This window comes from Mucilaginibacter sp., from assembly GCF_039207105.1.
Lineage (GTDB): Bacteria > Bacteroidota > Bacteroidia > Sphingobacteriales > Sphingobacteriaceae > Mucilaginibacter.
This window is the reverse complement of the sequence record NZ_JBCECK010000006.1, coordinates 1-57671: the sequence shown is the minus strand read 5'-3', so window position 1 is coordinate 57671 and position 57671 is coordinate 1. Positions and strand designations below refer to the sequence as shown.

Below are 57671 nucleotides of genomic sequence, written 5' to 3'. Positions count from 1 at the left end.
TACCATGTCGCCGTCGAGTTTGTTGTTTTATATTGGGACCAATAAAAAGGTGGAGGGTATAAAGCATCACAACCTATTTTTTGATGAGGATTTTGAGCTACATGCCAAGGAGATCTACACATCGCCACAATGGCCTACCAGTCCGCTGTTTTATGTTTCGTGTACCTCTAAGACGGATGCAAGTGTAGTTCCAGAGGGAGGTGAGAACCTTTTTTTCCTGATGCCCATAGCCCCAGGCCTGCATGATGATGAAAGTATACGCGAAAAATATTTCGATCTGATGCTCGCGAGGTTCAAGCATATCACCAGGCAGGACATCCGCGATTCAATAGTAGTGAAACGCAGCTATGCTCTCAATGATTTTAAAGCCGATTACCATTCCTTTAAAGGTAATGCTTATGGTTTGGCTAACACGTTGGCACAAACCGCTTTTTTTAAACCGGCAATGCGGGCCAGGCACATCAAAAATATGTTGTACACAGGCCAGCTAACAGTACCGGGTCCCGGCGTTCCTCCGGCTCTTATATCAGGGCAAATAGCCGCCCTGGAAGCCATCAAATCTCTTCAATAAATCTATCTGTATTAATTATTACTATCCATCATGGCGTATATTTCCTGCATGTAAATGGCTTCGTCCATAGCAGCGTGAAAATCTTCCCATTGCTCGGTAGTAAAGGTTAGCTGCACATCATTAACAGGCGTTCGCATCACCAGGCGGTCCTGTCCATCCGGAAAGGAGTGCATGTGCTCAGCAAAATCAAGCTCAACAGTAAAATTCCGAAACTGGATAAACTGCTCGGGCGAGAAACTCAGAATCAGGTTATTGTTCCAGATAAAAACACATCTGCACTCCGAGCACCGGCTAATTACCGATGAACCAATTTGGCTTATAATTTTTGAATCGCACATGGTAATGATGATTTTAGTTTGTGCCTGCCCACCGCAAAGCTATCTCATCACAGCGTTTGACCTGGGGCAGGGCTTTATATTTTTTAAACTGTTTTTTCCAGATATAGGTTAATTACTTTCAAAGCTTCGGTTTTGCTTTGATGAGCGCTCCAGTTTCCTTTTACCGATTCATCTGCCAGCTCAAACAATCTTTCGTAAAGTAATTTGCCTTCGGCTTTTGATTTCAGCTGCAGTGCTCCGGGAGCAGCATATACCTCATCCCATACCTGCCTAACGGCGGTCCAGTAAGCTTGCTGCTTTTTCCACCAGCCCTGCGCGTAGGCAAATTTAGCCTGATCGGTGCGGGTAAATTCCTCGTAGCCTTTTTCGCGAGCCAGCAGCTTATCGTTAGTATCAGTTCTGATTATTTTTTGATTGTCCTGCTCATACATCCAGCCATTGGAGGTTAGGTACACGCGGTTGCCACGACGCAGTACATTATAATCGCTGCGTTTGGTGAACTCGCGGCGGGGCAACCGCGAGTCGCATTCGCTTTGCCATTGGTGGCGGCCATCAACATGTACCCAGGTACCAATACTTTCATACCGAGGACTATCATCTACCTGAAACACTTTTTGTACCCAGCGGCCTTTTACTTCTGCAGCGCTCAGTTTTGTTTTTTTCCAGGTATTGCTTTTATCAAAGCTCAGGATGTTTTGCTCTTCATAAACCCAATCCTCACGCCAGTGTTTAATCACCGCACTGTCGCCAACTACCAATAAATGCTGTATTACTATTTTTTTGGGCGTTTCCTGCTCAACAACGGCCCACTCATATCCATACGAATGGTATTGCGGATGGTTACGATAAGCGGTATCGGGCGAAAAGGTTTCAGCATAATCAAAGGTTACTTTATAAAAGCCTCCAAGAGCCAATATAGCTGCCCTATCCTGCTCTAATTTGGTTTGAGCCCTGGTTAATGTTGTGGATGAAACAACAAGCAGTAATACGAGGATAAGCACTTTTTTCATATACCTGAATTTTTAACAATCCTTGATGATTGATTAAGAACAAAGTAATACCTTATTTAGAATAAATCCAAATAAAAATAAAAAAAGCTTATTTACAGCTAATTATAAATTAATCGTTTACTAAGTTACTCTGGCGCAAGTATAAAGGGTAGGCCACCGGGTTAAAGGCTACTTGTGACATTATAGAGGCACAGGTAACCACCCTCTGGCTATCGCCTCATACTTGCGCCAGGAATAGAAATTTTTGAAAATTAGGTAAGCTGAAAGCTTACTCCATGATAAGTCACGAGTTAGGCTTTCGCTAAACTCGCGACAGTGAAGGCACAAGTAACCACCCTCTGGCTATCTTCGCTACCGCAAGCGTCTCGCTTGTGGTATAATTTGTAAATCAGAAAACTATCCTATTTACCACAAGCGGGACGCTTGCGGTAGCGGGGGGTATAATTTGTAAATCGGAAACTGTCCTGTTTACCACAAGCGGGACGCTTGCGGTAGCGGGGGTATTTTAAACGAGCGCAAGTGAAATGCACAAGGCTTTCCTTCGCTCCTCGCACCCTTCTCCCCGCCTCTAAAGTTCAATTAATTATAAAAAGTCCAACTTACGCCAAATTTGAGCAGGGCGTTTTGTTGCGGATAGCGGTTTACGGTGTAATATCCTTTGCTCCACAGGTTTTGGTTGGCATAGTCATACGCCAGGAACAAATTGGTACGTTGCAGGGTAGCCTTAAAGTATACCCTGGCCAACGGGTATGAGCTAAAGGTAACATTAGGCCCGTTATAAAACTGGCCTAAGCCTACGGCATATGAAGGTGCCACATATTCAGAATTATAGCGCACATCAACGCCAAAGCTTGATTGCAGTACATTGAACAGAGTTTTGCTCATGTACAAATTACTGTAAGTATACAACTCGGGCGTGCGCAGGGTTGACTGATAATCTGTTTTCTGATAAACAATGTAATTATCAAAATGCAGACTCCGCCAGCGTAAGTTTTTCCCGATACTGATCTTCAGCAAATTAATATCATTACCCAGTTGTACCGGATGCGCGTCGTTCCCACCCTGGTCGGCAGTAAAATACAGGTAATTGGATATTAAAAAATATTCGGCTTTAATATCAAGCTGCAACGGGTTATTCAGGTAGTTGAACGATAAGCTGGTAGTTTTTTGATTGCTGAAATCGTTATGGAAAATGTAATGATTAGATATCCAGTCATTATAAACCAGCGGCGGCGAACTATTTTGGGTATAGGCCTCTAAAATAATTTTACCAGCTTTTTTACCCCCGGCAAGGGTAAGCTTGGCATCGTAAAAATAGTTGCCAAAATCACGCCCCTGGGCTATCTGCCTGAAATCGGCATCAAGCGCAATGCGGTCGCTAAAGCGGTATCCTAATTTGGCCTTTAAGGTAATATCCTGAAAAGTTTTGTTCTGCACCCTGTCCTGATGAACAAATTTGGCCCCGTATTGGTTTAAGGTGGTATCGCTCACATACTGCGCGTAGTGCCACAGGTCATGTACCAAGCCAAGGTCAAGCTTTAGCTCATTTTTTACAAACTTTACCGATTTGCTCCTGAGGTAAAAACTATACAAAAACTCATTCTGGATATGGGTATAAGTTAATGAGTCGCGCGATCGCTTATCGCTGTAATAATAATCAGGGAATACATTGTAAGTATCCGGGTCGCTCTGGATGTAGTTATACCTGCCGTTGGTTACATGAAAGGTATGCGCCACCCGCTGCGTAGGCAAAACTTTTGAGTCTTCTTTCCCTTTGTTTAAGCTATCAATACGCCCCAAATAATAAAACTGTTTAATATAAAGGCTTTTATCGTTCCAGTTGGTGTAGCTATTGGGCAGGCGTACCTGTGCCGAGTTGGCAAAGAAAACCGTACCGGGAGGGCTGGTATAGACTGAATCGTTTAGTATTGATCCTGTTTCCGGCGCTTTTAAATTATTAAATGTAGCGTTGGCCAACAGGTTATATCGCTTGCTTTTTGATTCGTACCAGGTAAACAAGGCCGCTGTAAGCGCGCTCACATTTTGGCCAAGCACGCTACTGGTACTATAAAAACCTTTTGAGCCGTTAAAGTTTAAGTTAAAACCTACGTTCCAGTTTTCCTTAACGTTTTGGGTATGCACAACCTTAAAAAGCTGTTCGGCCGAGCTGCCGAAGCCATTATACAGCGTGAGCTGCGTATAGGGGACGCGGGTATTATAGTAATAAATATCCTCAGGATTTATCAGGTAAACATCCAGCGCGTGCATGCCAACATCAAAGCCTATTGTTTTACTGGGCTCAAACAACAAAGGTCTTTGCGAAAGACCGACATTGCCCAGATGTATACGTGGGCTTTTCGGCCTGGTAAGTGGGTTGTAATTTTCAAAACTGGTTATACCTGTATCAATAGGAAAGGTCTGGGTACTATCATTAAGCAGCAACTCATTAGTAACCCGAATAAACTTTGAATTGAAGATAACAGAGTCGTGCTTATTATCTTCCTTTTTGCGCAAGCTATCCAGCATCTCATCATCGCTGATCTGCCGGGTAGGTGCTACGGTGTCACGGGTAGAAAGCGGTCTTTGCCTCCTGGTTTGATTATACTGCGCAAATGCCGAATGTACAGATACACACATCAGCAACAATAAAATATATTTAAGCTTTTTGCGCATTAATTACCGGCTATCAGTTTTTTAAGTATTAATGTTAATTGGGGTTCAGCATCTTCGGCAACTTTTATAATTTCTTCAACGGATACGGGCTCCAGTACATCGGCTGTAAAACCCTCGTCTGTTAGTACCGATATGGCAAATACAGGTAAACTCATGTGGTTTGCAACAATAACTTCGGGTACGGTGCTCATGCCTACGGCGTCGCCGCCAATAATTCTTAAATAATTATACTCTGCCTTGGTTTCCAGATTTGGGCCGGTAACAGCTACATAAACTCCTTTATGGCAGGTAATATTGTTGGCCTTTGCAATTGTTAATGCTTTATCAATAAGCGTGCGTTGGTAAGGCTGACTCATATCCGGAAAACGAGGACCTAACTCCTCATTATTACGACCCACCAATGGGTTTTGAGGCTGCAGGTTAATATGATCGGCAATAACCATCAGATCGCCTTTTTTAAAGGCCGGGTTAAGCGAACCGCTTGCGTTTGATACATACAGCGTTTTGATGCCTAAATATTTTAATACACGCACCGGAAAGGTAATTTGCTGCATGCTGTAGCCCTCATAATAATGCAAACGGCCCTGCATGGCTACTACCTTTACACCGCCCAGAGTACCAAAGATCAGTTTACCGGAATGGAACTCCAGTGTCGAGATCGGGAAATCAGGAATATTAGAATACATCAGTTGTTTTTCAACCTCAATTTCCTTTACCAAACCGCCAAGGCCGGTGCCTAAAATAATACCCACTTCAGGCTCAAAATCGCCTATGCGGTTTTTAATATATTGTACGGTGCTTTCAATACTTTCTAACATAGTTGTATACTAATTTATCAAACTGTGATTGCTGGTTGTTTAAAAACTCAATGCCTATTGGCTGTACCAAAATACCAAGTTTTTTCACAAGCTCCTGCAGTTCCTGTCCCCCTAAACGCTGTGCGTCCTTTTCTGTTGTGATAATTATCTTTTTTTGTGAGGTGCAGGCCCAAAAATCATCGGCAAGTTTACTGATATTTTTTAAGCTAAACTGATGATGGTCGGGATATTTATGATGAATGATGTGCAGCGTTTGCTTTTGCAGATGCGCCAGCAATGGCCCGGCGTTAGCAATACCGGTAAGCAGGAATATCGTTGTATCTGTATCAATTGACATACTTGCTGCTACCCCATCCATTTGCTGCAAGGGCAGGTAGCTGATGCTGGTAAAAAATACTTCCTGATGCAGTAATGGCCTTACCCGCTCTTTGATCTTAGTTTGATGTATAGGTTCTAACGTAGCCGGGCATTTGCTAATGATGACCACATCGGCTCGCTTGCGACCGCTGTAAGGTTCGCGCAGGTTACCGGCGGGCAGTAATAATCGCGGATCATAAAGGCGGTTATAATCCAGTAACAGAATACTAAAACCCGGCTTAACAGCCCGGTGCTGGTAGGCATCATCCAGAATGATGAGATTATGATCGGCTTGCAGGGCCTCAATACCATCAACCCGTTTTTCGCAAACGGCAACGGTAATATTCGGGAATTTACTTTTAAACTGGGCTGGCTCGTCGCCAATTTCTGTGGCTGTTGATTGGGCATTGCCCAATACAAAACCTTTAGTAGCACGACCGTATCCCCTGCTTAAAGTAGCCAGTTTATAGTTGGTTTTGAACAGGCGGATCAGGTATTCGGTCATGGGGCTTTTACCCGCACCGCCAACATCCAGATTACCTACAGCAATCACCGGCAAATTAAACCCGCGGCTTTTAAATATCCCCGTATTATAACACCAGTTACGCACTACAACCACCAGGCCATATAGTAACGAAAACGGGAATAAAAGCCAGCGCAGGTATTTCATGAATAAAGTAAACATTTTAAATAGACAATTTACCACAGCTTGTCATTGCGAGAAGGAACGACGAAGCAACCGCGAACTATGCAAATTTTCTATGTACAGTTCGCGATTGCCGCGCTATGCTCGCAATGACAAAATCACCATGTTATTTTTGTCTTGATGCAAAAGTAACCAAAAGATTAAGACAGAAAAAAGCTTCCGCCCACAGGCAAAACACCCTGGCCCGCTTTTCTGTCAAGGCCCTTACCCGCTTTTGATCTCTGCTTGTTATCTGAGTAGAATACTTACGAAGTTTTGAAAACTTCGTAAGTATTGTCATGAAGCTTGATAATTTGGTAAAACACCAACATTCTTCTGCTTGGCTAAAAGCGACAGCAAATTGATTCTGTCGATTCTCAAATTCAGTAAATTCTGATTCAGACATTTTTTTAACTTAGTTATTATGAAATTAAACCTGCTCATCCTTTTTACCTTCATCAGCACTATATCCTTAGCCCAAACTGATAAAAAGCTTGCCCAACAGCTACAAGATGTTATCAGCGGCTTTCACGGGCAGGCGGGCATTTATGTGCAAAACCTTAAAACCGGTAAAACCGCCGCCATTAACGCCGATACGCTATTTCCCACAGCCAGCATGATCAAGGTGAGCATCCAGTGCGGGTTGATGGATAAGATAGAAAAAGGCGAGATGCAGTATAATCAAAAGCTGGTTTACCGTGATTCGTTACTGTACCCCGGCGAAGATATTCTGGGCTCGTTTAAAGATAAAGATACCATACAACTCAGCAAGGTAGCCATGCTCATGATCACCATGAGCGATAACACCGCCAGCATCTGGCTGCAAAAACTGGTAGGCGGCGATTATATCAACAATTGGCTGCAACAAAACGGCTTTAAGGTAATGCGGGTTAACTCGCGCGTGCCCGGTCGTGAGAGCATAAGAAGCAGATATGGCTGGGGCGTAAGTACACCTTATGAAATGTGCCGCCTGTTTACCATGATCAGACAGGGTAAGGCCGTGAGCGAAGCCGCCAGCGAACGCATGTACCGCAATATGATACGCATTTACTGGGACGATAAGGCACTATCGGAGATACCTCCTTATGTGCAGGCCATATCCAAACAAGGAGCTGTTAATGAGTCGAAATCTGAAACGGTACTGGTGAACGCCCCGCACGGCGATTATGTATTCTCGGTCATCACCAATCACAATGCAGATCAGCGCTGGGTGCCTGATAACGAAGCCTCCTTGCTCATCAAAAAAGTATCAGCGCTGTTATGGCATTATTTTGAACCTCAAAGCACCTGGAAACCCGCCCAAGGAATGGACAGGTACATGAAAAACGAATAGGCGTGATTAACTACCATATACTTTGCGTATATTTGTATATTCAACAGGCCGGTTACCTTTTAAAAGGTAACCGGCCTGTTTAGTTATCGGAGCAAAACATATCCGAAAACCGTTAATTTTTGATTTACTATATTGAATATCAGCTTTTTAAAGTTTTAAAACCGATTAAAAATGCATCAAAAAGTATTAAAATAGATGATTTAACTCATTTTTTCAGCCATTTTTCAGCAAAAAGCACCAATTTTAAAGCGATTTTGTATTAAAAAGCAGCTTTAAAAAGTTTTATTGAAAGCCACCTTATAAATACTTTAGCTCTTCATCTTTTTCAGCAAAGCTTCAACCACTTTCGGAAAATGATGATGCTCCAGTTGCTGACCTTTGAATTTCACCATCTCCAGGTTATCGCCCGGTTCAATCTTAAATTTTGATTGGTGGATGATCTCGCCTTCGTCAAACTGCTCGTTCACGAAGTGTATGGTGATACCGCTTTCTTCTTCACCGGCTTCCAGAATGGCTTTGTGCACATGATCGCCATACATGCCCTTACCGCCGTATTTAGGCAGCAACGCAGGATGAAGGTTAATGATCTTATTCGGGAAGGCTTTTAGAAGCGAGGCTGGCACCAACCATAAAAAACCAGCTAACACAATAAGGTCAACCTGTAGGTTTTTTAGCAGACGGATCACATCTTCGGTTTCAAAAAATTCATGCCGGGTAAATATGTGCGAAGGCACCTCAAAGTTATCGGCCCGTTGTAAAACATAAGCCTGTGGATTGTTAGTGAGTATCAGCACTATCTCGGCATCGGCATTGCGTTTAAAATGCTCCATCAATTTTTGGGCGTTTGACCCCGATCCTGAAGCAAAAATGGCAATTCTTTTTTTCATTAAAATTTGTTGCTTTTCAAAGGTGATGATGTTTTCATGAGCAATTTATTATTGGTTTGATGTGTGCCCACGATGTTTATTATAACAAACCATTTTTATAATATTCCAAATATAAAACTTTTACCTATTGAGTAGTTATCGCCTTTTGCCTGATAAAACCATATCTCACAATCCTGCGCCGCGAGGTTGGCGAATAATTAGGCTGCACATTTCCGGTTTGTAATACCATTGAATAGGTACCCAGGGTAACTATCTGCGCATTTGAAAACGGTACTGTATCTCGTAGTGCACCTTTCCCGCCAGGCACGGTATCCTTACAAACCATATCTGATGCAAAATAAAGCTTGTTTGCGGCAAGCGTCCAGCTACCGGTTGTAGTTTGCCCCTGGCAGGCAAAGTTGGTATAGGTACAGGTATTATTGGCGTTAAAAGTAAAAGTTTGTGTCAACGTACAGCTGTCATTCAATGTATCAAGTGATATTCGCTGATCGCCTACATAGTTGCTTACCTGTAAGCTTGCCAGTTGCCAGGTACCACTCACTAAAAGGTGAGGGATATTACTGTTATCCTCCTTTTTGCATGAATTGCTTAACAGGTTTATGACAACCAAACCTAAAACAAGGATTAACGGGATTTTATTTTTCATGTAAATCACTGCGGCAAAAGTAAAGATTCCCCGTCTATTAGCAGATAACAGGGACGTAATAATAACTGTTATAAGGTAAAAATATTTTAGCTGCATGATGCACATTATTTAATCTCTCCTGGAAATTTGAAACCGAGAGGCATAATTTTTTACATTTGAATTTAACTCATACTTCCCATGCGTATACCATTTGATCAACTACAGGCTGAGTTTAAACGGGTACTAATCGGCTTAAACTTCAGCGCGGATAAAGCCGAAAAATGCGCCACTATTTTTGCCAGCAACAGCCTTGATGGTGTATATACGCACGGACTTAACCGCTTCCCGGTTTTTGTACAGCATGTAAAGGATGGCCTGGTTAAGCCCGATGCCGAACCCGTACGCGAAGCAGGCATGGGTGCAATTGAACAATGGAATGGCAACTATGGCCCCGGAATGCTTAATGCCGGCACCTGCATGGCCCAGGCTATACAACTGGCCCATGATAATGGTATAGGTTGTGTAGCCATTAAAAATACTAACCATTGGATGCGCGGTGGTACCTACGGCTGGCAAGCCGCTGAGGCGGGCTACATAGGCATTTGCTTTACAAATACCATTGCCAATTTGCCACCCTGGGGCGGCCTTGATCCGCGATTGGGTAATAATCCGCTGGTGATTGCAGTACCACGCAAAAACGGACATGTGGTTTTGGATATGGCCATATCACAATACGCGGTTGGTAAACTATACCAGTATCAGGCAAAAAATGAGGCTTTACCCCTACCCGGTGGTTATGATAGCGAAGGGAAGTTAAGTACGGATGCCACCGCCATATTACAATCGCAGCGGCTGTTGCCTGTTGGCTTTTGGAAAGGTTCGGGGCTTTCCTTGATACTTGATCTGCTGGCTACGGTTTTAAGCGGCGGAAATTCGACGGCTAAGGTTACGGCTACCGGCAAAGAGGCTGGTATATCGCAGGTGTTTATATGTATCAAACCCCAAAGTGATGAACATACCGCTTCATTAATTGAAGAGATCATTACTTATACAAAAACGAGTACTCCTGAACAGGATGGCGGAACAATTTCTTATCCCGGCGAAAACACCTTATTAACCCGGCAACGCAATCTGAAAGAAGGCGTTTTGGTTGATGAGAAGATCTGGAACACCGTACTCGGGCTATAAAAGTAAGGGCGGCCTATAAATGCCGCCCTTACGGACAATGACCTATTTTACTATTAATTCATGATCATCCCGTTAGGGTCTATAACAAATTTTTTGGCGGCTCCTTTATCAAAATCCTTATAGCCATTTGGTGCATCCTGCAGTTTGATCACCTGTACATTAACCGCTTTGGCTATCTGTACTTTATCATACAAAATAGCATTCATCAACTGGCGGTGGTATTTCATAACCGGGCACTGGCCGGTATAAAACGAATGTGATTTTGCCCAGCCCAAACCAATACGGATAGACAGATTACCTTGCTGAGCAGCTTTATCCGCAGCACCCGGATCACCGGTTACGTATAAGCCCGGAATACCGATGGCACCGCCAGCACGGGTAATTTCCATAGCTGAGTTCAATACTGTTGCGGCTTGTTCTTTATCTGAGTCGACACCGTGGCCTTTGGCCTCAAAGCCTACACAGTCAACAAAGTTATCAACCTCGGGCACACCAACTATGGCAGCTATCTGATCTGGCAATGGTGTTTCCTGTGATAGGTCGACTGTTTCGCAGCCAAAACTGCGGGCTTGCTCCAAACGTTCCTTATTCATATCGCCAACAATAACTACAGCTGCACCCAACAACTGGCATGATGCCGCGCAAGCCAAACCAACCGGGCCCGCACCGGCTACATAAACTATGGAGCCAGGGCCAACACCCGCAGTAACCGCGCCATGAAAACCGGTAGGGAATATATCTGATAGCAGGGTGAGGTCTTTGATCTTTTCCATCGCCCTATCTTTATCCGGAAATTTAAGGAGGTTAAAATCAGCATAGGGCACCATTACGTATTCAGCCTGGCCGCCTACCCATCCGCCCATATCTACGTAGCCATAAGCAGCTCCGGGACGGGCAGGGTTCACGTTAAGGCAAATTCCTGTCTGCCCAGCCTTACAATTACGGCAACGGCCGCAAGCTATGTTAAAAGGCACCGAAACCAGGTCGCCCTCATGTATAAATTCCACATCGCGACCGGCTTCAATCACTATACCGGTTATCTCGTGCCCAAGCACCAGACCTGCGGGAGCGGTGGTACGGCCGCGCACCATATGCTGATCGCTGCCGCAAATATTGGTGGCCACTATTTTAAGTATAACACCATGATGGCATTGCCTGTTGCCAATGGCCAGTTTTGGATAATCTATTTCGCGTACTTCAACCTCACCGGGTTTGATGTATGCAACACCGTGGTTTTGACACATAATATTTTCAATTTAAAGGATTAAAAAAATCAGGGAGTTAAAATTACAGCACTGCGGCACCGGCCGCTGCCACATCATGATCCTGCTCAACCGAGCCGCCTGATACACCGATAGCACCTATAATTTTTCCGCTGCCGTCTTTTAATAATACTCCACCAGGGAAGCTTATTAAGCCCCCATTTGAAACTTCGATATTATATAGCGGCCCGCCGGGTTGCGATAGCTTACCTATTTCGCCGGTGTTCATATCAAAAAAACGCGCGGTTTTAGCCTTTTTAATAGCTATATCAACAGAACCCAACCATGCATTATCCATCCGGTGGAAGGATACCAGATTGGCTCCCTCATCAACAATGGCGATGTTCATGGGTACGCCAATCTGTTTTGCTTTTGATTTTGCAGCTTCAGACAGTTTTTCAGCCTGATCTAATGTAATGCTCATAAAATTTTGTTTTAGGTAAAATAATTGATTAAAGGTAGCGTCCAATATATACAGCGTTGTTGAACGATAATGCCATAAAACAACACAATAGTGCTTTATTGTTGTTGCTATTGAACCAGTTATAAAATTTATGAACCAGCAGCACATTTTAATTCCCTTTGGCACGGGTAGCAATGATCATACTGCCGAAACTCTTGTTGAACACCGCAAATTGTATAACCTGGAATATTGCGAGGTTAATATTTTTGAAACCAATGAGCAGTGTGGTAATCTGGATCTGAGGTATAACGGACTGGTGATATCAAGTATGCTGCGTGGCAAAAAGACCGTAGGGATGCTCAATCAATCGAGGTTCGATTTTTTACCCGGCGAAACCCTGATATTGCCAGAGGGAATGCCCATTAATGTTGATTTTCCGGATGTAGATAAAAAGCATCCGGTACAATGCGCCACCCTGGTTATTGACTGGAATAAGGTGACCAAAACGCTGGAGTTTTTAAATAACACCTACCCGGGCGAAAATGGCGAGGAACGCTGGAACCTCAACTTTACACAATATCATTTTCATAATAACCGGGAGCTTACCGGGCTTATACATAAGCTTATTGCCATAAGCATGGAAGATAATGTGAATAAAGACGTACTGGCCGATATTACTTTGACAGAGCTATTGATACGTACCATACAGGCACAAAAATCGCAGTTGAGCAATAATGTAAAAGTAGATACAAGCCGTTTTGCAGCGGTTGTTAATTATATCCGCACGCATTTAACCGAACAAATAAATATCAACTCGCTGTGCAATGAAGCATGTATGAGTAAAACAAACTTCTTCCGCACATTTAAAGAGGCTTTTGGTTTATCGCCGGTGGAATTTATCATCCGCGAGCGGATAGGACTGGCCAAAATGTTGTTAAAAAATCCGGCTATCAATATTTCTGAAGTTTGTTTTCAATCCGGCTTTAATAACCTCAATTATTTTATCAGGCTATTTAAACGATCGGAAGGGATAACGCCGGGTCTGTATTTAAAAAGACTTAGTTTGGTGATGTAAGAATATAGTGATTGGAGACGGAATTGCACCAACGCAAAAGAGAAATCTTTATAGGTATAAGTTTTGCCACTACTGAGGTACGAAGCAATCGCAAACTGTGCAAAGTCCATATTACCCTGTACAGTATGCGATTGCCATGTTGCACTCGGCATTAGTGATGCTTATACCACCATATTCACAATACGGCCTTTTACTACAATAACCTTTTTAGGGGCCTTGCCGTCAAGATAGCGTTGTACATCGGCGTTGGCCAGTACAAAAGCTTCAATATCTTTAATATCCAGACTTAAGGATATACTTAGGTTCATTTTTGTTTTACCGTTGATAGATATCGGGTAAGCAAACTCATCCTCTACCAGGTACGCGCTGTTAAATTTAGGGAACGGCGCGTATGATAATGTCCCTGCCGGATTACCTAACAAAGTCCACAACTCTTCGCAAATGTGTGGAGCGTATGGTGAAAGTACGATCACCAGGTCCTGCAAAATGGCACGGTTATTACACTTCAGGTCGGTAAGTTCATTAACAGCTATCATGAAGCTGGAAACCGAGGTATTGAACGAGAAACGCTCAATATCTTCTTCCACCTTGCGGATGATCTTGTGTAATGATTTCAACTCGGCTTTTGAGGGTTCGGTATTGCTTACACCAAACTCCCAGGCATCATTATGGAATAAACGCCAGAATTTACGTAGGAATTTGAATACCCCTTCAATGCCATTGGTATTCCAGGGTTTGCTTTGCTCTAACGGGCCCAGGAACATCTCATACATGCGCAGCGTATCGGCGCCAAAACGGCCAATAATGTCATCCGGGTTCACCACATTGAACTTAGATTTTGACATTTTTTCGACCTCAACACCGCAAATGTATTTACCACCTTCCAGTATAAATTCAGCTGTCTCAAATTCGGAGCGGAATTTCTTGAATTTTTCGATGTTCAGTACCTCATTCTCCACTATGTTAACATCTACATGCAATGGTGATGTTTTGTATTCCTTGATCAATCCATGAGATACAAAAGTGTTGGTGCCGCGGCCTTCTTCGTCAATTAAACGATATACAAAGTTGCTGCGTCCCTGAATCATGCCTTGGTTGATGAGTTTTTTGAACGGCTCTTCCTCAACTACTTTATCGATATCCTTTAAAAACTTATTCCAGAAACGGCTGTATAACAGGTGACCGGTAGCATGCTCGCTGCCGCCAATGTACAAGTCAACATCTTTCCAATACTCAATAGCCTCTTTTGATGCAAATTCCTGATCGTTATGCGCATCCATATAGCGGTACCAGTACCAGCTACTGCCTGCCCAGCCCGGCATAGTGCTTAATTCATAAGCGTAGCCGGCTTCGTCTTGATTCTTGTCTCCTGATTCCTGGCTCTTGTAGCTCCACCCTTCAGCCCGACCCAATGGTGGCTCACCTGTTTCGGTTGGCAGGTATTTATCAACCTCTGGCAATAATAATGGTAAATGGCTTTCTTCAATTAAGTGTGGCAAACCGTCTTTAAAATAAACTGGCACCGGCTCGCCCCAGTAACGCTGACGGCCAAATATGGCATCGCGCATGCGGAAATTCACTTTAGCTTTGCCCGCGCCAATACTTTCCAATTTGGCAATAACCGCGGCAGTTCCGGCTTTATAATCAAGGCCATTCATAAAGTCGGAATTGATGTACGTTCCTTCTTTGGTTGGGTCGGCTTCTGTTTCAATATTTTGTATATCGATAATAGGTACTATCGGCAGGTTAAAATGCTTAGCAAACAAATAATCGCGCTGATCGCCTGATGGTACGGCCATTACTGCACCGGTACCATAACCGGCTAATACATAATCGGCAATCCAGATCGGTATCTTCTCGCCATTCAATGGATTTAATACATAGCTTCCGGTGAAAGCGCCAGATACAGTTTTGGCATCAGCCATCCTGTCCAGTTCCGATTTCTTTTTGGTTGCTGTAATGTAAGCCTCAATATCAGCCTTTTGCTCAGGCGTAGTTAAGGCGGCCACCAACTCATGCTCAGGCGCTATCACCAAAAAGGTAACCCCAAAAATGGTATCAACACGGGTGGTGAAAACCTCAATATAGTTGTGAAGTGCGTGGTGTGAAGTGTGGGATGCGGAGCCATTTAGCGCTCCTTGATCCTCATTCTTCGCTCCATCTATCGGGAACTTTACACTTGCGCCAGTACTTTTACCTATCCAGTTACGCTGCATTTCTTTTAGTGGTTCGGGCCAGTCTATGGTATCCAAGCCTTGCAGTAATCTCTCAGCGTAAGCGGTAATGCGCATACTCCACTGCATCATTTTCTTTTGCTCCACAGGGTAACCACCGCGCTCGCTAAAGCCGTCTTTTACCTCGTCATTAGCCAATACTGTTCCTAAAGCAGGGCACCAGTTTACAGTACTTTCACGCAGGTAGGTCAGGCGATATTTTAACAGTTCGCTCTGCTGCTCAGGATTTGGCATAGCCTTCCACTCATTAGCAGTAAAACTTAGTACTTCTTCATCGCATACGGCATTGATCCCAGCCGATCCGTTTTGTTCAAAATGAGCTACGAGTTTATCGATTGATTCGGCCTTATCCGCATCCTTATTATACCAGGAGTTAAACAGCTGCATAAATATCCACTGGGTCCATTTATAATAATCGGGCGAGCTGGTACGCACCTCGCGGCTCCAATCAAACGAAAAACCGATCTGATCTAACTGGCGGCGATAGGTAGCAATATTAGCTTCTGTAGTAATGGCAGGGTGTTGCCCGGTTTGAATAGCGTATTGCTCGGCCGGTAAACCAAAGCTATCATAACCCATAGGGTGCAATACGTTAAAACCTTTTAAGCGTTTGTAACGTGCAAAAATATCAGAGGCAATATAACCCAGTGGATGGCCCACATGCAGCCCCGCACCTGAAGGGTACGGAAACATATCCATCACATAATACTTGGGTTTGGCACTTTTATCTTCAGCTTTAAAGGTTCCGTTATCGGCCCAAAACTGCTGCCATTTTTGCTCTATATCTTTAAATTGATAGTCCATTTTATGATTTACACGTGTGAGGATGCGAAATTAAGAAAATCCCTATTAGTTTGGTAGTGAATTGTTTGTTTAGTGGTGTTTAATCACCAACCCTTAAACCAAGATGCCTATAAACAGAAAAACCCGCTTTACAGCGGGTCTTTCCATATATATTTGAGTTTAATCAATATTAATTCTCAGCGTATACCGGTTTAGCGATGCCGTTATCATATGCCTTTAAATTTTTCTTCAATAACTTACGGGCAACGTGAATACGGGTTTTCACCGTACCGATCGGAATATCCAGATGATCGGCTATTTCGTGATATTTGTGACCTTCAAAGTACATGGTAAAAGGTACGTAGTAATCTTCAGGTAATCTGTCAAGGGCTCTTTTAATATCATCCATCACAAACTTTGCCTCGCCTTGGTTTTTTGTTGAACTGAATACCAGGTTTGGTGATGATATTTCATCAGACTTGGTAACAAAAGTGCTCATTTTAACAAAACGGCGATAGTTGTTGATGAATGTATTTTTCATGATGGTATATAACCATCCTTTTAAATTTGTTCCCTCTTTAAACTTATTGTAATAAGTTATGGCCTTCAACATTGTATCCTGGACAAGGTCGTTAGCATCATCTGCGTCATGTGTAAAATGAAGGGCGTAAGACCTTAATGAACTTGCCTGACGTAGTACTAGGGTGTTAAACTCAATCTTTGTCATTTTGTTAAAGTTTTGTACTAAGTGTTAGACAAGCATGGTGCCACTAACCGCTTAGCCAAAAGCATTAAACAATGTGCAAACTTTTACTTCAACAAAAAAGTCAATTGTGTAAATATTACACAATAAAAACAATTAACATACTAAAAAACAGTAAGTTAACTACAAAAAAACATTACAAAGACGAATAATATCAACACCTTAGTGTAACGGGAATGTTATAGAATTAGAACAAAAAACAGGAGAAAGGTTTAATTCAAAATAATTTTTTTAACTTATAATATTTACTTCGCGTTGTAGCATAACGCCAAATTTAGTGTACACACTGTCTATGATTTGCGACGAAAAAGCATACACTTCGGCTCCGGTAGCACCGCCGTGGTTCACTAAAACCAGTGCCTGGTTCTTCCAGGTACCCGTATTTCCGACCACTTTTCCCTTCCAGCCACACTGTTCAATGAGCCATCCGGCAGCTAATTTAACCAGTCCGTCGCCCCCGGGATAATTCACCACATCAGGAAACTGCTCATGCACTTTGTTAAATTCGGCTATACTGATCAACGGGTTTTTAAAGAAACTGCCCGCGTTACCAATAGTTGAAGGGTCGGGCAATTTGGAAACACGGATGTGTGATACAACCTGCGAAACATCTTTTATTGTAGGCGACGTGATACCCCGGTTGGCCAGTTCTTGTTCAATAGCCCCGTATTTGGTATTGATGTTTGGAAGTAACGACAGCTGAAATTTTACTGAGGTGATGATGTACCGGCCTTTAAGTTCATTTTTAAATACACTTTCGCGGTAACCGAACTGGCAATCGTCTTTGTTAAAAGTTTTAATGGTAGATGTAGCTATTTCAAAAGCCCTGCAACTGATAAACACATCTTTCAGTTCCACACCATAAGCACCGATATTTTGAATAGGCGATGCCCCTACCGACCCCGGGATAAGGCTCAGGTTTTCGATACCTGCATAGTCACGCGCAACGCAATAGTTTACCAGATCGTTCCATACCTCGCCACCGCCGGCCTCCACAAAAACATCATTATGACTGATGCGGTGTTCAATACCACGTATGTTCATCCGGATCACCAAGCCTTTAAAATCATTAACCAGCAGCAGATTGCTGCCACCACCTATTACCAGGCGCTCGGTTTGCTGCCATTGCGGGTCGGCAAACAATTCAACCAGCTCGTTTTCGTGGGCAATTTCCACAAAATAACGGGCTGCGGCATCAATACCAAAAGTGTTAAAGTTTTTAAGGGATACGTTTTCCTGTATTTGCAACATACTTTCTGATTTCGGATATGGGATTTTCGATTTCGGACTTATTAGCGGCGAATTTCGGGATTTTATTTTGCAGTGCCGCCCAGCCTTACCAAAAAGAAATGATTTAGGGTAGTTAACCTTTTAGCTTTGATGATAAACGGTAAGGTCATGTTCTCGTTCGGGTAATTATCAAAAGCTTTTATTAATGTAAAAGGCGAACCATTTTGTTGCAATTGATTTTTTTGATCGTCATTAATTAATACCAGCGCCCGGCGATGTTTCGCAGCTTCGGCCAGATCCATAAAAGTAACCGGCTGGTGCGTATAAAACTCAAAGGCGTTGGGTACATTAAAGGCCGCTATCACTTCATCGTCAGGATGATATTGGCTAATATATTCGCCCGCGTGTACATCACCTTTAAAAATAAGCAGGGTTGGATACACCACACTCATGAGGTAAGTATTGGCCCATAGGCCCACACAACAGGTAAATAAAAACAAGGCCTGATGTTTAGTACCTGCATTTTTATAAATATATAAGGTGATGCCTGCCAGTAAAATACAAAGCGGCAAAAACACGATTAACCGCTCGGGCGCGAAAACAAAGTTGAGCGCTACAATGGCTACAATAAGCAAAACACATATGCCGTATTGTGCAATAGTGAAAAACTGATTTCTACTACTGATAATTCCCCTTACCCAAACCGCCGTGATGATGGCAAAAAACGGAAACAGGATATTGGTATAAAAAGGCAATTGAAATTTGGACACCGAAAAAATAAGCAGCATCACCACCGAACCACTGATGGTAATATATTCGGGCAATTTTACTCCCTTTACCATATTGCGGATACGGCCGAACAGCGCATAATAAAACAACAGCATCCAGGGAGCAAAAGCCCACAATAAGGTGTGCAGGAAAAAGAATACGCTGCCGTGCGTATTACGGATAAAACTATTATTGTTGAAACGCCCAAACTGACTATCCCACAAAAACCAATGAATACCCGAGATACCTGTTTTACCGAATACTATCTTTTCGGGATGCAGATCAAACTGTATATATAAGGTGTAAATTTCGGGGAGGGTAAATACAGCTACCAGTATACATGCCAGCAGCCATTTCCAGTGAAACAGGCTTTTAATATCTTTTTTAAACAGATAATCGCCCATAATGGCTGCACCAATGGGAATTAAAAGGTAAATGCCTTTGGTCATTACCGCGCAGCCTGTAAACAGGGAAGCCAGTAATATATCAACAAGGCTAAAGCGCTCCTTTACCTTATAAAAGTGATATACTGCGCCCATAAGCAACCCCATGATGTATGGTTCGGCACGCACATCGGTATTTGACATTACGGAATGCTGTGCGGTAAGCAATATTGAAATAGCTATAAGCGCCGTTTCCAGATCATAAAACCTGCGAGCCAGTTTGTAGGTGTACACTACCGACATCACAAAAAACAATAGGGCGGGTAGCTTATAGGCAACTGTATTTACGCCAAAAAGCTTAAAGCTAATGGCCGCCATCCAGAACGGGAAGTGCGGTTTATCAAGCCAATCTTTACCGTGATAAATAATATCTGTAAAGTTATTGCTCTGTGCCATATTACGGGAAAGTATGCTGTACAGGCTGGGATCATCTGTAAAATACTTAATGCCGACGCCTGCCAAATTTACCAAAATGGCCAAAACCAGCACTATAATATATGGCCTTTTATACGCCGCCGACAAGGAAGATGCTGAACTATTTACCATTGATATTTATAGTACAAAATAAAGCATTATAAAACGCTTTAGAAAATGGGATGGTGGGTAAGTAATATTTGTCATTTCGACCGTAGGGAGAAATCTTATGCGATTTAAATCTGCATGTACAAGATCTCTCCTCGTACCTCGTTCGAGATGACATAGATTTATTTATTCCAGGGCAAATATTTAGGCGATGCCTCCAGTAAAGTTGGCGCTATGTTGTTTAAAGACTCTCCGTTAATCACCCGTTGGTACAGATCAAGGTATCTTTGAGCCATCTTTTTTACTGTAAAATTTTCTACAGCGTAATCATGGCAATGACGGTTGTTAAATGCGTCAATGTTTTTAAGTCCATCAACCAATACCTGGCGGTTATTGCTCAGCAGTCCAACTTCCGGCTTTACCAGTTCCGACAACGAACCATAGGGTGTGCCCAACACCGGGCAGCCAAAATACAAGCTCTCGATAATAGCCAAGCCAAAAGGTTCATGCCATAAAACAGGGAACAACAACGCTTTAGATGTATTGAGCACTACGGATTTTTGTTCATTATCAACCATCCCTTTAAACTTAACGTTCAGGTTAGGCGTAAAACGCAGGCCCATTTTCAGGTTTAGTCGCGTTCCTCCCAATACGATTAGCTTATTGCCGCTTTGGGTAGCTACATCAATAGCACCCTGAACATTTTTAACACGCCAGGCAGCCTTTGCCAAAAAATGGGTATGTGTACGCTTACTTTGCAGGTTGGGTCGCGGGTAATCATCAGGATCAAGACCATGATGTACATAAACCGTTGAGCCATGACGGGCGGCATGATCTGCAGATACAAATACCGAGTTTTTATCTAACTGCTGTCCATAGCCCGGATTGTTATGAACATTAATAAGATATGGCTTTTTAGTAAAATTGCTTACCTGAAAATGAAAATGTACCACATCAATATCATCAGGTACCTGCAGGTTCATATCAACCAGTGGGTCATAAACCAACACCTTTGCAAACGGACAGCTTGAACCTGCGGCCACCAGGTAAGTTACCTCATGCCCCAGGCGGTTAAACTCCTTCCCCAGCCACCAGATCATCCTTTCGGTGCCACCGTATTTTGCGGCAGGTATACGGGTATTATTAACAATAAGTATTTTCATGAAGCCAACGATGTAAACGCCCGAATTTCGGAATTAAAATTGGATTGAGCATTTCCTGATCTTGTTTACTCATTTAAAAACCACAAGCTATTGTAATGATTTTGAACCCTGTTAATTTGCAATCTGATCTTAATGTATTTCAGTTATATTTGTAATATGGATACGCTAAAAATCAATATTCTAAACCCTAAAGCTCTGAAGCTGTTGCAAGATTTGGCAGCATTGGATCTGATAGCTATTCAAGATCAATCAAAAACCGGATTTCAGGATATGCTTAAACGCCTGCGCGATAAAAAATCAGATTTGACTTTGGAAGAAATTACCAAAGAAGTTGAAACTGTACGGTCAAAGCGTTATGCAAAATAGTTCTGTAAGGATTATATTAGATACTAACCTTTGGATAAGCTTTTTAATTAAAAAAGATTTCTCCAAACTTGACCATCTATTATTCGCTGAACATATTAAGATCATATTTAGCCAGGAACTGTTAGAAGAATTTTTAAGTGTAGCCAGGCGACCGAAATTCAGGAAATATTTCTCACCAACTGACCTTGAAGATATTCTGGAAACTATTGAAGAATATGCGGAGTTTGTTGATGTAAAAACTAATATAACAACTTGCCGCGACCAAAAGGATAATTTTTTATTGGCTTTAGCTGCTGATAGTAAAGCGACTTACCTAATAACCGGTGATAGCGATTTGCTGATATTGAAAGCCCAAGGAGAAACATCAATAATAACAATTACAGATTTATTTGATCGCATTTAACAATTCTCTACCTCCTGAACCATTTCCTGCTGGCCACCAACAACCCAAACTCTTCCGACGGACTTTTCTGCATTGATTTATGATGAATTTTATGTGCCCGGCGAATGCCTAACAAATAATGGTTGTTACTTTTAAAAGATTTAAACCGGTTATGTATAAACCAATCGTGAAAAACAAAGTAAATAATGCCGTATATACTGATACCCGTACCTATCCAGAAATAATAATTTAGCTCAATGTGCCCAATCCACATCAGCCACAGAGCCAGTGCAGCAAAGCCTATACTGAACAGGTCGTTAAGCTCAAACCAACCATGATTTTCCTGGTGATGTGTTTTATGAATAAACCACAGCGGCCCATGAAACAGGTATTTATGCATGGCCCACGAAAGCCCCTCCATCATAGCAATGGTAGCTATTGTAATACCTATATTTATTAATGCCTGCATTTAAATTTTTAAACAGATAAATATAACCTAATCATTTAAACTTAGTTTGCGGCTTTTGAAAATCAGGTGTACAACACCGCACATATACCGTTCATTTATGAACACATGAACGCCACCATGAACACACAAACAACTCATTATAAATATTTTAAATAAATGGCACAAACTTTATACGGTTATGCGCATACAATTACCTATCCCATATGATCAAGAACTATTTTAAAATTGCGTGGCGTAGTTTGTGGAAAAACAAAGCTTTTTCTACCATAAACATTGTTGGGCTGGCAGTAGGCATGTGCGGTGCCATACTCATATTCACCTGGATACAGAACGAACTCAGCTTTGACCTGTTTCATGCAAATAAAGACAATCTATATAAGGTGTGGAACGTGAGTGAAAAACAGGCTGATGGTAAAGTTTATACCTGGGATGTATCCTCATCACCGGTTGCACCTTATTTGCAGCAAAATTTCCCCGAGGTAAAAGCTACCGCACGGGTTTACTGGCCAAACGAGCGCCTGTTCAATTTTAAAGAGAAAAGCATTGTTGCTAAAGGTTTGGATGTGGATAAGCAGTTTTTAACGATGTTCAGCTTTCCTATGATCAACGGAAGCAACGCGCACGCCTTGGATGATATTAAAGGTATTGTGTTAACCGAAACCCTTGCCAAAAAGATATTTGGTAATGAGGAAGCTATTAATAAAATAGTTAAAATTAATAATAAGGATAGCTATACGGTTACCGGAGTAGTTGCCGATCCGCCATCCAATACCCGGTTTCAGTTTGATTACCTGATTTCACTGGCGCCAAATATCGGGCTGTTTGCGCCTGACCAATGGAGAAACGCCAGCTATAATACCTATATACAATTAAAACCGGGTACCAGTGCCGAAATCATGAATGCCAAAATGAAAGGCATCATGGTTAAACACGATCCTAATTTACATTTTGATCTCTTTTTGCATCCTGTAAGTAAATGGCATCTGTATTCACGTTTTGAAAATGGCGTAGCAGTTGGTGGAGCTATTGAAACCGTGAGGTTCATGGTTATTATTGCGTTGCTGATATTGCTGACAGCCTGCATTAACTTCATGAACCTGAGTACTGCGCAAAGTGAAAAACGAGGCAGAGAGGTTGGCGTACGCAAAGTTATTGGTGCAAGTCGCTTTGCTATTATTAAACAATTTTTAACTGAGTCAGTACTTATCGCCATCATCTCTGGCATCCTGGCTATGATTTTAGCGCAATTATTGTTACCAACTTTTAATCAACTTTCAGGAACTACCCTGTCCATCAATTACCTCAACATTTACTTTTGGCTAAGCAGTTGCAGTTTTGTACTACTGACCGGCCTTTTGGCAGGTAGTTATCCTGCCTTTTACTTGTCGGCATTTCGTCCGGTAAAAACATTAAAAGGTTTATTTAAGGGCAAAAGTCAGGTTTTATCACCGCGTAAATTGTTGGTGGTTACCCAATTTACTATAGCCATTGTATTAACCGTGGCTACACTCGTCATCTACAATCAAATACAATATGTACAAAACCGTAATGCCGGTTATGTACGCGCTAATTTAATTGAGCACCCTATGAATGGCGCTGTCAATCAAAATTTTGATCTGATAAAAAACGAGCTATTGAGTACAGGCGCAGCAGTATCGGTTAGTAAAACCGGTATGCCCGTAACCTTAGATGCCAGTGCAAGTTCGGGTTTTAATTGGGGTAATATGAGCCCTGATCAACACAATACCACATTCAGCTGTTTTAAAACATCCGGCGACTTTGTAAAAACCTTCGGATTTAAACTTACCGGGGGCCGAGATATTGACATGACCGGATATCCTACCGATTCGGCATCAATAGTTATCAATGAGGCTGCGGTCAAGGTATTTGGCTTTAAAGATGCCGTTGGTCAAACCGTAAAAAACGGCAATCAATTATTCACTGTTGTAGGTGTTATCAAAGATTTCATTATCGGCTCACCTTATCAGCCGGTTAATCCTATGATCATTTTTGGCGCAAATATGGAAAAATATGGCACCCTCACCTTCCGCATTAATGATCACCAGTCTATGTCCAAAAGCTTAAAAATAGCGGAAGGAATATTTAAAAAATATAACCCGGCCTACCCTTTCATGTATAAGTTTGTTGATGAAGAATATGGCGAAAAATTCAAGTCGGAACAGCGCACCGGACAAATCGCGTTTACGTTCGCGACTTTAACCATATTTATATCCTGCCTGGGTTTATTCGGGTTGGCGGCTTATATGGCAGAGAACCGATCAAAAGAAATAGGCATCCGCAAGGTTTTAGGCGCCAGCGTACTCAGCGTAATGCAGCTTTTAACACGTGAATTTATAATACTGGTAATTGTTGCCCTGATTATCGCCACACCTGTTGGCTGGTGGCTTATGAACAAATGGCTACAGGATTACAGCTACCGGATACACATTAGCTGGGTGAGTTTTGCGGCATCGGGCTTAATGGCTATTATCATTGCCGTTGTAACCGTGAGTTTTCAGGCCGGTAAAGTAGCCATGACCAATCCCGTAAAAAGTATCAAATCAGAATAGAAAGGCAAAAGGCGGTTATTCAAAAATAACCGCCTTTTTTATATGAGTTTGGTAAGCAGCTAACTGCAAACTCAAAACTGCAAACTGTCTAAACTTAAATATGTATCGCCCTGTTTTCAGTAGCTGCTAAACAGGCTTCGCGCATAGCTTCAGTATAGGTTGGGTGAGCATGGCTCATGCGGGAAATGTCCTCAGCGCTGGCACGGTATTCCATAGCCACAACAGCTTCGGCAATCATATCCGCGGCACGCGGGCCAATCATGTGTACACCCAAAATCTCATCAGTGGTGGCATCAGCCAATACTTTAACAAAACCATCCAGATCACCGCTTGCACGGGCACGACCACTGGCTTTGAACGGGAACGATCCTGTTTTATATTTTACACCAGCTGCTTTCAACTGCTCTTCGGTCTGGCCAACGGCAGCAACTTCTGGCCAGGTATAAACAACACCCGGTATCAGGTTATAATCAATGTGTGGTTTTTGGCCGGCAATGATCTCGGCAACCAACGTACCCTCATCCTCAGCTTTATGGGCCAGCATAGCGCCTTTAATAACATCGCCAATAGCATAAACACCTTTAACGCTGGTTTCCAGGTGCTCGTTTACAGCAATTTTGCGATCTCGCTCACCAACGGTGATACCAATCTTATCCAAGCCTAAGCCATCAGTATAAGCCACACGACCAACGGCTACCAGGCAGTAATCGCCTGTCATTTCTTTTGGCTCTCCGGTTGGCATTTCACAGGTTACAGTTACTTCTTTACCTTTTACTTTAGCGCCGGTAACTTTATGACCCAAATGAAACTCCATGCCCAGCTTTTTCAATACTTTCTGCAATTCACGGCCAAGGCCCCTATCCATAGTTGGGATAATGCTGTCCATATATTCAATTACAGACACCTTTGAACCTAAACGGGCGTAAACAGAACCCAGCTCTAAACCAATAACGCCACCGCCTATCAATATCAGGTGTTTAGGAATTTCGGTTAGTTTTAATGCTTCGGTTGAAGTGATAACACGTTTTTTATCAATTGGTAAAAAAGGCAGTGCTGATGGTTTTGAACCGGTAGCTACGATCACGTTTTTGCTGGTGATCTCGGTTTCTGTCCCATCATTTTTTTTAACAATGATGGTATTTTTATCTTTAAATGATCCTACGCCAAAATGGGTATCGATCTTATTTTTTTTCATGAGGTAGCTGATACCGCTGGTATTGGCATCAACAACTTCCTGCTTACGTTTGATCATCTGGCCGAAATCAACACTCAGGTTATCCAGATTGATACCATGTGTTTTAAACGCGTGAGCGGCATTATGGTAATGTTCAGATGAGTCAAGTAAAGCTTTTGACGGAATACAGCCTACGTTAAGGCAGGTACCGCCCAGAGTAGCATATTTTTCAACAATCGCGGTTTTTAAACCAAGTTGGGCACAACGTATAGCGGCTACATAGCCACCTGGGCCCGAACCGATAACGATAACATCATATTGCATAGTAGTGTATTTTGTGGTTGGCAAAGTTAATGGTTATTAGGCTATTATTTTATACATTTCTGGTCAAAATTCGCAGTACTTGTTTACCCAGGTTTTAATCAATGCAACCCTGTCTTTGATAAACTTAGGGCCCCAAAACAGGTTCGACCAATCATCAAAATTCTCGTATTGAAAGCCGAGATAAAACACCCAAAAACCAACACCCAGATAAGGTATGGCTTCAATCTCTTCGTCAGATACAGGTCTCACCTCACGATAAGCTTCAATAAAAACTTTGAACATACGGTCGGCTTCTTCATCGGTAAGCTTCCCGGTATATACATGCGCAAAGAAATGCACAAAGAACGACATCAGATCATTGGCCAAATGACCTTGCCCGGCAAAGTCAAAATCAAAAAAGGTTAGCTTATTATCATCACTAAAGTGGAAGTTTTTGGGCAAAAAGTCATACTGGCAATAGCCATAGCTGAATGTACTCAAGTCAAACGAGTTCAGCTTTTCAATAATCTTTGGAGCAATTTCCTGCAGATAAGTATATTCTTCAGGCAGTTCCTCAAACGCCGGTTCAATTATTTTTATGGGCTGAGTAAGCGTAGTATTCACAGTATAAACTTTGCGGGGGTAATTCAATTGAATTACCGACGTAATATTATGCACCGCGGCCATCTCCCGGCCTGTTATTTTCAGCTGCTCGTCATTCATTTCAAGCACAGGCTTACCCTCTGCGTAAGAAAACAATATACCATACCGGGTACCCTCGGCAGCATCAAACTTTTGTATCGGGTTATTAAAAATATCTGTAAGCGGGTAGGCCACGTTTGCACCAGCGTCTTTTAACGTATTCAGCAACTGAACCTCTCCTTTTATCTCCTCCAACGACCGGTGCTTGTCGCGGTAAATTTTAAGAACGTATTTATTGGTCTCGCCGGTTAAAATATAGGTATCACTAACACCCCGTAATAAATATTTACAGTTTAATAGATTTAGGTTATAAGCCGTTTCGCAATAGGATTTTAAAGCAGTGGCAGATAATGTTGAATACTGGGCTGGAAATGTTGACATATTTGAAAAGACTTAGGCAGAACTGTAATTATGGCCAAAAGTAAATAATCCCAACAGCAGTAGCAGAATTTACTTGTTATTTTAGCCACTAAATCAATGGTCTTAAAAGTAAATCCTTTTGAAAGTCACCCCAATGGGGTGACTTTTTGTTTTGAATAAACTGAAAGCTAATTTTACTTCATACAATTCAGTAGATTTAGGCTTTAAATACTGACTGATCTTTAACAAATGAATTATTCCCAATTAATTAAGCGCACCTACAAGATCGCGCTTTTTGCAGCGGTAGTGTGCCTGCCGGCTATTTCCAGGGCTCAGCTCTTGGAAATCAAAGAAAAATACACACATGCCGATACATTGCGCGGAGCCCTTTCGCCACTGCGCATCTGTTATGATATTAACTACTATCACCTTGATGTAAAGTTTAATATCGATCAAAAAGCCATCAGTGGCAGCAATCAATTTAAATTCACCGCCACACAGGATTTTACCAAACTACAGTTTGACCTGTTTGCCAATCTGAATGTGGATAAGGTAGTATATAAAGGCAAAACCCTGCCATACACCCGTGAGGCTAATGCCGTTTTTGTAACCTTCCCGCAAACCATTACTAAAGGTAGTAAAGATGAGTTCACCGTTTATTATTCAGGCAATCCAACTATAGCCAAACACGCCCCTTGGGATGGCGGTGTGGTGTTTAAAAAAGATTCATTAGGCAAGCCCTGGGTGGCCACTGCCTGCGAGGGTGTAGGTGCCAGCATATGGTGGCCCAATAAAGATCACCTGAGCGATGAGGTAGACAGCATGATGATCAGCATTAGCGTACCCAAAGGCTTAAAAGATGTATCAAACGGTCGCCTGCGCAAAGTTACCGACCTAAAGAACAGCTATACACGGTTCGATTGGTTTGTGGCCAACCCTATTAATAATTATGACGTTGCCGCCAACATTGGCGATTATGTACATTTTGGTGATAGCTACATGGGCGAAAAAGGTAAGCTTACAATGGACTATTGGGTGCTGCCCGCCAGTTTGGAAAAAGCTAAAAAACAATTTGCCACCAATGTAAAACCCATGCTTAAAGCCTTTGAACACTGGTTTGGCCCCTATCCTTTTTATGAAGATGGCTACAAACTGGTGGAAACACCACACCTTGGTATGGAGCACCAAAGCGCTACGGCCTATGGCAACCACTTCCTGAACGGTTATTTAGGATACGATATGTCGGGTACGGGCTGGGGTGATAAATGGGATTATATTATTGTGCACGAAAGCGGCCATGAGTGGTTCGGTAATAATATTACCGGGAAAGACCTTGCCGATATGTGGATACACGAAAGCTTCACTTGCTACTCCGAATCGCTGTTTGTTGAGGATAACTGGGGCAAAAAAGCTGGTCAGGAGTACAACAAAGGTTTAAGAAAAGGCATATCAAATGACAGCCCTATTGTTGGTGTGTACAACGTAAATAAAGAAGGCTCGGGCGATATGTACCCTAAAGGCGCGGTGTTATTAAATATGGTACGCACCATTATTAATGATGATGAAAAATGGCGTAACATTCTGCGTGGTTTGGGCAGCACATTTTACCACCAAACAGTGTCGTATGATCAGGTGGTAAATTACATCAACGAAAAATCGGGCAAAAACCTGCTGCCGGTTTTTGATCAGTACCTGCATTATAAAACCCTGCCTACATTGGAGTTTGGAGTTCGGGATGGTAAACTACAGAGCCGCTGGATAGCAGATGCCAAAAACTTTACTATGCCTGTGCTGGTAAGGATTAATGGCGGCGAGTATAAATTTATTATCCCTACTACCCAATTTACCCCAGTTGAATTGGAAGCTGCAACCAAAGAAAATATCGAGGTTGATACTTTGAATTATTACGTAGGCTTACTGAAAGATTAAGTTTTAATAATTGATTATATAACATGTTAAATCGAAGACTACATACATACCTGTTTACCGCTTTACTGGTATGCATTTACATATTACCCGCACAAGCCCAGCTTGGCGCAAAGCGCGAAACCTTTACCCGGGCAGATAGCTTGCGCGGTAGCTTAACACCGCTGCGTACCTGTTACGATATTAACTACTATCACCTGGATGTGAAATTCAATATCGACCAGAAATTTATCAGCGGCAGCAACCTGTTTAAATTTACCGCCACCCAGGATTTCACTAAACTACAGTTTGATCTGTTCGCCAATCTTAAGGTTGATAAGGTAGTGTATAAAGGGCAAGAATTACCTTATACGCGTGAGTTTAACGCGGTGTTTGTCACTTTTCCAAAAGCTATTACCAAGGGCAGTGTTGACGAGTTTACTGTATTTTACTCTGGCAACCCAACCGTAGCCAAACGTGCCCCCTGGGATGGTGGCATTGTATTCACTACCGATTCTTTAGGCAAGCCCTGGGTGGCTACAGCATGCCAGGGCATAGGCGCCAGCATCTGGTGGCCTACTAAAGATCATCAATACGATGAGGTGGATAGCGCGCTCATTAGTATCAGTGTACCTAACGGACTAAAAGATGTATCAAACGGCCGCCTGCGTAAGGTGACCAAGTTAAAGGATGGCTATACCCGGTTTGACTGGTTTGTGGCCAACCCTATTAACAACTATGATATTGAAGCCAATATTGGCGATTACGTTCACTATGATGGCACTTATGCCGGCGAAAAGGGTAAGCTAACAATGGATTTTTGGCCGTTAAGCTATAACATCAACAAAGCTAAAAAGCAATGGGACGAAAACGCACCTAAAATGCTCAAGGCCTTTGAACACTGGTTTGGCCCTTACCCTTTTTATGAGGACGGCTATAAACTGGTAGAAACACCGCACCTTGGCATGGAGCACCAAAGCGGCACAGCCTATGGCAATCACTACAAAAACGGTTACCTGGGCCGTGACCTTTCCGGCACAGGCTGGGGCTTAAAATGGGATTTTATTGTGGTGCATGAAAGCGGACACGAGTGGTTTGGTAACAACATTACCTCCAAAGATGTGGCTGATATGTGGATTCATGAAAGTTTCACAAATTACTCTGAATCCTTGTTTATTGAACAGTACTGGGGCAAGCAGGCCGGGCAGGAGTATGTACACGGTACCCGCATGGCTATCCAAAACGATAGGCCTATTGTTGGCCCTACGGCGTAAACCGCGAAGGCTCCGGCGATATGTATTATAAAGGTGGCAACCTGCTTAACATGGTACGCACCATTATTAATGATGACGAAAAATGGCGTAATATTTTGCGCGGACTGGGCAGCACATTTTATCACCAAACCGTTACTTATGACCAGATAGTGGATTATATTAACCAGCAAAGCGGCCTGAATTTATCGCCCGTATTTGATCAGTATCTGCACTATAAAAACATACCGATACTGGAGTTTGCAACCATTGAAGGCAAAACCTATTGCCGCTGGACAAGTGTTAATAACGATGATTTTAAAATGCCTGTAAGGGTAAAAGTTAAGGGAGGCGATTATAAATTTATTACCCCAACCATCCATTTTGCACCTGTCGATTTGCAGAACGCAACCACCAGCAACATTGAGGTAGATACTTTCAACTACTACATCGGTGTAATGTTCAATTAACTCATAAAATTAACAGGGATTGAATAAGCGAGCATATCTAATTACTTATTCAATCCCTGTTTCTGCTTTAATCACTCAATCATCACTTTACTGGCATAAGTTTTTCCGCCGTAAACAACATTCAAAATATAGATCCCTTTACTCAAAAAGGAGCTGTTGATGGTCAGCTTATTCTCCCCTGCATCAACCTTTATAGCTGAATCATATACTTTACGCCCCGAAAAGTTAGTGATGCTTACCTCCCCAGAATTTTGGGCAAGCGCGTTAAATTTCACATTTAGCACATTTTTGGCCGGGTTAGGAAATACCTGCACCACATTGGCTGTATTATCATTTGGAGTATTTACAGAATCAGCAACAGCCAGTTTAGCCGCGGCTGGTTGTATATAGGGTGATAACCTGTTGCAGGAGATCGGTATTTCCATAACACCGCTGGGTAATTTCCAGCTTACTGATAAATTATCGCCGGCCGTACCCTCCTTTTGCAGTGCTTCTATATAATACTTTGTGTTAGCCTTTAAAGCAATGGTTACTGATTTTTGCGATGGGAATTTGGTGTACTGCCTTGACAGCGTAGATGTAGCAACCGAAGCTATTTTCTTTCTATTTGTCATAGTGGCATCGGTGCTCAGCCAAAGTTCGGCGGCATCATCTGCAGCTATATAAAACGTATAGTTCCCGGTTGTAGGCGGGGTTACCAAACCACGTACACGGGCCCCGAAGTTTTCACCGGCATTCAGCGGCGCTTCAAACGAGGTTAACTTAGTGGTTGAGCTGGGGCTGTTGGGATAATTAGCATTCTTGGTCAGATCGCTGACCAGTTTACCGGGAATATTGTTGTATTGTTCACGTGTAATATAAGCCTGGCTACCGCAAGTTGGAGCCAATGGCATTTCTACCTTCCATATTTTAGGTGATGAACCTCCATATTCCAATACATAAATGATATTACCTACCATCTCCGCATCTACAGGGTTATTAAACTTCCAGGCTATGCGGTTGGTTTGTATCCTATAATTATCGGTTGCAGCATCATATATAAACTGGATATGCAGCAGATCCTGTCCCGGATCAGAGAACGGACCGATCTCTGTTGATGGCGGGGTAACGCCGGCTGTCCATCCCAATATAAAACCGTGGCCTTTAAATTCATCTGTTAACAAACTATCACGGTCAAACACCAACCCCAGCGGTGAGCGGTGACTGGTAAAGGTGGTCATTTTTAAACCCGACTGATTGGCGTCCTTTACTTCGCCTGTTGTGGCATCCCTGAATTTAGCCCCATCCGGGCCAAGGTTTATAATACCAGGGGTAAACACCCTACCCGGATTCTTGGGATAATTGGGATCGTTATAAAAAAAGCCTTTTTTGGCGCCGTTACAATTGGGGTTCAACAGCTTATCGGTAGCTGGATTATAACCGGCAAACTGCATGGGTGTAACATTGCCACCTAAGTTCCACGGGAAGCCGTAAAAATGTCCTTGTCTTATCCAATTCAACTCGTCAGGGTCATCCCTGTCGCCGGAGTTTTCACAGCCATATAAATTACCTTCGGGGCCAAAGGCCAGGTCAAAGCTATTGCGGGTACCATCAGCATACAAATATCCCATACTGGCCAGCTTAGCCGAATCGTTAGGTAAGGTGAGGTTGGCCGAATTAATGGGTATCCTGAATATAGCCGATGTAAGCGGCTCTTCCCTAAGTCCAGCGGCCAGTCCTTTGCGGGTTTGTATCTCACCATGATCTGTTCTTGAACCACTGCTAATGAACAAATAATTACTATCCGGACTTACCACCATACCACTATAGCCATGATTGTAGGCGGTGTTGGTGTAGCCGTATTTCTGGGTGGTCATCACCAGGCTCCATGCCCTTTTACCCGAGGTTTGCAATACGCCCTTGGCAATTCTGCCCTGGTAACTTATGCTATCAGGATTCCGGTTACCTATTAAAAACAGGGCTTTACCTTTAAAGGCCATACCTTGCAGCAGAGTAATGCCATGATCGGCCTTGGAAGCTCTTAAAACACTGCTGTAAGTCCCGTTATTGTTTAAAACCTCATATACATTACCATTTTGATTTACAAAAAACAAATGGCCTGACACCGGGTCGCGGGCCAGGCGCGAGCAGCCTGTGGGTACATTTAAAAGTTTGGTAACTTTAATATCATTGCGCAGCGAAACAGGTACAGTTTGTGCCCTAGCCTCAAAGGCTATACACAAAATAATACCAAGCGATAAAGCTAAAAAGCGTAGCATTGTTTTTAGGTTTGTTTTCATGATAAGGACGTATATAAGTATTGTTAATTCAATCAGGCAGATGATCAATATTTATGGTATAGGTTTATAAAGCAGGAGCGGCTAATATTTTTGTCAAGTATCTAATTGTATTTATAAGCCTATACAATCATATTTATTAACAGGGAATAATATTAATACAAGTTACTATGATTAATACCGTAATTCATTGATTTATAACTATTGTATAATAAAATGTGCCAATTTCACACATTGAGAAATTGGGTTATCTTTAATTTTATTTTTAACTTTCTGCAACCTAAACGCATCACCTGCGTCTTATAACCAAATACTAAAATACTATGAGATCACTAACTAAACTATTACTGGCCATTACCCTTACAACAGGCACTGCCAGCTACACTATTGCTAAATCAAGCTCTATTATTACTATCGCTCAAAATACTGAAGACCGTCATATTTCCGGATTCAGCTCTGTTGAGGTTGGCGGCTCATTTGACGTATTCATTACCCAGGGGTCAACAGAATCGGTTAAGGTTACTGCCCCATCTGATATTATAAGTAATATAATTACCGAAGTAGAAGGTGGCGTATTAAAAATACACACCAAAAAAGGATCGAACTGGAACGATGTATTCGGTCATAAGAAAATTGTTGTTTATGTTTCGGCCAAAACATTAAATGGCATCGCGCTGGCCGGTTCCGGCGATGTTCGGTTTGATCAGGGTGTTCATGGCAACGCGTTCAAACTAAGACTTTCCGGCTCTGGCGACCTGAGCGGCAAACTGGATGTTAAAACTTTAGAAACCAGTTTATCCGGTTCTGGCGATATCAAGATCAGCGGTAAGGCCGATGATTCAAGTATAAGCATTGCAGGCTCAGGAGATTTTTCTGGTAAAGACCTGGTTACTAACTCCACCTCTATCCGTGTTGCCGGCTCTGGCGATGCCAAGGTAAATGTTAATCAAAAGCTGGATGCTTCGGTAGTAGGCTCTGGCGATATCTACTACACAGGCGGCGTTAAACAGGTAAGTACTTCAAAAGCAGGCAGCGGCGATATTCATAGAATGTAGGCCTCACCCTGCCCTCTCCAAAGGAGAGGGTTCATTAAGAAGGTATGATATGATCTTTTAATTTGGATAGCATACAATTGACTCACCCGGTCTACGCTTTGCTGGACCACCCTCTCTTCGCCTGCGACGGAAAGAGGGAGTTTGGAAAATGGATTAAGGATAAAAGACAAAAAGAGCAAAGAAAATATTTCTTTACCCTCTTTCCAGCGAAGCTGAAGAGAGGGTCGACAAGCGTAGCGATGTCGGGGTGAGTCGATAAACAGCCTGATTAATGAAACTACAGTTGCGTGTGCTATTACCTCAAATCAGAGGAGTAGCAACAAAGAAAGGCGATGAAATTAATTCATCGCCTTTCTTTGTATATGTAATTACAGATTAAAACCTGGTATAAAAAGCCAATTGTGCTACATGGTTAAGCGTGTAGGCTTCGGCTTGTTTAATGTATTGGTTAAGATATCCGGTTTCTATATCAAACTTTTTGCTAACGCGATAGCCTACGGCAACGTAAGCCCTGTTTTGATCAAAAAAGTGCTTATTCACCTTGTTTTTATTTTGCAGGTTAACAAATACTTCATTTTGCAATGCCAGGAAAGGTCCTTTGCTAAATACCGCCGAATCATTCTTGAACGGAATTACGCCGCGTACAAAATACCGGAAACGCTGTGAAAAGTAATCGTCGTTTTTATTATTAGCTGTTTGGCCCAAAAAGCGCTGCTCTAAACGAAAACGGTGCGCTACCGCGATATGCTTACCCAATTTGTGCGAGTAAGTATACTGTTGCCATATACGGTGCTCCGGCCTGAAGGTTTTATCGCCGGCAGGGGTACGGCCATTGGTGGCTATATAGGCATAACCTAAGGCAGCTACCTTATTGTTAGCGAAGTAGTAATTGGCAGATGGGCGCAGCAATGTATGTTTTAAGTAACTCAACTCATCGTGCGAGCGGAATTGCCCGTCAAATGAATAGCCCCAATGCTCCGATAGTCTTTGACTATGGAACCAGGCCGCCCATCCTGAAAATTGGTTCTCTTGCGCGTATAGTTTTGTTGCAGGAACTATAAACAGCAAAACAAGCAGAACCGATAATTTTTGTTTCAATTGCATAGTATATATTTATTTGTTGTAAGGTTAACTAATATACTGTTTAGTCTTTAAAACGCAGCAGGGTTTTCCGGCCAAGATCAAACGTAACCCGGAATGCTTCCTGGTTGCTCATGGCATAACCGGGCACCTGGTGAAAGCTTAAAATAAACTGTCCTTTTATACGCTTGTAAAAAAATGGCGTATATATCAAATCAAGGCGGTTATAGGTTTTAAACTGGTAAAACGAATCGCCATAAATAATGTGGCTGCCCTGGCCTTTGTAAAACTCATCATATAACGCAAACTGGTGCCAGCCCAAATACGCGCTTGATATGAAACCTGCTGGTTTTTGAAAACCATCCACGCCACGCGTACGCTCAAATGACATCATACCACCAGCCTCGATACTTAACGAATCTAACACGGTTTTATGACTAAAGTCGAGCCCTAAACGTATCTGGCCGCCGCCGTTATCCTGTATATGGTCATTAGGGATTGGTATGCCCGGGCCCGCGTCATGCAGCAATAAAAAATAGTGCGATACATAAAAAGGGCCATAAATGCTTGGTTTATATTTACCCGAAAATCCAAATAAAAACTCCTCGCGTTCTGTATCAGTTTGGCGGCTCACCCAATCAATCCAGCCGGTTTCGGTAAAGTGCTCGTTATGCACACGGGCCAGTAAGCCTTCAACGTTGGGGCGGTAGTAACGCAAAGTATCGTTCAGTAAAGCACGGGGATAATCATCCAACAAACCTTCGCGCGGGAAAGCACCTGCATTGAAAAGCCAGTTTTTACCGGTGTAACTGTAATAAGCAACCGGGTTCACCTTCACAAAATAAGGCTGCGCGCCAAACTCATGCAGGGCATTGGCGCCCACAATAAAATGGTGAACACTGTCAATATTTAAACCCAGATCAAGTTCGGTACGTGCACCAGAGTAGGTGCGTGAACGCAATACAAAAGGTTTATACTCGCGGTTATCCAAAAAGCCCATTCCGTTAAAATGGATATCGAGGCTATTTTGCGCCAGTGCAGCAGCGCTGCTTATGATGGTAAAAAATGCTAAGAGGTATAGTTTTTTAAGCATGGGGTTATTATTTAACTGTTAAATTGATAATACCGCTGTTTCTGCCACCTAAAAAAGGTTCTGTTTTCAAAGAGAAAAACAGCGCGTAAGTGCCTTTTTTTTGCGGAACGGTAAGTGTAAATGTATAATGGGTTTGCTCACCCGGTTTTAATGAAATATTATAAAAATCCTGATTGGCAGCTTGTGTACCTACCTGGTCGAAACCAACAAAAAAGCAAGCCTCCATAGTAAGCGGATGCGCTGCGTTATTATTGCCGAAGTTAATGGTAAACGAATAAGGATTGGTAATAGTTAAATTGATGGATTGTTTTTGCCCCGGGGCTAATGTTATAGCTTTCAGGTTGACATCACACATTACCTTTTGATAAGTGCGGGCATCCTTAACCCAGCCACCGTACCATTTACCGTTAGTAGTTACACTATCAGTTGTTACGCCGGGTATTTTATCTAACGTGAGGTAATATACATCCTTATGCTGTAAGCTATCCTCAAATGGCCACATATCAAACTGGGTGGTACGGTAATAACGCGAATCGTATCCAAAACCTTTTAACGAGTTAGTATAAAAACAATATTTGGATGGGTTTTGATATTCGTCACGCATAATCACATAATGATCGCCCGCTTTAGCTTGCACGGCCTTTGCCCAATCTTTAAAACCGTAATAGCTGGCCAGTTGGCCGTTCTGTTTCAGGAAATCGAAACCAGCCACCAGGCACAGTCTGAAAGCCACTATAAGCACTATATTGACAACCGCTAATCTGTAAAGCCATGCGGCATTAAACTCTTGTTGTTTAAGATTGATAAGCGACAGCATAACCAGTGGCACAAAAGCGATCAGGGTATAGTGCGGCTGTACATTTACCTTTAAGGTATTCAGGTAAAAGAAAATAAAAACGCCTGCCGCGTTCACCATGAGGCAACGCATAAAGGCATCCTGAATTTTGGTAGTAAAACCTTTATAAAATATAAACCAGCTGATGAGCGGACCGCCAATTAATAACTGTGCACCCAAATAATCAAAGCCATACGTGATATCAAAGCCACCACCATTACGTTCAAACAAATTAAAGTTTACAGCCGGGAAATTATGGTGGTACTGCCATATAATATGTGGAACAAATAATGCCAAGGCCACAACAGCTATCAGGTAAAAAGAACCGCGCTTTAAAAGTTTCAGGTTTGATAGTAGCGTAAAACCCACAAGCAATATACCGTGATATTTGCTATACATTAGGCAAGCCACAACAACACCCAATATCAACGCCAGCGCCCAGCTATCACGGTCAAGATATTGCTGATAAAAAAAGTAGAACAGCACCGAGAAGAAAAGCAGCGGAGCATCGGGCGTGGCAGTAAAGCCATATACATGAAAAACAAGTATTCCCCCTATTAAAAGGATGAACCATTTGGCACTAACTGCGTATCGTTGCAGCATAAGCCATATGAAGTATATAGCTAAGGTACTCGACAACAACGTTGTGAGCCGTGCACCTAATTCATTATGTACCAGTAAATCGCCGAGATGAATAAATACAGCTACCATAGGCGGGTGGTAGTAAAAGCCCCAATCCATCATTTTGGAGAAAACCCAGTAATAGGCTTCGTCGGCGTGGAGCTCAAGGGTATAGGCCTGCAGGATGTTCAATGCCGTCCACAGCAATAAAAAATAAATAACGGGGCGACTGTATTTTGCCGAAGCCTGTGTGTTATTTAAAGTGCTGTGCTGCATTAATTATGTTAAAAATTGAATTGGCAAAGGTATGATAAAAGATATAAGGCATAAAGCCTTCGTAATCATCATTAAGTAAATTGATCAAATAATCCCGGAATCTTCATCCTTAAACAAAAAAGGCTCCCTTTTGCAAGGAAGCCTTTGATATAGTAAGTTGATAAACTTATTCTGCTGATAATGCCGCTGCACCACTCACGATCTCGGTAAGCTCGGTAGTAATGGCTGCCTGACGAGCCTGGTTATAGGCCAGTTTTAATGACTTCAACAAATCGCCGGCATTTTCTGTAGCCTTATCCATCGCTGTCATGCGGGCTCCATGCTCAGAAGCATTAGAATCCAATACGGCACGATATAGCTGTATTTTGATGTTTTTAGGAATAAGCTGCTCAACAATTTCTTCCTGAGATGGCTCCAGGATGTAATCAACGTTTGAAGCTTTCACTACTTCCGCTTTTTCAGGTTTTGGAACCGGCAATAATTGCTCAGCAACTAAGTACTGAACGGCCGCGTTCCTGAAATGGTTATAAACCAATTCAACACGATCATAATCGCCATTAACAAAGCCTTCCATAATGGCTTCGGTAATTTTTGAAGTGTTTTCAAAGTTAAGCGCAAGGTACAAATCATTATTGTTGCCAATTACGTTGTACTTGCGACGTTGATAATACTCCTGGCTTTTTTTACCAATAGCAACTATTGAAACATTACCGGCAGCCAGTTGTTTGCTGTATTTTTCGGCAATAAGGTTGTTGGCAGTTTTAATAACGTTGGTATTAAAAGCACCAGCCAAACCACGGTTTGATGATACTACAACCACCAATACACGTACCGGCTCACGCTCCTGCAAATAAGGTGATGAACCATCTTCTAAACTTTGCGAAAGATTTGAAAGCAATTCTTTCAGTTTAGTAGCATAAGGACGCAATTGTATAATAGCATTGGTAGCACGTTTCAACTTAGCCGCCGAAACCATTTTCATGGCCTTGGTGATCTGTTGGGTTGATGATACCGATGATATCCTGTTTCTTACTTCTTTTAAATTAGCCATTCTTTTTCTTTAGTATCAAGTCTCGAGTATCAAGTATCAAGATTTTGTACCTGAACACTGTTACTAATGGTACCTATATTTGGTATCAAGTTTTGAGCATCAAGTATCGAGATCTTTTTAGTCTTGATACTTGATACTAACTACTTGATACTAAAATTAATATTTTCCAGCCAGGTCTTTTGCTACTGTTTCCAGTACACCGGTTAGCTGATCATCAAATTTACCTGCTTTAAGGGCAGCTAACACCTCTGGGTGACGAGCCTCTAACTGATCGGTAAATTCTGTTTCAAACTTCCTGATGTCTTTTACCGGTACATTACGCATTAAGTTTTTAGTACCTAAGTAAATGATAGCAACTTGTTTTTCAACTGATACTGGTGAATACTGACCTTGTTTCAGGATCTCTACGTTACGTACACCTTTATCCAGTACGGTTTTGGTTGAAGCATCAAGGTCAGAACCGAATTTAGAGAAAGCCTCTAACTCGCGGTATTGAGCCTGGTCAAGTTTCAACGTACCAGCTACTTTTTTCATTGATTTAATCTGCGCGTTACCACCTACACGTGATACAGAGATACCTACGTTGATAGCCGGACGAACACCCGCGTTAAACAGGTTTGACTCCAGGAATATCTGACCATCGGTAATAGAGATCACGTTGGTTGGGATATAAGCAGATACGTCACCAGCTTGAGTTTCGATGATTGGAAGTGCGGTTAATGAACCACCACCTTTCACGATACCTTTGATAGACTCCGGAAGATCGTTCATTTGCTGAGCGATAGAATCGTTTGAGTTGATCTTAGCGGCACGCTCTAATAAACGGCTGTGCAGGTAAAATACGTCACCTGGGTAAGCCTCGCGGCCTGGTGGACGACGTAATAGTAATGATACCTCACGGTAAGCAACAGCTTGTTTTGACAAATCATCATAGATAATCAAAGCAGGCCTTCCGGTATCGCGGAAGTACTCGCCGATAGCTGCACCGGCAAACGGAGCAAAGAACTGCATGGTTGCAGAATCTGAAGCGTTTGCAGCTACAACGATAGAATAAGGCATAGCGCCATTTTCTTCCAGCGTACGTACAATGTTTGCTACTGTAGATGCTTTTTGACCGCAAGCTACATATATACAGATAACCGGTTTACCGGCATCAAAAAATTCTTTTTGGTTGATGATGGTATCGATACAAACAGCGGTTTTACCGGTTTGGCGGTCACCAATTACCAGCTCACGTTGTCCACGGCCGATAGGGATCATCGCGTCAATCGCTTTAATACCTGTTTGCAAAGGCTCGGTTACCGGCTGGCGATAGATAACACCTGGTGCTTTACGCTCCAACGGCATTTCGTAAGTATCACCTGTAATAGGGCCTTTACCATCAATTGGGTTACCCAGGGTGTCAACAACACGGCCAAGCATGCCTTCGCCTACGTTGATTGACGCGATACGGTTGGTACGTTTTACGGTATCACCTTCTTTAATATCGTCAGATTTACCTAACAATACCACACCCACGTTGTCCTCTTCAAGGTTCAGTACTATACCTTGCAGGCCTGTTCCAAATTCAACAAGCTCGCCTGATTGTACTTTTGTTAATCCGTAAACGCGTGCAATACCGTCGCCAACTTGCAATACGGTACCCACTTCTTCTAATTCAGATTCTGACTTGAAGCCTGCCAACTGCTGACGCAAAATTGCTGATACTTCGTCTGGTCTAACCTCTACCATCTTTTTTAATTTTATTTAGAGTTTTAGTTTTTATGTAATTATGCTGCCGTCCCGGCAAATTCTTTTTGTAATTTTTTAAGGCTTCCCAATACACTGGTGTCCATTTGTGTACTACCTACAGTAAGTACAAAACCACCAATTAATGCAGAATCAACCTTTGCTGTAAGTTCTACTGTACCGCCAACAGCTTTTTCTACTTCGGCAATAATAACTTTTTCATTAGCTGCCGATAACGGAGATGCTGATGTTACTGTAGCCTTGGTGATATGCTTTTTAATGTTGTACAGGTTGATGTATTCATTAGCTGTAGCATATAACACCTCGCCACGGCCTTTATCAACCATCAGCTTAAAAAAGGATATGGTTACTTTATTAACCTTATTTAAAAATACCTCATCAAGTATCTTAGTTTTTTTAACCTGGGCTATAACCGGGTTACTTAAAACAGCCTTAAGCTCAGGATTAGCCTTAAGGGTATGTATAAAAAGGTTCATATCAGCCTTGACCACATCAACAAGATTTTGTTCCTGTGCAAGATCAATAAGCGATTTGGCGTACCTGGCTCCTACTGTTAATTCTGACATATCTTTTTTGAGATGTGAGATTTGAGATCTGAGATTTGAGATTAAAACATATTATTTGTCTCATATCTCACATCTCATATCTACAATCTATATAACTATAATTTTACTTCCTTTAATAGTTGGGCAACCAGTTCGTCCTGGCTTTTTTGATCTTCAAGCTGTTTTTGCAAAAGCTTTTCTGCAATCTGTATAGATAAGGTAGCTACCTGATTTTTAACATCAGCCATCGCGATTGCTTTATGATTGTTGATCTCAACACGGGCAAGCTCAATCATACGGGCACCTTCTTTATGTGCTGTTTCTTTAGCATCTGCAATCATTTGCTCTTTTACCTTTTTAGCTTCATGCAATATCAGGTCGCGTTCGGCACGGGCTTGTTTAATTAACGATTCGTTTTCGCCGGTTAAGCGCGACATTTCTTCTTTAGCTGCTTCGGCCTTTAGTAACGCATCTTCAATTGACTTTTCACGGTCATTGATGGCGTTCATGATCGGTTTCCAGGCAAATGCTTTCAGTAAAACAAGTAGTATTAAAAAAGTGATCGTGGTCCAGGCAACCAAGCCCCATTCCGGTGTAACTAATTCCATTTTTGTTAACCTTATATATTTATATCAAAGTGAATCTTCAATTAAAAACCACGGTGCAACCAATCGTTGCACACATGGTTTCCTTTTCTTGAGGCAATAATTATTTATTACCTAACAAAGCTACAATCACACCAAACAATGCAACACCTTCTACAAGGGCTGCAGCGATGATCATGGCTGTTTGAATTTTACCAGCAGCTTCTGGCTGACGGCTAATACCTTCCATGGCTTTGCCACCAATTTGTCCGATACCGATACCAGCACCGATAACTGCTAAACCTGCACCTAACGCAGCAATACTTCCAGTCATGTTTTTAAATTTAAAAGTTAATATAGTGTTATTATAAAATACAAATTAATGATGGTGCTCTTCAACGGCGCTACCTATAAACAATGCCATAAGCATGGTAAATATAAAGGCCTGTAAAAATGCAACCAAAAGCTCCAGTACATCAATAAACAAGGTAAATGCTACCGATACAGGCGCTATACCCAGCGTTTGGAAAATAAATATTAAAGATATTAAAGCGATAACAATTACGTGGCCTGCCATGATGTTAGCAAACAAACGCACCATTAACGCGAATGGTTTTGAAATGATACCGGCCAGCTCCACTATCCACATAATTGGGTACAACCAAAATGGCACATCAGGAGCAAAAATATGTTTCCAGTAGTATTTGTTGCCGTTTACGTTCACCACAATAAGGGCAATTACTGCCAATACAAATGTTACGGCTATATTACCTGTTACGTTTGAACCACCCGGAAAGAATGGCACCATACCGATCAGGTTATTGATCAGGATAAAGAAAAACACGGTTAACAACAGCGGCATGAAGCGCTGGTATTTGTAACCGATGTTAGGCAACGCAACCTCATCTCTGATAAACAGGATCACAGGCTCAAGCAATGATTGTAAGCCTTTAGGAGCTTTACCAACCCGTTTTTTGTAAGCAGCGGCTATGCTAAAGAATATAATGAATAGCAACAGTACCGACAACCACATGGAAGCAACGTTCTTAGTGATAGAAAAATCAGTTACATGCGCAGTTTCATCAATAGTCTTATCCTCACCTGTAACGGCTTTGATCTTGTCTTTTATCAGCGCGTATTTGTAATACTTACCCTGATAAACCTTTTCGCCTTCTTCAAATTGTTCAGATGAAAAAATTTCCAGACCTTTATCGGTGTAAAGAATCACGGGCAACGGAAACGCGATGTGTCCGCCTACGTGATAATAATGAGAATCGCCGATGTGTTCAAGTATTGTCGCACTTGGATCAAACTTTTCCGTTTCCTTGCTTTCTACAGCAATTTCCTGCGTTTTTGGTTCTTGTACGGCAAACGCCTTGTAGGTGAAAAGCAATGAAAAAATGCTTAAAACTACGCTCAGGGTTATTTTTTTTGAGTTCAAAATGTGGCTAAAATCCATTAATTGCGAGATTCTTACTTTAAATTTTGGTTGCGCAAGTTACATAACAAACCATAAATTTCAAAGGCCATATTCAAGAAATATATATAAAAAAAATCGGCCGCGAAAACATACTTATTTACCTTGATTTTTAAAAGAAAAATCAGCGCGAAAATCATACTGGCTAATATTTTAACGGTAGTGCCTGCCAAAAAAGCCTGAGCATACATTTCAGGGTTAATTTTAGCCACTAACAATATAGAAGCTACCGTTAAAAAGGTAAGCCCGGATATAAAAAAGAACAACAGCCAAAATTGCGGAACCAACCAATCTGCATGGCCGGTATAAGTTAATACCAACGGCGGTACAGCGGTAATAATAACAAACAATAAATACGATACTACGGTAGATGGCAGCTTCAATTTTTTACAGATCTGATAACAATATACAACGCAATAAAAACCCCAACTAATGACAGCACTGCCGTCACCCACTTTACTTCGTGACCGGCAGACTCATCAATTTTATAACCGGCAAAGGCAAACAACCCGATGATCACGATCATTTGGAAGCCTACGCTGCTATACTTGGCATAACTGTTTAGCTGCCTGCCTCTTTCAGGATCGTTCAACGGTTCATTTTTTGACATGCGCAAATTTATTAAACCTATTGTATAATCTTTAGTATTTTAGCAATGCTTTTAAAACCAATAGCTTATTTTGAGGCAATTATCTATATCTATCACGCGTAAACCCAGTAATTTTTTACTGTTAGCACTTATTTTTATTGTTGCAGGCTGCTCGCTCGAAAAGAAAAGCGGCTTCAACCGTTCCATGCAAAATCTTACCGCACACTATAATATCCTGTTTAACGCCAATGAGTTATTACGCCTTAAGCAGGAAAGTTACGCTACATCATTTCCTGATGCCTATACCGAGCTGCTTAATGTTTACCCGGATACTTCATCGCAAAGCGGCACGCCAGATAAGGATATGGAGCTGGCTATCACTAAAGCCAATACCATCATTAACCTTAAAGAACAAAGCCATTATATTGGCAATGCTTACCTGGTTATGGGCAAGGCCCGCTATTTGGAAGGAAGCTATTTTGACGCGGTAGAGTATTTCAGCTACGTAGGCCGTTCTTTTAATAAAAATGCCGCTTTAGTTCAGGAAGCACTCATCTGGAAAGCAAGAGCACTTATATATCTTAAAGATATGCCGCAAGCCAAAGCCGTTATCGATTCGGCCATGCAGAACATCGACCCTAAAAAGCCCAAAAAGAGTTTTGCTGCCGATGTATATGCTACCAGGTTGCAATACAATATCAACACGCAAAATTATGCTGAGGCCGAAGCAGATGCTAAACAGGCCATTGATTACGGCCCTACAAAAAAGCTAAAACTACGATGGACGTTCATTTTGGCACAACTGCAGGAGCTTAATTTAAAACCTGCCGACGCCTATAGCAATTACACCAGTATTGTTCAAAGCAACGCATCGTTTGAGATGGCCTTTAACGCCAATTTAAACCGCATACGCATACAGGATAACCGCGATGGTGTTAAACTAAGCAAAATAGACCTGCTGCGTAAACTGTTAAAGAACCACGACAACAGCGATTTTTTTGATCAGATCTATTATCACATAGCTGCTCAGTATTACCTGACTAAGGATATTGATAATGCCATCAAAAACTACAAGCTATCAGTTTGGCACAGTACCAAGAACCAAACCCAAAAAGGGGTATCATACCTGCGTATTGCCGAAATTGATTTTAAGGACAAGGCCGATTACCCAAGCGCCAAGGTATATTATGATAGCACATTAACTTATTTGCCTACGGGCTACCCGGGCTACCAGCTTATCCTCAAAAAAAGTGACAACCTGCAACTACTCACCGGCTTGCTGGAAACCATATCTCGCGAAGATACCTTGCAGGTACTGGCCGGGCTTGATGAAAAAACGCGCAATACACGTATAGATGCTATGGTTGCCCGTAAAATTGCACAGGAAAAGGCTGCCTCTGAAGCGGTTACCAACACCGGCGATCCGTTCAGTAATAGCTTTAATTTAAACGCGCCAACCGATCCCCTGCTTCAAAACAATCAACTCAATCAGCCCGGACAAAAAGGAGCAAAAGGACAAAACAGACAAATAGCACAAAACGCGCAAGCTAATCAAAATAGTGCCGCAAGCTCTTTCTATTTTTATAACACCAATGCGGTAAGCCAGGGTTATACCTCCTTTAAACGGCAGTGGGGCAACCGTAAACTGGAAGATAACTGGAGGCGCAGTAAGCGATCAAACAGTGGCATGCCTACAAACGCACTGGCTCAGAACGGCGCTACAGATAAGCCTGCTGATGCTAATGGAAAACCCGGTGCTGTTTCTGAAGATGATGGTTATAAAGCACAGCTGGTTCATGACCTGCCGCTTACGCCTGATATGCTCAAGCAATCAAACATCCGTATCTACAACGCTTATCTTGACCTGGGTAACTTGTACCGCGATGTATTGGAAGATAAGAAAGAGGCTATTGCCACCTTTGAAAAAATGCTTGCCCGTTTCCCAGACAATCAGGATAAGCCTGCTATATATTACAACCTGTACAGGCTATATGCCGATATTGATGCCGCTAAATCAGAACTATATAAAAACAAGATCCTGAAAGAATACCCTCAAACCGCCTTCGCGAGGGTTATTCTTGATCCGGAGTATGGCAAAAAACTGGATGACGCCAATGCCGGGTTCAATGTGTTTTACAACAGTGTTTTTGACTTCTATGAGCAAAAGAAATATACCGAAGTAATCAGTAGTGCCGATGATCTGCTGAAAAGATATCCTGATAACCGCTTTGCGGCGCAACTGTATTACTTAAAAGCGATAGCCGCTGGACACCAGGAAAAAATGACACCATTTGTGGCCGATATGACGCAGATAGTTGAAAAATATCCGGATGATGCGCTGGTAACGCCTTTAGCCAAGCAACACCTGGCCTATATTGAAGCTAACAAAACTGATGTAGCCTTAAGACCAGTGGTATTAACCGATGATGATCCGGATGCTATACCATTTACGCCGCCTGTTGCCTATCAAAAACAAACAGAATACCGTAAAGGCTTTATTCCATCGCAACAAGTTGAGGAGTATAAGCACCCGGTTAGCGCACCATTGAATAATCTGGCTGCTGCAAATGGCAAGATCAACACACAGCTAAGCCAACAACAAGGCAAACTGACAGATAACCACATACAGATGCCGGCCTATGAGTTACAACAGGCCAGCAAAACAGGTCAGCCGGATAGTGCAGCTACCCCTGTTAAGGCAGAGGTAAAATCGCTGAACGTTACATCCATATTTTCAAAGCGGGATAGCGCTAATTACTATTTTGCTATAAATGTTACCAGTGGTACAACTAACCTGGCATCTTCACGTTTTGGTATTGGGCAATTTAACCGTACCCGCTACTTTGGTTATGGCTTTAAACATGAACTGGTTAATGCTGGCCCCGATGATCAGATCATTTTCGTTGGCCGCTTTCACAGCCTTAGCGATGCCCGGAAATATGCTAAAAGTATTATCCCGCTGATGCCAGATATCATGAAGGTACCAAAGGATAAATACAGTTTTTTTATCATTACCAAGGAAAATCTGGATAAATTAGCCGATCAAAAAACAGTGGATAGTTATATTGACTATTACCAGAAAAATTATTGAAATGAGAACTACTAAGCCCAAGCTTACCCAACAGGATATAAAACATTATAATTGGTACATATGGCGCACAGTGATAGCAGGCTTTGTATTTGTAGCTATCATGATAGCACTTACTATTTTTGACGTATTTGGTCAGCTACCATCTTTCCGCGATCTGGAAAACCCTAAAAGCAACCAGGCATCTGAGGTTATATCATCTGATAAAAAGGTGTTAGGTACTTATTATATACAAAACAGATCAAACGTAACCTATAAAGAATTATCTCCATATGTGGTCAATGCCCTTGTAGCTACCGAAGATAAACGCTTCTTTGAACACTCGGGTATTGATTTTGGTCGCAGCTTTACTATTTTCCTGCATTTGCTTATCGGTCAAAAACAGGGGGGCAGTACCATTACACAACAATTGGCGCTAAATCTTTTTTCTGAAAGGGCAGCCAACCCTTTTAAACGCATTGTACAGAAGATGCAGGAATGGGTAACCGCTGTAAAGCTGGAACGCCACTACACTAAAGAGGAAATATTAACCATGTACCTCAATACAGTTGATTTTGGAGCTTATAATACCTATGGCATTAAATCGGCAGCACGTACTTACTTTAATACCACCCCTGATAAGCTGACACCAGATCAGGCGGCCTTGTTAGTTGGTATGGTTAATGGCCCGGGTATCTACTCGCCTACCCGCCATCCGGAAAACGCGCTGAGACGCCGTAACCTGGTACTTAACCGAATGGTTGAAAAAGGCGATCTGAGCCAGGGACAGGCAGAAGAGCTTAAACAAAAACCACTTGGGCTGGATTTTCACCCGAACAATCATTTTGACGGGCCAGCACCTTACTTCAGATCGGTATTAAAAAAGGAGCTGCAAAAACTGTTTAAAGAACAGAATATTACCCGCCCCGATGGTAACCCTTATGACCTTGACCGCGACGGCCTGAAAATATACACTACCATTGACGCTACCATGCAGCAATATGCCGAGGAAGCCCAACAGGAGTATATGCGAAACCTGCAGGTACAATTTAATGACCACTGGCGCGGACAGAACCTGGCCAGAAACATCCACAACTTTAAGTTCCTGATCAATCAGGGTATGCTGAGATCTGACCGCTATAAACAGCTTAAGGCCCAAGGAATGGATGATGAAGACATTAAAACGAACTTCAACACCAAAACCACAGTAAACATATTTACCTGGCACGGCGACATCGACACCCTGATGAAACCTATTGACTCTATTGTTTATAGCAAGATGTTATTGCGTAACGCGCTCATGAGTATGGACCCTACCACCGGCTATGTAAAAGCCTGGGTAGGCGGTACCAACTTTGAACATTTTAAGTATGATCAGGTTAAAAACGGTACCCGTCAGGTAGGTTCAACCGCTAAGCCGTTTACTTATGCTGTAGCTATTGACAATGGTTACTCGCCTTGTATGAAGATCAATAACGTGCCCGATACCATTCGTGGATATGGCGAGCCCTGGTGCCCGCGTTCGTCGCCGTCAGAAACTTTACCGGGCTTTATTACCTTGCGCCAGGCTTTGGCACATTCGCAAAACTGGGTAACCGCCCACGTGATGAGTGAGGTTAAACCCGAACCGGTTGTGGAACTGATCAAGAAAATGGGTGTCACCAGCCCGGTACCTCCTTATCCTTCAATTTGCCTGGGTACTTTTGATGCGTCAGTATTTGAAATGACCGGGGCTTACTCCGTATTTGCTAATCATGGCTTATGGACAGAGCCGACCTACATTTTACGAATTGAAGATAAAAACGGCAACGTACTGTATACCCACACCCCAAAAGTGGTACAGGCTATGAACCCGCAAACCGCCTACGTAATGACATACATGCTTAAAGGCGTTATTCAGGATGGTACCGGTTCAAGGCTGCAATGGAAATATAAATTGAACAACCCTATTGGTGGCAAAACAGGTACAACCAATGCCAACTCCGACGGTTGGTTTATTGGTATTACTCCACAACTGGTTACCGGCTTATGGACAGGCTGCGAAGATCGCGACATCGCCTTCCAGTCGACCAGGCTTGGCGAAGGTGCCAATAGCGCCCTGCCTATATTTGCGTTGTATATGAAAAAGGTATATGCCAACCCGGCCCTCGGCATTAAAAAAACTGTTGACTTTGATGCACCTAAAAACGGGGTAAGCATTGTGATGGACTGTAACCAATACAACCAGCAGCAACAGGGCACTAATGAGGTTGATAAAAAGCTGGATTTCTAAGAATTATTCATTAGTTTATCTGTTCATTTAGAAATTAAAAGTTAAAATACAATTTGTCATTCTGAAAGATAGAAGAATCTATTAACAACTTAATATAGTGCAATAGATCCTTCGTACCTCAGGATGACAAATAAGGCATTGTGAGTACTGATCTGGGAAATGGAGAAATTCGATTACAAAATTGCATTAAAAAACATACCGCATAAACCTGGGGTATACCAGTATTGGGATAGTGAGAACGAACTGATTTATATTGGTAAGGCCAAAGATTTGCGCAATCGCGTTGGCTCCTATTTCAATCAGGATATACATATCAATGCCAAAACCAGGGTTCTGGTATCCAAAATTCGCAACATAACATTCACCATTGTTGATACCGAGGTAGATGCCTGGCTGCTGGAAAACAGCATGATCAAAAAGCATCAGCCACGCTATAACGTGATGCTTAAGGATGATAAGACTTATCCCTGGATCATTATTAAAAACGAAAACTATCCGCGCATTTTCTGGACAAGGCGTATCGTAAAAGATGGCTCTAAATACCTCGGGCCTTATGCTTCCGTAAGCATGATGCACAATATCCTGGGGTTGATTAAAGAAACCTATCCGCTGCGTACCTGTAACCTTGCCCTCACGCGCGAGAACATTGATAAGGGGAAATTCAAAGTGTGTTTGGAATATCAGCTGGGTAACTGCAAAGGCCCATGCCAGAATTATCAAACCGAGAATGATTACGATAACAGCATTGAGGAGATAAAAGATATCCTGAACGGCAAGATCGGAGCTGTATTACGCCGTTTAAAAGGTGAAATGGATGTTGCTGTTGCTGAGTATAACTATGAGCTGGCACATCGTCTTAAAAGGAAATTCGACTTACTGGAGAACTACCAGAGCAAATCAACCGTTGTTAACTCATCTATAACCGATGTGGATGTTTTCAGCATAGCCTCTGAAGATAAAATAGCCTTTGTTAACTTTTTAAAGGTGATGAATGGTACTATCATTCAAACGCAAACCATTGAGCTCAAGAAGCGCCTAGACGAAAGCGATGAAGAGTTGCTAACCCTGGCTATATCTGAGTTCAGGAGCCGCTACAACAGCGATTCTAAAGAGATCATCGTGCCTTTTGATATCAATCTTGAAGATCACCCGGGAATTAAGTTTACCGTACCTAAACTGGGCGAAAAACGCAAACTGCTTGACCTTTCGCAGAAGAATGTACAATTCTTCAAAAAAGAAAAGATAGACCAGTATGAAAAGCTAAACCCAGAGATCCGCACCGAACGCTTGCTGACGCAGATGATGAAGGATCTGCGCATGAACCAGTTGCCAAGACATATCGAGTGTTTTGATAACTCCAACTTTCAAGGCAAATATCCGGTATCGGCCATTGTGGTATTTAAGGATGGCAAACCATCTAAAAAAGATTACCGGCATTTCCACGTTAAAACTGTAGAAGGGCCAAATGACTTTGCTACGATGGAAGAGGCTGTACACCGCCGCTACCGCCGCATGCTTGATGAGGGCACCGAGCTACCTCAATTAATAATTATTGACGGTGGCAAAGGTCAGTTATCATCTGCCATGCACAGTCTGAAATTGTTGGGTATTGATAAACAGGTTACGGTAATAGGTATTGCCAAGCGCCTGGAAGAGCTATTTTATCCCAACGATCAATATCCGATGTACCTGGACAAAAAATCAGAGACCCTGAAAGTGATCCAGCATCTGCGCGATGAGGCTCACCGGTTTGGCATTACCTTCCACCGTAAAATACGCGATAAGGGTACCCTTGCCACCGAGCTGGAGCTGATTGATGGCATCGGCAAAACCACCGCCGAAAAGCTGTTGAAATACTTTAAATCAGTAAAAAAGATCCGTGAAGCCAGCGAAGAGATGTTACTCGAAGTAGTTAACCTGAAACAGGCCAAAGCAATTTTAGCTTACTTTGGTGGGGAAGCTGTTGAAGAAGGTAATGGGTAATTATAATAATAAATCCTGTCAATTGCGAGGAGGAACAACGAAGCAACCGCGAACTCTGCAGATTTAGCCTGTAATGTTTGCGATTGCCACGCTACGCTCGCAATGACAATTGATTAAACATATCACACGATATAAAACAAAAAAAGGCTAAAATCCATTACCCTTGTGGTTTTGAATTTTAGCCTTTAGTAAAATTTAGGTTTGTTTTGGTTAGTATGACCACAGGTTGAGCTCCCAGTCCATCAGGTTCTTTTTAACCCGCTCAGACTCATAAAGCTTATCAATACCCTGGGCATAGTCTTTTATACGTTCGTCTTTATCGTTGCTTTCTTTCACGATATAGCTGGTAAATATTCGTTTCATGAAAACATCGTCAAAACTCAGGCCCGTTGCATCGCTGTTACGGCTCGCCACTTCTTTGGTAGCCAGTATTGGTCTTGCTTCAGGGAAATATACCCAAAAAGCAGGCTGGTAATCCAGGTCAACATTACCCGCTTTAGGTTTAATTAACGGTGCAATCCCCACAATGCGCGGCTCAAATACTGAGCGTTGTTTATCAAAAACCCAATCTTCCTTGATACGGAATTTCACCACACTATCCGGATTAAACTCACCGGCCTGCAATGCTGAACTTATTTTATTACCATCTTTATCAAACTTATCCACAACAGAGCTATCGGCCAATTTTGATTTAGCGCCACCTGCCGAAAGCGGTACGGTAAAGGCATCGCCTCCCGGATCATCTCTGGTGGGTATCGGATCATATGCGGTCAATTCACCTGCAGAAATTGCGCTTAACAGAACATCAATTAAACGTGCTTTAGGCGAAGCCAGATATTGGTTCATCTTTTCACGAACGTCAATCTCGCGCCATATGCGTTTAGCATAAACCACGTCATTTTCGCGAATGTTAGGCAACGGTGTAACCCGTGCATTTAAGATATTATTTTTTTTGTAATACCCATCAAGCGGGCGCTCAAACGGCTTATTAGGATCAAAAGCTTTGCGTTTGGCAGTATCAATAGCTGGCTGGCTGGCCACATTGTCCTGCTGGCTTGATTGCTGCTGAACCTGGGGTGCGGTTTGCTTTGTTGTAGCAGTGGTAGTAGCTCTTCTGGTGCGCTTTTTAGCCGGACGCTTCTGCGCAAATACTGCCGAAACACAAACTAAGCACAGCACAATAACTACCAAACTTTTCTTTTTCATACGCTTTTAATTTGCGGATAATACAATCGGGTCAAGTCCTCTCGGTGATCCATCAGGGCCAACCGCTACAATATCTTTAAATATTACGGTAGAGCCTGGTGTAATCGTATTTATAGCAGCACGCATGGCACTTGTAAGTTCAGATCCGCTGCCTGTTAATATAATGGCATCCTGGCGGGGCTTTACTATAAGTACGGTAAAACGTGTTACGTTAAATTTAGCATCAAAATCAAAATTATCTAATCTGGCAAATACCCTATCCTGCGCGCGGATGTTGGCTGCGCTGGTATTACCGCCACTTTTACCTGCAAACTGCGGTTTAGGGTCAGGGATCCGTTTTACACGGAATAATGACGAGCCTAAAACCATACCTTTTTCGCCGGTTACGGTCACTGTAGCGGTACCCGGAGTACTCACGGTAGCTGTATAATGACCACCGCTGCCGCTGATAGAACCACCAGACATGTTTACCTTCATACTCTCCTTAGGCACACCAGGTGCTGATACAGAAAGCGGATTAGGTACACCAATGTATAATACATTCATTTTGTCAGGTGATACAACTGCCGATGGTTTAGCCACCATGTAGGATGCTGATATAGGATATACCTTTGGCGGGCCCTCAACCTGTTTAACTGATAAACTACCAGTCCAGGTATGTAAACCTTCGCCGCTCGCAGTAGCTGTATAAGTACCTACACCATTTGAAGTAGGTACAGATGAACCGCCAACCGTAATTACCGGATTTGATTTTTGATCGTAAGCTGTCAGGTAGATTTCAGCTTTGTATTGCTGCCCTGCCAAAACATAACTGCTTGGCGCAACGGCAACCGCTTTAAACTGATTTAAAGTTACCTGAGCAACATCCACTTTACCTAATATCTTTTTCACCACTTCGTTTTCGGCGTTTTTGTTATCTGCCTGTATTTTAGCTAATGTTGTTAAAGCGGCACCCAATGGAATACCATCACCAAAATAGGCCTGCTGCCAGCTTTTATTTTTAGTAGCAGCAGCATTTAAAGAAAAATTAACACCGCTACTGTCCTTACCTAATATTTGCATTAAATGGATGCGTGTACTTTCAATTTTTTCTTTTAATACATCAGCTTTTTTCGCGTTGATCATTACTTCCGGAGATATATCCAGACTTTCTCGTGCATCAACATCACCGGTTTCGGCATTAATACCACCACCTCTTTTGATTAATTCTGCTTTTAACTCTTCGATATATCCGTTCAGATCGTCTGCCGCTTTACTTGCCGATTTTGCTTGTTCCTCCAATTTTTGAGCCTTTTCGGGCTGCTCTTTCAACTTGGTAGCCTCAAATGCAGAATACGTGCTTTGCAAGCTGGTAGTAACGTTATTTCTTGACTGATCTAAACTGCTTGTAATATTTTTAAAGGCGTCTAACAGGCTATCCGGAACATTCAGGGCAATTAAGCCTAAAAGCACCAGGTATAATATACCTATCATCCGCTGTCTTGGGGTTTCCTTACCTCCGGCCATCTATTATAAACTTATCTTGTAAAAAATCTATTTTATATTAATTAACCGCGGGGTTGGTTCATTGCTGTTAACATGTTACCGTAAACTGAGTTTAACGATGCCAGGTTTTTAGCTAAACGGCCCACTTCTTCCTTAAACTGCCTTGAATCATCTAACGATTCATTAAAGTTGTTCATGGTTAGTGACAGATTTTTATAAAAATTGTTCATTGATTTCAAATGCGCGCTTGAATCCTGCAACTCCAGTTCATAAACAGCATTCAATTCGGCCAGGTTGCGGCCCAATTTATTTACCTGCTCATGGTATGTTTTTGAATCGATATTTGAGTTGGCCATTTCAGCTAAATTGGCTGATGCCTTGTCAAAAGCGCTGCTTAATTTATCATAGCTTGCTGATGCTGTTTTTACTTTATCGGTAAAAGCAATAGTGGCTTCGCCCGCGTCAGTTACTCTTGATATAGCTGCAACTTTATCGCCAAATGTTCTTAAGCCATCGCCAAGGCTGCGCACCAAATCAGGACCTATTTTGGCATCTTCCAGCATTTTATCTAAAGCCTGAGTATTGTTTGCCGTATTGCTGATCACCGGTCTTGCTGATGCCTTTGGTAATTCACCGCTAAAATCCTCGCTCAATTCGGGGTAAACGCGTACCCAATCAATATCTTTATCTTCTCTCTGTAATCCTAATAAAAAGAACAGTATTGCCTCAGCTCCTAATCCAACGGTTATAAATGTTGATGCCATTGGCCAGTGCTGTATTTTAAACAGCAAACCGATGATAACTACGGTTGCCCCAATTGATATTATGTTTCCTATTCCGTATGGTTTTTTCTTCCCTGCCATAATAATTCAGAAATAAATTTTAGTTAGATGGATGTATTTATTAGTTTGTTTATCGTTTGTCTTTAATATCACGGCCCAGGTATTGAGTTACGCAGCGAAAACCGATGTATGATTTAGCGGTATCCTGGTATTCATACGTACGGGTTGCATTTTGCAAAAAGTATCCAACATCTTTCCATGAGCCGCCGCGTACAACTTTACGTTTAAGCACTTCCGGATCGGTTGATTTAGCTTCGTAATTAAATGTTGGTGCCAAGTCATGCACAAATGATGATGCTGATTCATCAAATGAAGATGCTGTCCACTCTGCTACGTTACCCGCCATATTATACAACCCATAATCATTAGGGAAGTATGAGCGTACATTTACCGTATAAGCACCACCATCATCTGTATAATTGCCACGACCTGGTTTAAAGTTGGCCAGTAAACAACCCTTTGCATTTTTAATATAAGGGCCACCCCAAGGGTAATCGGTACCTATCCTGCCGCCGCGGGCAGCGTATTCAAATTCGGCCTCAGTTGGCAAGCCGTAAGGCTGGCGGTGAGGTAAGCGACGTGAATCTTTATAAGCATCGTTATAACGTGTACGCCATACGGTATACGCTCTGGCCTGTCTCCAGGTTACGCCTACTACCGGATAATTACGGAAGGCAGGATGTGAGAAATAACCTTCAACCATAGGCTCATTGGCCGCGTATGAAAAATCGCTCAGCCAAACCAGTGTATCGGGATAAACCGCTACGGTATCGCGCATAATAAAATCAGAACGTCTTTTGGTTTTATCGCCTTTATAATTGGCTGCATCACGCAATACCATGATGGAGTAGTTATATTTCAACATCCTAACGTCGATCTCATTGCGATCAAATACACGGTCCTCACCCTGGTAATACATGCCCTGTAGTTTTTGAGCATTGCCTGTCTGGCCTTTTTTATTGCTCCAGATAGGGTTTTTCTTTACGTATGTCCAATTGATGAATTTTTTGCCGGTGTTGTTGGCTGGAGCGCCTTTAGGCTGCAGATAATATTTATTATCGTTTACGTAATTGGTAATGGCTATGGAGTCGCGCACCCAATATACAAATTGTTTATACTGACTATTGGTAGTTTCAGTTTGATCCATGAAGAAAGGAGCCACAGTAACTTGCTTGGTTTGCGATATTTGCGCAAAAGTCACATCCTGATCGGTTTGTCCCATCAGAAAAGTCCCGCCGGGAATATAAACCATGCCGTACGGTACTTCTGACCTGAACGACCGTTGCTGAATCCCGGTAACCTCTCCCCTGTCTCCTCCCGTGCTGCAACCGCTCAATATCCCGCAAGCTAAAACAACTATTAAAAAGTATATCTGCTTCATTTTTAAACCAATTCAGTTATATAAACCATAACACCATATGACACTCCGAATATATCAAAAATTTGCGCCAAGAACGGCAAAAACATTTCAATTAAAGCCGCTATATAGCCAAAATAAATGAATTGCGCATTATTTTTGCGTTAAATTATGGTATATTATAAAGCCACTAAGCTAATCACAATGATGTAAATTAGTTGGCATTACTACGCTTATAATAAAAAAAAAGTTACAATAGAAGCTAAATACTTTACAATATTTATTTGTTCACTAACTTAACATATTGCTCTATAGCCATAGTCATTGACGGAGCCGCGGGGGTTGGCGCCGGAATGTCCAGGATCAGTCCTGCTTCGAGCACGGCCTTATGGGTTGTAGCCCCAAAAGCCGCTATGCGTGTATTGTTTTGTTTAAAATCAGGGAAATTCTTATATAATGACTGAATGCTTGACGGACTGAAAAAGGCGATCACATCATAAAATACATCGGCCAGATCAGACAGATCACTGCACACTGTACGGAACAGCACAGCAGGTGTAAAGTTATAACCGTTTTCAAGCAGGAAACGTTGTGTTTCTTCGGCAGCAACATCAGAACAAGGGTAAAGGAATTTTTCGGACGAATGTTTTTTCAGCACCTCTGCCAGATCTGCAGCGGTTTGTTTGCCAAAAAATATTTTACGTTTCCGGTACTGGATATACTTTTGCAGATAAAGGGCAATAGTTTCTGAAAGGCAGAAATATTTCATTTCTACAGGCACTTCAAACCTCATTTCTTCGCATATGCGAAAAAAATGATCGGCAGAATTACGACTGGTGAAGATAACCGCGGTAAAATCGCTCAGGTTGATCTTCTCTTTCCTGAAGTCTTTTGCCGGAACACCTTCAACATGAATGAATGACCTGAAATCAATTTTCAGATTTAGCTTTTTAGCCAGTTCAGCATACGGATTCTTATCGTTTTCGGGTTTTGATAAAGTAACTAAAATACTTTTAACCTTTTTCTTTCTGTCTTCCAAATCAATTCTATTAACTAACTAAATTCTAATGTTCAATGCCTTTATCAAAATTAAAATAGGGCAAATTTCGAGGGCACAAAGATACGTAAATAAATAAAACTTATGAA

50 protein-coding genes (1 of these 50 running past the window's edge) are annotated in these 57671 nt (G+C 42.2%); 14 read left to right on the top strand and 36 right to left on the bottom strand.

From position 1 onward, the window contains the following. Nucleotides 1-571: the final stretch of a phytoene desaturase family protein gene (locus tag AAGC65_RS02410; RefSeq protein ID WP_343110805.1), read on the top strand. The gene continues 899 nt to the left of window position 1, outside the view; only the last 571 of its 1470 coding nucleotides appear in the window; its start codon lies beyond the left edge, outside the window; its stop codon occupies nucleotides 569-571. Nucleotides 572-582: 11 nt separating this feature from the next. Here AAGC65_RS02410 and AAGC65_RS02405 read toward each other — a convergent pair whose 3' ends face one another. From AAGC65_RS02405 to AAGC65_RS02380, 6 genes are all read right to left on the bottom strand, one after another. Continuing rightward, entirely contained in the window at nucleotides 583-909 is a 327-nt protein-coding gene (locus tag AAGC65_RS02405) for a DUF6686 family protein (protein ID WP_343110804.1), read from the bottom strand. Between the two features lie 83 nt (nucleotides 910-992). Beyond that, the gene (locus tag AAGC65_RS02400; protein ID WP_343110803.1) at nucleotides 993-1919 is read right to left on the bottom strand and encodes a DUF6607 family protein; all 927 of its coding nucleotides are present in this window, start codon (nucleotides 1917-1919) and stop codon (nucleotides 993-995) included. A 579-nt stretch (nucleotides 1920-2498) separates the two neighbouring features. Then, complete coding sequence (locus tag AAGC65_RS02395) at nucleotides 2499-4592, bottom strand: putative porin (protein ID WP_343110802.1); 2094 nt, start codon at nucleotides 4590-4592, stop codon at nucleotides 2499-2501. Then, entirely contained in the window at nucleotides 4592-5410 is an 819-nt protein-coding gene (locus tag AAGC65_RS02390; protein ID WP_343110801.1) for a purine-nucleoside phosphorylase, read from the bottom strand. Before AAGC65_RS02390 ends, AAGC65_RS02395 begins: the two co-directional genes overlap by 1 nt. Next, nucleotides 5394-6452 carry a tetraacyldisaccharide 4'-kinase gene (lpxK, locus tag AAGC65_RS02385; protein WP_343110800.1) on the bottom strand — a complete coding sequence of 353 codons (1059 nt, stop codon included), beginning with the start codon at nucleotides 6450-6452 and terminating at the stop codon, nucleotides 5394-5396. Before lpxK ends, AAGC65_RS02390 begins: the two co-directional genes overlap by 17 nt. 127 nt (nucleotides 6453-6579) lie before the next feature. Next, on the bottom strand, nucleotides 6580-6858 hold the full coding sequence (locus tag AAGC65_RS02380) for a hypothetical protein (RefSeq protein WP_343110799.1): 279 nt from the start codon (nucleotides 6856-6858) through the stop codon (nucleotides 6580-6582). A gap of 18 nt (nucleotides 6859-6876) precedes the next feature. On the opposite strand from AAGC65_RS02380, the gene AAGC65_RS02375 reads away from it, so the two are divergent. Beyond that, a complete protein-coding gene (locus AAGC65_RS02375) occupies nucleotides 6877-7785 on the top strand; it encodes a serine hydrolase (RefSeq protein ID WP_343110798.1) in 909 nt (302 codons plus the stop codon). Between the two features lie 308 nt (nucleotides 7786-8093). On the opposite strand, the gene purN is transcribed toward AAGC65_RS02375, so the two are convergent. Together purN and AAGC65_RS02365 are read right to left on the bottom strand one after the other, a co-directional pair. Beyond that, nucleotides 8094-8672 carry a phosphoribosylglycinamide formyltransferase gene (gene purN / locus AAGC65_RS02370; protein WP_343110797.1) on the bottom strand — a complete coding sequence of 193 codons (579 nt, stop codon included), beginning with the start codon at nucleotides 8670-8672 and terminating at the stop codon, nucleotides 8094-8096. 124 nt (nucleotides 8673-8796) lie between these two features. Continuing rightward, nucleotides 8797-9318, bottom strand: coding sequence for a lipocalin family protein (locus AAGC65_RS02365; protein ID WP_343110796.1), 522 nt, complete (start codon nucleotides 9316-9318; stop codon nucleotides 8797-8799). A 177-nt stretch (nucleotides 9319-9495) separates the two neighbouring features. On the opposite strand from AAGC65_RS02365, the gene yiaK reads away from it, so the two are divergent. Then, nucleotides 9496-10485 (top strand): 3-dehydro-L-gulonate 2-dehydrogenase, encoded by a 990-nt coding sequence (yiaK, locus tag AAGC65_RS02360; protein ID WP_343110795.1) that lies wholly within the window; start codon nucleotides 9496-9498, stop codon nucleotides 10483-10485. A 53-nt stretch (nucleotides 10486-10538) separates the two neighbouring features. Here yiaK and fdhA read toward each other — a convergent pair whose 3' ends face one another. Together fdhA and AAGC65_RS02350 are read right to left on the bottom strand one after the other, a co-directional pair. Continuing rightward, entirely contained in the window at nucleotides 10539-11729 is a 1191-nt protein-coding gene (fdhA, locus tag AAGC65_RS02355; RefSeq protein WP_343110794.1) for a formaldehyde dehydrogenase, glutathione-independent, read from the bottom strand. A gap of 43 nt (nucleotides 11730-11772) precedes the next feature. Continuing rightward, nucleotides 11773-12171, bottom strand: coding sequence for a heme-binding protein (locus AAGC65_RS02350; RefSeq protein ID WP_343110793.1), 399 nt, complete (start codon nucleotides 12169-12171; stop codon nucleotides 11773-11775). 130 nt (nucleotides 12172-12301) lie between these two features. Here AAGC65_RS02350 and AAGC65_RS02345 point away from each other — a divergent pair, with 130 nt between their 5' ends. Continuing rightward, nucleotides 12302-13225: a helix-turn-helix domain-containing protein gene (locus AAGC65_RS02345; RefSeq protein ID WP_343110792.1), complete on the top strand. Its 924-nt coding sequence runs from the start codon at nucleotides 12302-12304 to the stop codon at nucleotides 13223-13225. A gap of 161 nt (nucleotides 13226-13386) precedes the next feature. Here AAGC65_RS02345 and leuS read toward each other — a convergent pair whose 3' ends face one another. The 5 genes from leuS to AAGC65_RS02320 all read right to left on the bottom strand — a co-directional run bounded on the left by leuS (nucleotide 13387) and on the right by AAGC65_RS02320 (nucleotide 21131). Continuing rightward, on the bottom strand, nucleotides 13387-16263 hold the full coding sequence (gene leuS, locus AAGC65_RS02340) for a leucine--tRNA ligase (protein WP_343110791.1): 2877 nt from the start codon (nucleotides 16261-16263) through the stop codon (nucleotides 13387-13389). Nucleotides 16264-16432: 169 nt separating this feature from the next. Then, a complete protein-coding gene (locus AAGC65_RS02335; RefSeq protein WP_290325261.1) occupies nucleotides 16433-16969 on the bottom strand; it encodes an RNA polymerase sigma factor in 537 nt (178 codons plus the stop codon). Between the two features lie 267 nt (nucleotides 16970-17236). Continuing rightward, nucleotides 17237-18256, bottom strand: a complete 1020-nt coding sequence (murB, locus tag AAGC65_RS02330) for a UDP-N-acetylmuramate dehydrogenase (protein ID WP_343110790.1) — start codon at nucleotides 18254-18256, stop codon at nucleotides 17237-17239. Between the two features lie 62 nt (nucleotides 18257-18318). Further along, a complete protein-coding gene (locus AAGC65_RS02325) occupies nucleotides 18319-19992 on the bottom strand; it encodes a glycosyltransferase family 39 protein (RefSeq protein WP_343110789.1) in 1674 nt (557 codons plus the stop codon). Between the two features lie 158 nt (nucleotides 19993-20150). Further along, on the bottom strand, nucleotides 20151-21131 hold the full coding sequence (locus tag AAGC65_RS02320; RefSeq protein WP_343110788.1) for a glycosyltransferase: 981 nt from the start codon (nucleotides 21129-21131) through the stop codon (nucleotides 20151-20153). A 156-nt stretch (nucleotides 21132-21287) separates the two neighbouring features. Between AAGC65_RS02320 and AAGC65_RS02315 the strand changes: the two genes are divergently transcribed. Together AAGC65_RS02315 and AAGC65_RS02310 are read left to right on the top strand one after the other, a co-directional pair. After that, nucleotides 21288-21497, top strand: coding sequence for a hypothetical protein (locus tag AAGC65_RS02315; protein ID WP_343110787.1), 210 nt, complete (start codon nucleotides 21288-21290; stop codon nucleotides 21495-21497). Continuing rightward, nucleotides 21487-21900: a putative toxin-antitoxin system toxin component, PIN family gene (locus tag AAGC65_RS02310; protein ID WP_343110786.1), complete on the top strand. Its 414-nt coding sequence runs from the start codon at nucleotides 21487-21489 to the stop codon at nucleotides 21898-21900. Before AAGC65_RS02315 ends, AAGC65_RS02310 begins: the two co-directional genes overlap by 11 nt. Nucleotides 21901-21907: 7 nt before the next feature. Here the strand turns inward: AAGC65_RS02310 and AAGC65_RS02305 are convergent, their stop codons facing one another. Continuing rightward, entirely contained in the window at nucleotides 21908-22348 is a 441-nt protein-coding gene (locus tag AAGC65_RS02305; protein WP_343110785.1) for a sterol desaturase family protein, read from the bottom strand. Nucleotides 22349-22551: 203 nt separating this feature from the next. On the opposite strand from AAGC65_RS02305, the gene AAGC65_RS02300 reads away from it, so the two are divergent. Next, the gene (locus tag AAGC65_RS02300; RefSeq protein WP_343110784.1) at nucleotides 22552-24918 is read left to right on the top strand and encodes an ABC transporter permease; all 2367 of its coding nucleotides are present in this window, start codon (nucleotides 22552-22554) and stop codon (nucleotides 24916-24918) included. Nucleotides 24919-25012: 94 nt separating this feature from the next. Here AAGC65_RS02300 and lpdA read toward each other — a convergent pair whose 3' ends face one another. Both lpdA and AAGC65_RS02290 read right to left on the bottom strand, forming a co-directional pair. Then, nucleotides 25013-26416: a dihydrolipoyl dehydrogenase gene (lpdA, locus tag AAGC65_RS02295; protein ID WP_343110831.1), complete on the bottom strand. Its 1404-nt coding sequence runs from the start codon at nucleotides 26414-26416 to the stop codon at nucleotides 25013-25015. Between the two features lie 63 nt (nucleotides 26417-26479). Continuing rightward, nucleotides 26480-27478 (bottom strand): phosphotransferase, encoded by a 999-nt coding sequence (locus AAGC65_RS02290; protein ID WP_343110783.1) that lies wholly within the window; start codon nucleotides 27476-27478, stop codon nucleotides 26480-26482. Nucleotides 27479-27706: 228 nt separating this feature from the next. On the opposite strand from AAGC65_RS02290, the gene AAGC65_RS02285 reads away from it, so the two are divergent. The 3 genes from AAGC65_RS02285 to AAGC65_RS02275 are packed head-to-tail and all read left to right on the top strand — an operon-like array spanning nucleotide 27707 to nucleotide 31082. After that, nucleotides 27707-29386: a M1 family metallopeptidase gene (locus AAGC65_RS02285; RefSeq protein ID WP_343110782.1), complete on the top strand. Its 1680-nt coding sequence runs from the start codon at nucleotides 27707-27709 to the stop codon at nucleotides 29384-29386. 23 nt (nucleotides 29387-29409) lie between these two features. Next, nucleotides 29410-30636, top strand: a complete 1227-nt coding sequence (locus AAGC65_RS02280) for a M1 family metallopeptidase (protein ID WP_343110781.1) — start codon at nucleotides 29410-29412, stop codon at nucleotides 30634-30636. A gap of 20 nt (nucleotides 30637-30656) precedes the next feature. Further along, nucleotides 30657-31082 carry a hypothetical protein gene (locus AAGC65_RS02275; RefSeq protein ID WP_343110780.1) on the top strand — a complete coding sequence of 142 codons (426 nt, stop codon included), beginning with the start codon at nucleotides 30657-30659 and terminating at the stop codon, nucleotides 31080-31082. Nucleotides 31083-31153: 71 nt separating this feature from the next. Here the strand turns inward: AAGC65_RS02275 and AAGC65_RS02270 are convergent, their stop codons facing one another. Next, on the bottom strand, nucleotides 31154-33361 hold the full coding sequence (locus AAGC65_RS02270; protein WP_343110779.1) for a T9SS type A sorting domain-containing protein: 2208 nt from the start codon (nucleotides 33359-33361) through the stop codon (nucleotides 31154-31156). A gap of 320 nt (nucleotides 33362-33681) precedes the next feature. On the opposite strand from AAGC65_RS02270, the gene AAGC65_RS02265 reads away from it, so the two are divergent. Continuing rightward, nucleotides 33682-34413, top strand: a complete 732-nt coding sequence (locus AAGC65_RS02265) for a head GIN domain-containing protein (RefSeq protein WP_343110778.1) — start codon at nucleotides 33682-33684, stop codon at nucleotides 34411-34413. Nucleotides 34414-34788: 375 nt separating this feature from the next. Here AAGC65_RS02265 and AAGC65_RS02260 read toward each other — a convergent pair whose 3' ends face one another. From AAGC65_RS02260 to AAGC65_RS02210, 11 genes are all read right to left on the bottom strand, one after another. Continuing rightward, complete coding sequence (locus AAGC65_RS02260; RefSeq protein WP_343110777.1) at nucleotides 34789-35517, bottom strand: DUF2490 domain-containing protein; 729 nt, start codon at nucleotides 35515-35517, stop codon at nucleotides 34789-34791. A gap of 40 nt (nucleotides 35518-35557) precedes the next feature. Next, on the bottom strand, nucleotides 35558-36586 hold the full coding sequence (locus AAGC65_RS02255; protein ID WP_343110776.1) for a hypothetical protein: 1029 nt from the start codon (nucleotides 36584-36586) through the stop codon (nucleotides 35558-35560). Between the two features lie 7 nt (nucleotides 36587-36593). Next, on the bottom strand, nucleotides 36594-38318 hold the full coding sequence (locus AAGC65_RS02250; RefSeq protein WP_343110775.1) for a glycosyltransferase family 39 protein: 1725 nt from the start codon (nucleotides 38316-38318) through the stop codon (nucleotides 36594-36596). A gap of 166 nt (nucleotides 38319-38484) precedes the next feature. Further along, complete coding sequence (gene atpG / locus AAGC65_RS02245) at nucleotides 38485-39369, bottom strand: ATP synthase F1 subunit gamma (RefSeq protein WP_343110774.1); 885 nt, start codon at nucleotides 39367-39369, stop codon at nucleotides 38485-38487. Between the two features lie 156 nt (nucleotides 39370-39525). Beyond that, nucleotides 39526-41100 (bottom strand): F0F1 ATP synthase subunit alpha, encoded by a 1575-nt coding sequence (gene atpA / locus AAGC65_RS02240; protein ID WP_343110773.1) that lies wholly within the window; start codon nucleotides 41098-41100, stop codon nucleotides 39526-39528. A 38-nt stretch (nucleotides 41101-41138) separates the two neighbouring features. After that, nucleotides 41139-41684, bottom strand: a complete 546-nt coding sequence (gene atpH, locus AAGC65_RS02235) for an ATP synthase F1 subunit delta (RefSeq protein WP_343110772.1) — start codon at nucleotides 41682-41684, stop codon at nucleotides 41139-41141. 95 nt (nucleotides 41685-41779) lie between these two features. Further along, complete coding sequence (gene atpF, locus AAGC65_RS02230; RefSeq protein ID WP_343110771.1) at nucleotides 41780-42271, bottom strand: F0F1 ATP synthase subunit B; 492 nt, start codon at nucleotides 42269-42271, stop codon at nucleotides 41780-41782. Nucleotides 42272-42371: 100 nt separating this feature from the next. Beyond that, nucleotides 42372-42581 (bottom strand): ATP synthase F0 subunit C, encoded by a 210-nt coding sequence (gene atpE / locus AAGC65_RS02225; RefSeq protein WP_184548037.1) that lies wholly within the window; start codon nucleotides 42579-42581, stop codon nucleotides 42372-42374. A 45-nt stretch (nucleotides 42582-42626) separates the two neighbouring features. Continuing rightward, nucleotides 42627-43688: a F0F1 ATP synthase subunit A gene (gene atpB / locus AAGC65_RS02220; protein WP_343110770.1), complete on the bottom strand. Its 1062-nt coding sequence runs from the start codon at nucleotides 43686-43688 to the stop codon at nucleotides 42627-42629. A 32-nt stretch (nucleotides 43689-43720) separates the two neighbouring features. Continuing rightward, entirely contained in the window at nucleotides 43721-44107 is a 387-nt protein-coding gene (locus AAGC65_RS02215) for a hypothetical protein (RefSeq protein ID WP_343110769.1), read from the bottom strand. Then, the gene (locus tag AAGC65_RS02210; RefSeq protein ID WP_343110768.1) at nucleotides 44104-44334 is read right to left on the bottom strand and encodes an AtpZ/AtpI family protein; all 231 of its coding nucleotides are present in this window, start codon (nucleotides 44332-44334) and stop codon (nucleotides 44104-44106) included. The genes AAGC65_RS02215 and AAGC65_RS02210 overlap by 4 nt, the downstream gene beginning before the upstream one ends. Before the next feature lie 70 nt (nucleotides 44335-44404). On the opposite strand from AAGC65_RS02210, the gene AAGC65_RS02205 reads away from it, so the two are divergent. The 3 genes from AAGC65_RS02205 (at nucleotide 44405) to uvrC (ending at nucleotide 51635) form a co-directional block, all read left to right on the top strand. Next, nucleotides 44405-47404, top strand: coding sequence for a tetratricopeptide repeat protein (locus tag AAGC65_RS02205; protein ID WP_343110767.1), 3000 nt, complete (start codon nucleotides 44405-44407; stop codon nucleotides 47402-47404). A gap of 1 nt (nucleotide 47405) precedes the next feature. Beyond that, the gene (locus tag AAGC65_RS02200) at nucleotides 47406-49652 is read left to right on the top strand and encodes a transglycosylase domain-containing protein (protein WP_343110766.1); all 2247 of its coding nucleotides are present in this window, start codon (nucleotides 47406-47408) and stop codon (nucleotides 49650-49652) included. Between the two features lie 159 nt (nucleotides 49653-49811). After that, nucleotides 49812-51635, top strand: coding sequence for an excinuclease ABC subunit UvrC (gene uvrC / locus AAGC65_RS02195; protein WP_343110765.1), 1824 nt, complete (start codon nucleotides 49812-49814; stop codon nucleotides 51633-51635). A gap of 210 nt (nucleotides 51636-51845) precedes the next feature. On the opposite strand, the gene gldN is transcribed toward uvrC, so the two are convergent. The 6 genes from gldN to AAGC65_RS26160 form a co-directional block, all read right to left on the bottom strand. Next, a complete protein-coding gene (gldN, locus tag AAGC65_RS02190) occupies nucleotides 51846-52841 on the bottom strand; it encodes a gliding motility protein GldN (protein WP_343110764.1) in 996 nt (331 codons plus the stop codon). Nucleotides 52842-52847: 6 nt separating this feature from the next. Next, nucleotides 52848-54347: a gliding motility protein GldM gene (gene gldM / locus AAGC65_RS02185; protein ID WP_343110763.1), complete on the bottom strand. Its 1500-nt coding sequence runs from the start codon at nucleotides 54345-54347 to the stop codon at nucleotides 52848-52850. Nucleotides 54348-54388: 41 nt separating this feature from the next. Further along, on the bottom strand, nucleotides 54389-55189 hold the full coding sequence (gldL, locus tag AAGC65_RS02180; protein ID WP_343110762.1) for a gliding motility protein GldL: 801 nt from the start codon (nucleotides 55187-55189) through the stop codon (nucleotides 54389-54391). Between the two features lie 49 nt (nucleotides 55190-55238). Beyond that, the gene (locus tag AAGC65_RS02175) at nucleotides 55239-56549 is read right to left on the bottom strand and encodes an SUMF1/EgtB/PvdO family nonheme iron enzyme (protein ID WP_343110761.1); all 1311 of its coding nucleotides are present in this window, start codon (nucleotides 56547-56549) and stop codon (nucleotides 55239-55241) included. Nucleotides 56550-56805: 256 nt separating this feature from the next. Then, entirely contained in the window at nucleotides 56806-57570 is a 765-nt protein-coding gene (locus AAGC65_RS02170; RefSeq protein ID WP_343110830.1) for a uroporphyrinogen-III synthase, read from the bottom strand. 12 nt (nucleotides 57571-57582) lie between these two features. Further along, nucleotides 57583-57671: DUF4271 domain-containing protein (locus AAGC65_RS26160; protein ID WP_407940657.1), on the bottom strand; the 89-nt coding region annotated here is incomplete at its 5' end.

What these genes read in the sequence shown, in the direction of transcription:
- AAGC65_RS02320 (WP_343110788.1), bottom strand. Translation starts at nt 21,131, where the DNA reads ATGAAAATACTTATTGTTAATAATACCCGTATACCTGCCGCAAAATAC.
- AAGC65_RS02345 (WP_343110792.1), top strand. Translation starts at nt 12,302, where the DNA reads ATGAACCAGCAGCACATTTTAATTCCCTTTGGCACGGGTAGCAATGAT.
- AAGC65_RS02395 (WP_343110802.1), bottom strand. Translation starts at nt 4,592, where the DNA reads ATGCGCAAAAAGCTTAAATATATTTTATTGTTGCTGATGTGTGTATCT.
- gldN (WP_343110764.1), bottom strand. Translation starts at nt 52,841, where the DNA reads ATGAAAAAGAAAAGTTTGGTAGTTATTGTGCTGTGCTTAGTTTGTGTT.
- gldM (WP_343110763.1), bottom strand. Translation starts at nt 54,347, where the DNA reads ATGGCCGGAGGTAAGGAAACCCCAAGACAGCGGATGATAGGTATATTA.
- AAGC65_RS02200 (WP_343110766.1), top strand. Translation starts at nt 47,406, where the DNA reads ATGAGAACTACTAAGCCCAAGCTTACCCAACAGGATATAAAACATTAT.
- AAGC65_RS02390 (WP_343110801.1), bottom strand. Translation starts at nt 5,410, where the DNA reads ATGTTAGAAAGTATTGAAAGCACCGTACAATATATTAAAAACCGCATA.
- atpH (WP_343110772.1), bottom strand. Translation starts at nt 41,684, where the DNA reads ATGTCAGAATTAACAGTAGGAGCCAGGTACGCCAAATCGCTTATTGAT.
- purN (WP_343110797.1), bottom strand. Translation starts at nt 8,672, where the DNA reads ATGAAAAAAAGAATTGCCATTTTTGCTTCAGGATCGGGGTCAAACGCC.
- AAGC65_RS02210 (WP_343110768.1), bottom strand. Translation starts at nt 44,334, where the DNA reads ATGTCAAAAAATGAACCGTTGAACGATCCTGAAAGAGGCAGGCAGCTA.
- AAGC65_RS02350 (WP_343110793.1), bottom strand. Translation starts at nt 12,171, where the DNA reads ATGAGCATTACATTAGATCAGGCTGAAAAACTGTCTGAAGCTGCAAAA.
- AAGC65_RS02325 (WP_343110789.1), bottom strand. Translation starts at nt 19,992, where the DNA reads ATGGTAAATAGTTCAGCATCTTCCTTGTCGGCGGCGTATAAAAGGCCA.
- atpE (WP_184548037.1), bottom strand. Translation starts at nt 42,581, where the DNA reads ATGACTGGAAGTATTGCTGCGTTAGGTGCAGGTTTAGCAGTTATCGGT.
- AAGC65_RS02400 (WP_343110803.1), bottom strand. Translation starts at nt 1,919, where the DNA reads ATGAAAAAAGTGCTTATCCTCGTATTACTGCTTGTTGTTTCATCCACA.
- AAGC65_RS02250 (WP_343110775.1), bottom strand. Translation starts at nt 38,318, where the DNA reads ATGCAGCACAGCACTTTAAATAACACACAGGCTTCGGCAAAATACAGT.
- AAGC65_RS02315 (WP_343110787.1), top strand. Translation starts at nt 21,288, where the DNA reads ATGGATACGCTAAAAATCAATATTCTAAACCCTAAAGCTCTGAAGCTG.
- AAGC65_RS02405 (WP_343110804.1), bottom strand. Translation starts at nt 909, where the DNA reads ATGTGCGATTCAAAAATTATAAGCCAAATTGGTTCATCGGTAATTAGC.
- leuS (WP_343110791.1), bottom strand. Translation starts at nt 16,263, where the DNA reads ATGGACTATCAATTTAAAGATATAGAGCAAAAATGGCAGCAGTTTTGG.
- uvrC (WP_343110765.1), top strand. Translation starts at nt 49,812, where the DNA reads ATGGAGAAATTCGATTACAAAATTGCATTAAAAAACATACCGCATAAA.
- AAGC65_RS02270 (WP_343110779.1), bottom strand. Translation starts at nt 33,361, where the DNA reads ATGAAAACAAACCTAAAAACAATGCTACGCTTTTTAGCTTTATCGCTT.
- AAGC65_RS02375 (WP_343110798.1), top strand. Translation starts at nt 6,877, where the DNA reads ATGAAATTAAACCTGCTCATCCTTTTTACCTTCATCAGCACTATATCC.
- AAGC65_RS02305 (WP_343110785.1), bottom strand. Translation starts at nt 22,348, where the DNA reads ATGCAGGCATTAATAAATATAGGTATTACAATAGCTACCATTGCTATG.
- lpdA (WP_343110831.1), bottom strand. Translation starts at nt 26,416, where the DNA reads ATGCAATATGATGTTATCGTTATCGGTTCGGGCCCAGGTGGCTATGTA.
- AAGC65_RS02275 (WP_343110780.1), top strand. Translation starts at nt 30,657, where the DNA reads ATGTATTATAAAGGTGGCAACCTGCTTAACATGGTACGCACCATTATT.
- murB (WP_343110790.1), bottom strand. Translation starts at nt 18,256, where the DNA reads ATGTTGCAAATACAGGAAAACGTATCCCTTAAAAACTTTAACACTTTT.
- AAGC65_RS02280 (WP_343110781.1), top strand. Translation starts at nt 29,410, where the DNA reads ATGTTAAATCGAAGACTACATACATACCTGTTTACCGCTTTACTGGTA.
- AAGC65_RS02365 (WP_343110796.1), bottom strand. Translation starts at nt 9,318, where the DNA reads ATGAAAAATAAAATCCCGTTAATCCTTGTTTTAGGTTTGGTTGTCATA.
- AAGC65_RS02380 (WP_343110799.1), bottom strand. Translation starts at nt 6,858, where the DNA reads ATGTCTGAATCAGAATTTACTGAATTTGAGAATCGACAGAATCAATTT.
- lpxK (WP_343110800.1), bottom strand. Translation starts at nt 6,452, where the DNA reads ATGTTTACTTTATTCATGAAATACCTGCGCTGGCTTTTATTCCCGTTT.
- fdhA (WP_343110794.1), bottom strand. Translation starts at nt 11,729, where the DNA reads ATGTGTCAAAACCACGGTGTTGCATACATCAAACCCGGTGAGGTTGAA.
- AAGC65_RS02300 (WP_343110784.1), top strand. Translation starts at nt 22,552, where the DNA reads ATGATCAAGAACTATTTTAAAATTGCGTGGCGTAGTTTGTGGAAAAAC.
- AAGC65_RS02255 (WP_343110776.1), bottom strand. Translation starts at nt 36,586, where the DNA reads ATGCTTAAAAAACTATACCTCTTAGCATTTTTTACCATCATAAGCAGC.
- AAGC65_RS02260 (WP_343110777.1), bottom strand. Translation starts at nt 35,517, where the DNA reads ATGCAATTGAAACAAAAATTATCGGTTCTGCTTGTTTTGCTGTTTATA.
- gldL (WP_343110762.1), bottom strand. Translation starts at nt 55,189, where the DNA reads ATGGCAGGGAAGAAAAAACCATACGGAATAGGAAACATAATATCAATT.
- atpG (WP_343110774.1), bottom strand. Translation starts at nt 39,369, where the DNA reads ATGGCTAATTTAAAAGAAGTAAGAAACAGGATATCATCGGTATCATCA.
- AAGC65_RS02265 (WP_343110778.1), top strand. Translation starts at nt 33,682, where the DNA reads ATGAGATCACTAACTAAACTATTACTGGCCATTACCCTTACAACAGGC.
- atpA (WP_343110773.1), bottom strand. Translation starts at nt 41,100, where the DNA reads ATGGTAGAGGTTAGACCAGACGAAGTATCAGCAATTTTGCGTCAGCAG.
- AAGC65_RS02285 (WP_343110782.1), top strand. Translation starts at nt 27,707, where the DNA reads ATGAATTATTCCCAATTAATTAAGCGCACCTACAAGATCGCGCTTTTT.
- atpF (WP_343110771.1), bottom strand. Translation starts at nt 42,271, where the DNA reads ATGGAATTAGTTACACCGGAATGGGGCTTGGTTGCCTGGACCACGATC.
- AAGC65_RS02290 (WP_343110783.1), bottom strand. Translation starts at nt 27,478, where the DNA reads ATGTCAACATTTCCAGCCCAGTATTCAACATTATCTGCCACTGCTTTA.
- AAGC65_RS02310 (WP_343110786.1), top strand. Translation starts at nt 21,487, where the DNA reads ATGCAAAATAGTTCTGTAAGGATTATATTAGATACTAACCTTTGGATA.
- AAGC65_RS02175 (WP_343110761.1), bottom strand. Translation starts at nt 56,549, where the DNA reads ATGAAGCAGATATACTTTTTAATAGTTGTTTTAGCTTGCGGGATATTG.
- yiaK (WP_343110795.1), top strand. Translation starts at nt 9,496, where the DNA reads ATGCGTATACCATTTGATCAACTACAGGCTGAGTTTAAACGGGTACTA.
- AAGC65_RS02335 (WP_290325261.1), bottom strand. Translation starts at nt 16,969, where the DNA reads ATGACAAAGATTGAGTTTAACACCCTAGTACTACGTCAGGCAAGTTCA.